At 63.3% G+C, this 54,357-nt stretch carries 52 protein-coding genes, 2 tRNA genes and 3 pseudogenes; 41 read left to right on the forward strand and 16 right to left on the reverse strand.

Features of this window, described 5'->3' with window-relative positions; all coding sequences use genetic code 11:
* Both DKM43_RS12390 and istA read left to right on the forward strand, forming a co-directional pair.
* Positions 1-124 (forward strand): annotated as a pseudogene (locus DKM43_RS12390) (IS5 family transposase); the annotation flags it as partial.
* Positions 125-185: 61 nt separating this feature from the next.
* Positions 186-1,052 (forward strand): annotated as a pseudogene (istA, locus tag DKM43_RS12395) (IS21 family transposase); the annotation flags it as partial.
* A 123-nt stretch (positions 1,053-1,175) separates the two neighbouring features.
* Here the strand turns inward: istA and DKM43_RS16810 are convergent.
* Both DKM43_RS16810 and DKM43_RS16730 read right to left on the reverse strand, forming a co-directional pair.
* Positions 1,176-1,256 (reverse strand): annotated as a pseudogene (locus tag DKM43_RS16810) (hypothetical protein); the annotation flags it as partial.
* Between the two features lie 124 nt (positions 1,257-1,380).
* Positions 1,381-1,689, reverse strand: coding sequence for an Arm DNA-binding domain-containing protein (locus DKM43_RS16730; RefSeq protein ID WP_236632562.1), 309 nt, complete (start codon positions 1,687-1,689; stop codon positions 1,381-1,383).
* Positions 1,690-2,150: 461 nt separating this feature from the next.
* On the opposite strand from DKM43_RS16730, the gene DKM43_RS12405 reads away from it, so the two are divergent.
* The 7 genes from DKM43_RS12405 to DKM43_RS12435 all read left to right on the forward strand — a co-directional run bounded on the left by DKM43_RS12405 (position 2,151) and on the right by DKM43_RS12435 (position 11,387).
* Positions 2,151-2,747, forward strand: coding sequence for a hypothetical protein (locus tag DKM43_RS12405; RefSeq protein WP_109798819.1), 597 nt, complete (start codon positions 2,151-2,153; stop codon positions 2,745-2,747).
* 347 nt (positions 2,748-3,094) lie between these two features.
* Positions 3,095-3,700: a hypothetical protein gene (locus DKM43_RS12410; protein ID WP_109798820.1), complete on the forward strand. Its 606-nt coding sequence runs from the start codon at positions 3,095-3,097 to the stop codon at positions 3,698-3,700.
* A 41-nt stretch (positions 3,701-3,741) separates the two neighbouring features.
* Positions 3,742-5,298 carry a type I restriction-modification system subunit M gene (locus DKM43_RS12415; protein ID WP_109798821.1) on the forward strand — a complete coding sequence of 519 codons (1,557 nt, stop codon included), beginning with the start codon at positions 3,742-3,744 and terminating at the stop codon, positions 5,296-5,298.
* The gene (locus DKM43_RS12420) at positions 5,295-6,536 is read left to right on the forward strand and encodes a restriction endonuclease subunit S (protein ID WP_109798822.1); all 1,242 of its coding nucleotides are present in this window, start codon (positions 5,295-5,297) and stop codon (positions 6,534-6,536) included. Before DKM43_RS12415 ends, DKM43_RS12420 begins: the two co-directional genes overlap by 4 nt.
* 1 nt (position 6,537) lies before the next feature.
* A complete protein-coding gene (locus tag DKM43_RS12425; protein WP_109798823.1) occupies positions 6,538-9,672 on the forward strand; it encodes a type I restriction endonuclease subunit R in 3,135 nt (1,044 codons plus the stop codon).
* Positions 9,673-9,758: 86 nt separating this feature from the next.
* Positions 9,759-10,304: a DUF488 domain-containing protein gene (locus tag DKM43_RS12430; protein ID WP_161554085.1), complete on the forward strand. Its 546-nt coding sequence runs from the start codon at positions 9,759-9,761 to the stop codon at positions 10,302-10,304.
* A 69-nt stretch (positions 10,305-10,373) separates the two neighbouring features.
* Positions 10,374-11,387: a site-specific integrase gene (locus DKM43_RS12435; protein ID WP_236632563.1), complete on the forward strand. Its 1,014-nt coding sequence runs from the start codon at positions 10,374-10,376 to the stop codon at positions 11,385-11,387.
* 13 nt (positions 11,388-11,400) lie between these two features.
* Here the strand turns inward: DKM43_RS12435 and DKM43_RS12440 are convergent, their stop codons facing one another.
* A complete protein-coding gene (locus DKM43_RS12440; RefSeq protein ID WP_109798825.1) occupies positions 11,401-11,736 on the reverse strand; it encodes a helix-turn-helix domain-containing protein in 336 nt (111 codons plus the stop codon).
* Positions 11,737-11,874: 138 nt separating this feature from the next.
* On the opposite strand from DKM43_RS12440, the gene DKM43_RS12445 reads away from it, so the two are divergent.
* Positions 11,875-12,300, forward strand: a complete 426-nt coding sequence (locus DKM43_RS12445) for a hypothetical protein (protein ID WP_145960521.1) — start codon at positions 11,875-11,877, stop codon at positions 12,298-12,300.
* 360 nt (positions 12,301-12,660) lie between these two features.
* On the forward strand, positions 12,661-13,440 hold the full coding sequence (locus DKM43_RS12450; protein ID WP_109798827.1) for a reverse transcriptase domain-containing protein: 780 nt from the start codon (positions 12,661-12,663) through the stop codon (positions 13,438-13,440).
* A gap of 129 nt (positions 13,441-13,569) precedes the next feature.
* Here DKM43_RS12450 and DKM43_RS12455 read toward each other — a convergent pair whose 3' ends face one another.
* Positions 13,570-13,866, reverse strand: coding sequence for an Arc family DNA-binding protein (locus DKM43_RS12455; protein ID WP_161554086.1), 297 nt, complete (start codon positions 13,864-13,866; stop codon positions 13,570-13,572).
* Positions 13,867-13,969: 103 nt separating this feature from the next.
* Here DKM43_RS12455 and DKM43_RS16515 point away from each other — a divergent pair, with 103 nt between their 5' ends.
* From DKM43_RS16515 to DKM43_RS12465, 3 genes are all read left to right on the forward strand, one after another.
* Positions 13,970-14,122 carry a hypothetical protein gene (locus DKM43_RS16515; RefSeq protein ID WP_161554087.1) on the forward strand — a complete coding sequence of 51 codons (153 nt, stop codon included), beginning with the start codon at positions 13,970-13,972 and terminating at the stop codon, positions 14,120-14,122.
* On the forward strand, positions 14,122-14,334 hold the full coding sequence (locus DKM43_RS12460) for a hypothetical protein (RefSeq protein WP_109798829.1): 213 nt from the start codon (positions 14,122-14,124) through the stop codon (positions 14,332-14,334). The genes DKM43_RS16515 and DKM43_RS12460 overlap by 1 nt, the downstream gene beginning before the upstream one ends.
* Before the next feature lie 85 nt (positions 14,335-14,419).
* Positions 14,420-15,406 (forward strand): tyrosine-type recombinase/integrase, encoded by a 987-nt coding sequence (locus tag DKM43_RS12465; RefSeq protein ID WP_236632564.1) that lies wholly within the window; start codon positions 14,420-14,422, stop codon positions 15,404-15,406.
* A 32-nt stretch (positions 15,407-15,438) separates the two neighbouring features.
* On the opposite strand, the gene DKM43_RS12470 is transcribed toward DKM43_RS12465, so the two are convergent.
* From DKM43_RS12470 to DKM43_RS12480, 3 genes are all read right to left on the reverse strand, one after another.
* Positions 15,439-15,512: transfer RNA gene (locus DKM43_RS12470), tRNA-Cys, on the reverse strand.
* Positions 15,513-15,614: 102 nt separating this feature from the next.
* Positions 15,615-16,439 (reverse strand): crotonase/enoyl-CoA hydratase family protein, encoded by an 825-nt coding sequence (locus DKM43_RS12475; protein ID WP_201739864.1) that lies wholly within the window; start codon positions 16,437-16,439, stop codon positions 15,615-15,617.
* Between the two features lie 146 nt (positions 16,440-16,585).
* Positions 16,586-17,785: an LL-diaminopimelate aminotransferase gene (locus DKM43_RS12480; protein ID WP_109798859.1), complete on the reverse strand. Its 1,200-nt coding sequence runs from the start codon at positions 17,783-17,785 to the stop codon at positions 16,586-16,588.
* A 183-nt stretch (positions 17,786-17,968) separates the two neighbouring features.
* Here DKM43_RS12480 and DKM43_RS12485 point away from each other — a divergent pair, with 183 nt between their 5' ends.
* The 5 genes from DKM43_RS12485 to lptG all read left to right on the forward strand — a co-directional run bounded on the left by DKM43_RS12485 (position 17,969) and on the right by lptG (position 23,939).
* A complete protein-coding gene (locus DKM43_RS12485) occupies positions 17,969-19,864 on the forward strand; it encodes a PHA/PHB synthase family protein (RefSeq protein ID WP_201739865.1) in 1,896 nt (631 codons plus the stop codon).
* A gap of 140 nt (positions 19,865-20,004) precedes the next feature.
* Positions 20,005-20,811, forward strand: a complete 807-nt coding sequence (locus DKM43_RS12490) for a phasin family protein (RefSeq protein WP_236632565.1) — start codon at positions 20,005-20,007, stop codon at positions 20,809-20,811.
* A gap of 264 nt (positions 20,812-21,075) precedes the next feature.
* Positions 21,076-21,423 (forward strand): ATP-dependent Clp protease adapter ClpS, encoded by a 348-nt coding sequence (clpS, locus tag DKM43_RS12495; protein WP_109798861.1) that lies wholly within the window; start codon positions 21,076-21,078, stop codon positions 21,421-21,423.
* Positions 21,424-21,604: 181 nt separating this feature from the next.
* The gene (gene lptF, locus DKM43_RS12500) at positions 21,605-22,849 is read left to right on the forward strand and encodes an LPS export ABC transporter permease LptF (protein WP_109798833.1); all 1,245 of its coding nucleotides are present in this window, start codon (positions 21,605-21,607) and stop codon (positions 22,847-22,849) included.
* On the forward strand, positions 22,839-23,939 hold the full coding sequence (lptG, locus tag DKM43_RS12505; RefSeq protein WP_109798834.1) for an LPS export ABC transporter permease LptG: 1,101 nt from the start codon (positions 22,839-22,841) through the stop codon (positions 23,937-23,939). The genes lptF and lptG overlap by 11 nt, the downstream gene beginning before the upstream one ends.
* 27 nt (positions 23,940-23,966) lie before the next feature.
* Here lptG and DKM43_RS12510 read toward each other — a convergent pair whose 3' ends face one another.
* Positions 23,967-25,061, reverse strand: coding sequence for a fatty acid desaturase family protein (locus DKM43_RS12510; RefSeq protein ID WP_109798835.1), 1,095 nt, complete (start codon positions 25,059-25,061; stop codon positions 23,967-23,969).
* 158 nt (positions 25,062-25,219) lie between these two features.
* On the opposite strand from DKM43_RS12510, the gene DKM43_RS12515 reads away from it, so the two are divergent.
* Together DKM43_RS12515 and DKM43_RS12520 are read left to right on the forward strand one after the other, a co-directional pair.
* A complete protein-coding gene (locus DKM43_RS12515) occupies positions 25,220-26,377 on the forward strand; it encodes a GNAT family N-acetyltransferase (protein ID WP_109798862.1) in 1,158 nt (385 codons plus the stop codon).
* 335 nt (positions 26,378-26,712) lie between these two features.
* Positions 26,713-27,507 (forward strand): response regulator, encoded by a 795-nt coding sequence (locus DKM43_RS12520; RefSeq protein WP_109798836.1) that lies wholly within the window; start codon positions 26,713-26,715, stop codon positions 27,505-27,507.
* A 21-nt stretch (positions 27,508-27,528) separates the two neighbouring features.
* On the opposite strand, the gene DKM43_RS12525 is transcribed toward DKM43_RS12520, so the two are convergent.
* Complete coding sequence (locus DKM43_RS12525; protein WP_109798863.1) at positions 27,529-29,199, reverse strand: CHASE domain-containing protein; 1,671 nt, start codon at positions 29,197-29,199, stop codon at positions 27,529-27,531.
* Between the two features lie 286 nt (positions 29,200-29,485).
* Between DKM43_RS12525 and DKM43_RS16520 the strand changes: the two genes are divergently transcribed.
* Positions 29,486-29,641 (forward strand): NepR family anti-sigma factor, encoded by a 156-nt coding sequence (locus DKM43_RS16520; RefSeq protein WP_236632566.1) that lies wholly within the window; start codon positions 29,486-29,488, stop codon positions 29,639-29,641.
* A complete protein-coding gene (locus DKM43_RS12535) occupies positions 29,634-30,248 on the forward strand; it encodes a sigma-70 family RNA polymerase sigma factor (RefSeq protein ID WP_109798838.1) in 615 nt (204 codons plus the stop codon). The genes DKM43_RS16520 and DKM43_RS12535 overlap by 8 nt, the downstream gene beginning before the upstream one ends.
* Before the next feature lie 32 nt (positions 30,249-30,280).
* Here the strand turns inward: DKM43_RS12535 and DKM43_RS12540 are convergent, their stop codons facing one another.
* Both DKM43_RS12540 and DKM43_RS12545 read right to left on the reverse strand, forming a co-directional pair.
* Complete coding sequence (locus tag DKM43_RS12540) at positions 30,281-30,895, reverse strand: superoxide dismutase (RefSeq protein WP_109798839.1); 615 nt, start codon at positions 30,893-30,895, stop codon at positions 30,281-30,283.
* Between the two features lie 97 nt (positions 30,896-30,992).
* Positions 30,993-32,273 (reverse strand): dicarboxylate/amino acid:cation symporter, encoded by a 1,281-nt coding sequence (locus DKM43_RS12545; RefSeq protein ID WP_236632567.1) that lies wholly within the window; start codon positions 32,271-32,273, stop codon positions 30,993-30,995.
* Positions 32,274-32,413: 140 nt separating this feature from the next.
* Here DKM43_RS12545 and glmM point away from each other — a divergent pair, with 140 nt between their 5' ends.
* Genes glmM through thiD form a run of 3 tightly spaced genes read left to right on the forward strand, consistent with a single transcriptional unit; the run spans position 32,414 to position 34,723 of the window.
* Entirely contained in the window at positions 32,414-33,751 is a 1,338-nt protein-coding gene (gene glmM, locus DKM43_RS12550) for a phosphoglucosamine mutase (RefSeq protein ID WP_109798841.1), read from the forward strand.
* Positions 33,751-33,975 carry a DUF1272 domain-containing protein gene (locus DKM43_RS12555; protein ID WP_109798842.1) on the forward strand — a complete coding sequence of 75 codons (225 nt, stop codon included), beginning with the start codon at positions 33,751-33,753 and terminating at the stop codon, positions 33,973-33,975. The genes glmM and DKM43_RS12555 overlap by 1 nt, the downstream gene beginning before the upstream one ends.
* A gap of 1 nt (position 33,976) precedes the next feature.
* Complete coding sequence (gene thiD / locus DKM43_RS12560; RefSeq protein WP_109798843.1) at positions 33,977-34,723, forward strand: bifunctional hydroxymethylpyrimidine kinase/phosphomethylpyrimidine kinase; 747 nt, start codon at positions 33,977-33,979, stop codon at positions 34,721-34,723.
* Positions 34,724-34,769: 46 nt separating this feature from the next.
* On the opposite strand, the gene DKM43_RS12565 is transcribed toward thiD, so the two are convergent.
* Positions 34,770-35,651: an LOG family protein gene (locus DKM43_RS12565; protein WP_109798844.1), complete on the reverse strand. Its 882-nt coding sequence runs from the start codon at positions 35,649-35,651 to the stop codon at positions 34,770-34,772.
* A gap of 237 nt (positions 35,652-35,888) precedes the next feature.
* On the opposite strand from DKM43_RS12565, the gene DKM43_RS12570 reads away from it, so the two are divergent.
* The 6 genes from DKM43_RS12570 (at position 35,889) to DKM43_RS16390 (ending at position 41,725) form a co-directional block, all read left to right on the forward strand.
* A complete protein-coding gene (locus tag DKM43_RS12570) occupies positions 35,889-37,163 on the forward strand; it encodes a tyrosine-type recombinase/integrase (protein WP_109798845.1) in 1,275 nt (424 codons plus the stop codon).
* Positions 37,160-37,807: a hypothetical protein gene (locus DKM43_RS16385; protein ID WP_145960522.1), complete on the forward strand. Its 648-nt coding sequence runs from the start codon at positions 37,160-37,162 to the stop codon at positions 37,805-37,807. The genes DKM43_RS12570 and DKM43_RS16385 overlap by 4 nt, the downstream gene beginning before the upstream one ends.
* 95 nt (positions 37,808-37,902) lie before the next feature.
* Positions 37,903-38,127, forward strand: coding sequence for a helix-turn-helix transcriptional regulator (locus DKM43_RS12575; protein ID WP_109798846.1), 225 nt, complete (start codon positions 37,903-37,905; stop codon positions 38,125-38,127).
* 3 nt (positions 38,128-38,130) lie between these two features.
* Positions 38,131-38,613: a hypothetical protein gene (locus DKM43_RS12580; protein ID WP_109798847.1), complete on the forward strand. Its 483-nt coding sequence runs from the start codon at positions 38,131-38,133 to the stop codon at positions 38,611-38,613.
* Complete coding sequence (locus DKM43_RS12585; RefSeq protein WP_109798848.1) at positions 38,606-41,068, forward strand: DUF3987 domain-containing protein; 2,463 nt, start codon at positions 38,606-38,608, stop codon at positions 41,066-41,068. The genes DKM43_RS12580 and DKM43_RS12585 overlap by 8 nt, the downstream gene beginning before the upstream one ends.
* A gap of 219 nt (positions 41,069-41,287) precedes the next feature.
* Entirely contained in the window at positions 41,288-41,725 is a 438-nt protein-coding gene (locus DKM43_RS16390) for a hypothetical protein (RefSeq protein WP_145960523.1), read from the forward strand.
* Between the two features lie 45 nt (positions 41,726-41,770).
* On the opposite strand, the gene DKM43_RS12590 is transcribed toward DKM43_RS16390, so the two are convergent.
* Together DKM43_RS12590 and DKM43_RS12595 are read right to left on the reverse strand one after the other, a co-directional pair.
* A complete protein-coding gene (locus DKM43_RS12590) occupies positions 41,771-42,268 on the reverse strand; it encodes a hypothetical protein (protein ID WP_109798849.1) in 498 nt (165 codons plus the stop codon).
* Positions 42,269-42,602: 334 nt separating this feature from the next.
* Positions 42,603-42,676: transfer RNA gene (locus tag DKM43_RS12595), tRNA-Gln, on the reverse strand.
* Between the two features lie 161 nt (positions 42,677-42,837).
* Between DKM43_RS12595 and DKM43_RS12600 the strand changes: the two genes are divergently transcribed.
* Together DKM43_RS12600 and DKM43_RS12605 are read left to right on the forward strand one after the other, a co-directional pair.
* The gene (locus tag DKM43_RS12600; RefSeq protein ID WP_109798864.1) at positions 42,838-44,247 is read left to right on the forward strand and encodes a Ppx/GppA phosphatase family protein; all 1,410 of its coding nucleotides are present in this window, start codon (positions 42,838-42,840) and stop codon (positions 44,245-44,247) included.
* A gap of 13 nt (positions 44,248-44,260) precedes the next feature.
* Positions 44,261-44,929, forward strand: a complete 669-nt coding sequence (locus tag DKM43_RS12605; protein ID WP_109798850.1) for an RlmE family RNA methyltransferase — start codon at positions 44,261-44,263, stop codon at positions 44,927-44,929.
* A gap of 70 nt (positions 44,930-44,999) precedes the next feature.
* Here DKM43_RS12605 and DKM43_RS12610 read toward each other — a convergent pair whose 3' ends face one another.
* Positions 45,000-45,626, reverse strand: a complete 627-nt coding sequence (locus DKM43_RS12610; RefSeq protein ID WP_109798851.1) for a c-type cytochrome — start codon at positions 45,624-45,626, stop codon at positions 45,000-45,002.
* Positions 45,627-45,793: 167 nt separating this feature from the next.
* Here DKM43_RS12610 and DKM43_RS12615 point away from each other — a divergent pair, with 167 nt between their 5' ends.
* From DKM43_RS12615 to DKM43_RS12645, 7 genes are read left to right on the forward strand one after another with little or no spacing between them, the layout of a single operon-like run.
* Positions 45,794-46,684, forward strand: coding sequence for a prephenate dehydratase (locus tag DKM43_RS12615; RefSeq protein ID WP_109798852.1), 891 nt, complete (start codon positions 45,794-45,796; stop codon positions 46,682-46,684).
* A gap of 55 nt (positions 46,685-46,739) precedes the next feature.
* A complete protein-coding gene (locus DKM43_RS12620; RefSeq protein ID WP_236632568.1) occupies positions 46,740-47,402 on the forward strand; it encodes a DUF4129 domain-containing protein in 663 nt (220 codons plus the stop codon).
* Positions 47,399-48,670 (forward strand): hypothetical protein, encoded by a 1,272-nt coding sequence (locus tag DKM43_RS12625; RefSeq protein ID WP_109798853.1) that lies wholly within the window; start codon positions 47,399-47,401, stop codon positions 48,668-48,670. Before DKM43_RS12620 ends, DKM43_RS12625 begins: the two co-directional genes overlap by 4 nt.
* Entirely contained in the window at positions 48,667-49,644 is a 978-nt protein-coding gene (locus DKM43_RS12630) for an AAA family ATPase (RefSeq protein ID WP_109798854.1), read from the forward strand. The genes DKM43_RS12625 and DKM43_RS12630 overlap by 4 nt, the downstream gene beginning before the upstream one ends.
* Positions 49,645-49,649: 5 nt before the next feature.
* Positions 49,650-50,969 (forward strand): DUF58 domain-containing protein, encoded by a 1,320-nt coding sequence (locus tag DKM43_RS12635; RefSeq protein WP_109798855.1) that lies wholly within the window; start codon positions 49,650-49,652, stop codon positions 50,967-50,969.
* Positions 50,966-52,015 carry a stage II sporulation protein M gene (locus DKM43_RS12640; protein WP_109798856.1) on the forward strand — a complete coding sequence of 350 codons (1,050 nt, stop codon included), beginning with the start codon at positions 50,966-50,968 and terminating at the stop codon, positions 52,013-52,015. The genes DKM43_RS12635 and DKM43_RS12640 overlap by 4 nt, the downstream gene beginning before the upstream one ends.
* Positions 52,012-52,998 (forward strand): RDD family protein, encoded by a 987-nt coding sequence (locus DKM43_RS12645; RefSeq protein ID WP_236632569.1) that lies wholly within the window; start codon positions 52,012-52,014, stop codon positions 52,996-52,998. Before DKM43_RS12640 ends, DKM43_RS12645 begins: the two co-directional genes overlap by 4 nt.
* A gap of 4 nt (positions 52,999-53,002) precedes the next feature.
* Here DKM43_RS12645 and DKM43_RS12650 read toward each other — a convergent pair whose 3' ends face one another.
* Entirely contained in the window at positions 53,003-54,250 is a 1,248-nt protein-coding gene (locus DKM43_RS12650; RefSeq protein ID WP_109798857.1) for a TIGR00341 family protein, read from the reverse strand.
* Positions 54,251-54,357: the final 107 nt, after the last annotated feature.

Here is a 54,357-nt window from a genome sequence, read left to right on the forward strand (position 1 = left end):
GTTCAACAAACTCAAGAACTGGCGACGCGTTGCAACCCGATACGACAAAACCAAGGAATCCTACCTCGGCTTCGTCGCTCTCGCCTCAGTCAAACCCTGGCTACCCTTTGTCCACGAAACCTAAAAGGGACCCCTCATTCCGATGGTGTAGCGAGCCGCCTGGAGTTGCAGGTGGCGAGATCGGGATGTTGGTGGTGGAGACAGTCGTGCGGATCCGGCGCGAGTACGCGGGTGGGAAGGCGATCAAGGCGATTGCGCGGGATCTGCGGCTATCTCGCAAGGTGGTGCGCAAGGCGATCCGGGCGCCGGAAGGCGCGTTCGATTACCATGGCACGGTCCAACCGCTGCCCCGGCTTGGGCCGTTCCAGGAGCGCCTCGATACGCTGCTGACGGAAAACGAGGCCCGGCACTGGCGTAACCGGCTGCGGATGACCCGGATCCATGATCTGCTGTGCCGGGAGGGGTTCGAGGGATCCTACGATGCGGTGCGGCGCTACGCCCGGCGCTGGGCGGAAGCACGGCGCAAGGATGCTGGCGATGGCGTCCCGGCGTTCATCCCGCTGCTGTTCCAGCCCGGCGAGGCCTACCAGTTCGACTGGAGCCACGAGGACGTGGAGATCGCCGGCAAGCCGATGCGGTTGAAGGTGGCGCACATGCGGCTGTGCGCGTCGCGGGCGGTCTACGTCCGGGCCTATCCCCGCGAGACGCGGGAGATGGTGTTCGATGCCCATGCCCGTGGCTTTGCCTTCTTCGGCGGCGTTCCGCTGCGCGGGATCTATGACAACATGAAGACCGCGGTCACCACCGTGTTCGTCGGCAAGGAGCGGGTGTTCAACCGCTGCTTTCTGGTCATGGCCGATCATTACATGGTCGAGCCCACGGCCTGCTCGCCGGCGGCGGGATGGGAGAAGCGTCAGGTCGAGAACCAGGTCCAGACCATCCGGGGGCGCTTCTTTCAGCCCCGCCTCCGCTTTGCCAGCATCGAGGATCTCAACGGATGGCTGGAGGCCGAGCGTCTGCGCTGGGCCGCGTTGCATCCGCATGGCGCGCAGCAGCGCACCAAATTCGGTGGGGTCGGTGATGGGGGCGAAATGCTTGACCTTCGGCGAGGTCAGCGCGCCAATCAGCAGTTGGGCAGGATCACGTTCGGCGCGGGCCGTCGCGACCGCATAACGAAACACGCGGCTGACAAAGGACCGGAGCAGATTGGCGGTTTCGAAGCGGCCCCGCCGCTCGTGCTTCCGTAGCTCATGCAAAAGTTCCTGCGGAGAGCGATCTCGGTAACGGGGCGTTTGCCAAAATCCGTGCCGAGCAGCTTTACGAACCAGGGCATCTTTTCCAGCGTCGGCTCCGCCAGCCCCTCGCGCGTTTTCTTCTCTATCAGTTCCTCGGCCACGGTAGCGAAACTGTTGCTGGCACGAATGCTCGCCTCGATGCGCGCTTGCCGCTTAGCAACATTCGGATCGACGGCGTGAGCCACCTGTCTGCGGGCGGCAGCGCCTCGGTCAGTGTGATCTCCGGGTAAGACCCCAACGCCAATTTCCGTTCCACGCCATTCATGCGGTATTTGACGCGCCAAAGCTTGCTGCCCCTCGGGTTGACCAGCAGATACAGGCCCTGCGAGTCAGCGACTTTGTACGGCTTTTCTGTGGGTTTGGCATTTCGGATCGCGGTATCGGTCAGCGCCATTGGGGGCCTCGATTCTGCGGAGGCTTCGCAAGGCCCCCAAATTAGGCCCCCATCATCCGCACTTGTAGGCGAACAGGGGCATCCGCTGACAATCAGCGAATGCCCATAAACTAGGGGAAATCAGGGATTTTTTCAACTGTCGGCAGGCGCTGCCAGACAGGATTTTGGAGGCCCGAGCCGATATACCACAACCTCTAAAGGTCAATGGCTTATATCTGCTAACCGCCCATAACCCCCCTATTGAAAACAAAAAAGAACTTTCAGCTCCTGCTAACCGGCTTGGCCGGAGCTGGAGGTTGGCCGCTGCCCGCTACGATCAGCACTCGTCACCTTGACGTTCCCTGAATTGAAAGCCCCCGCCTTGCCGGGCGAGGGCCTTCAGGAGCGCCGGGATGACGCTGACGTGCAACAGCATTCCTAAGTCCGGTGCTCCTTCCGATCAACTGAGAAGGAGAATACCGATGTCCGAAGTGATCCCGTTCTTGCCAAAGGCACAGGCCAAGGCTGCGCTCGCGGCTGAGATGGCTAAGGGCAAGACCAAGGCAAAGGGGGCGAAGGTTCCCGACAAGAAGGCCAAGGCGTTCGCAAAATCTGCCGAGAAAGCCGCACAAGCCAATGCGCTGTGGGAGCGCCCCAACCTGCTCGCCATGTGCCGGAAGCTGGCGGGCACTGACATGGCCGCTGGCATCCTGCTCCATCACATTCTGTATGTGTGGCGCAACCGGGACCACAAGCTGCAACGGAAACTGCCCGGCTGGCCCTGCGATCAGTGGCTGGCCCACAGCAGGGACGGGTGGGCAGTCGCATCGGGCCTGTCATCCACCGAACTGGCGAGACGCGCCTTACCGAGGCTCAAAAATTATTGCAGCGAGTTCCTCATGATCCGGGCCATGGGGCATGGCCCAGCGAAAAAACTATGGATCAGCGTGGACGAGATCGCATTGCAGGAACACATCTCCGGGTCTGCTGCCATGCCGTGGGACATGTTCTACGCTGCGCTCAACGGCATCGGTCCCGGTCATGAAAAGCAGCCCGCGAACGCTTACGCGAAGGCGTAAGGCAGCCTTCTTTCGGCGTGATGCGGAAAGCATGTGAAATGCGATTTTGGGAACGATTATCAATGCAGCCCGAACAGGCACGGTTAAATACCTTCGGTATTATAGAGAACTGGTAGAAGAGAAATGTTTCCTCTTATCTTACGATAAGAGGGCGGAGCCGGTCGCTGTCGCTCCCGCTACGCGTGTTCTCCGAACCCTGTTCGGATACCCTCTCCCGAGGAGAAAAAGATTGCCCAAGCCTTAAACGTGACCGTTTGGGCATAATTAGTGTTGGAAGGGGTAAACCGCTGTTTTCTGTGATTGCAATTAATTGCAATCAATTATCCGTTAGGATCGAGACGATATGCTTGGGCGCATTCGAGATGCAGGAGCGCCAAATGCTGCCGGTTCAGCATAAACCAGATGTCGCCCGTCTCCAGCAGGAGGCACTGGCCCTCGCGGCCAAGCCCACGAAGAGCTTTCACGCCTTCGCCCGCGCCCTGTGGGCAGCGCACAGCAACGACCCCACGTTCCTGTATGAAGTGGAACGGGTTGCGGGGGTTAAACGCCGGACGCTATTCTACCTTTCGAAGGTGGGCGGTTTCCTCGCCGATTACAGCATCACCGAGGAGCAGGCCGAGCGGATCGGGTGGACCAAAATCCAGATCGTCGCACGCCATGTCGCGAACCAACCGGAGAGGATCAGTCAGCACGCCATGCAAGCCAAGCTGGGGATCGCGGCTCGAACACCTGCGCACGCCCTGCCAGCGGCTCTGGAGGCGCAAGACGCACCATCGCAGGGGCCACTCCGCTCGGTGCTCCTGCGTCTCCCTGCCGAGCAATATGCCGATGTCGAGGCCGCGCTGATCGCATGTGGCGCAGAGCCGCGAGGAAAAGGCTTGGTCGGCAAGGAAGATGCCCTCGTGCAATTGGCTCAGTACTTCCTCGACAAATCAGACAGAGCCGCGCCATAAGAACGGCACCGGGACCGTTACCGAATATCAGGGGGAAATCATTGTCTGTTGACCTTCAGGACCTATCGCGGCGTCTGTTCAAGACCGCCGAGCAGCTATGGACCAACACCGCGCTGCGTCCTGACCAGTATGCCCAGCCCGTCCTCGCCCTGATCGCCCTGCGGCAGATGGAGGCCCGGTTCGATCTGGTCCACGCCGAGCTGTCGAAGAGCTTCACGGGCCGCCTTAAGCCCACGCCGCAGGATTATCACGGGCACGGCGCGGTGTTCCTGCCCGATCATGCCCGCTTCTCCTACCTGCTGGGCCTGCCGGAAACGGAGAACCTTGCCGAGGCGCTCAACGCGGCGATGGAGGCCATCACCGAGCATAACCCCGATCTCGCCGGTGTGCTGCCGCGTGGTTACGGCGCGCTGCCCAACAGCGTGCTGCGCGAAGTGTTGCGCCTGCTGTCCCCGCTGAAGATCGAGGGCGACGCCTATGGCCTGATCTTCGAGTATTTCATGGGCGAGTTCGCATCCGCCTTCATGCAGAAGGGCGGCGAGTATTTCACCCCCAGTTCCATCGTGAAGCTGATCGTCGAGGTGATCGAACCCTATCACGGCAAGATATTCGATCCCGCCTGTGGATCGGGCGGCATGTTCGTCCATTCCGCCGAGTTCGTGAAGCGGCACCACAAGAACCCTTCCCGCGAGATCAGCATCTACGGGGCCGAGAAGATGGAGGACACGCAGAAGCTGTGCCGCCTCAATCTGGCGGTGCATGGCCTCAGCGGCGATGTGCGGGTGGCAAACAGCTATTACGAAGACCCGCACAAGATGGTGGGCGCGTTCGATTTCGTGATGGCGAACCCGCCGTTCAACCAGTCGGAGGTCGATCGGTCCCGGCTGGTCAATGATGCCGGGCACGTCGAGGCGCGCTTTTCGCTTGGCGTCCCCACGGTCAACAATGCCAACTATCTGTGGATCGGCCTGTTCGCCGCCGCGCTCAATGACAAGGGACGCGCTGGCTTCGTCATGGCCAATTCCGCTTCCGATGCAGGGGGATCGGAGCGCGAGATGCGCCGCAAGCTGATCGAAACCGGCGCGGTGGACGTGATCGTCACCACATCGCCCAACATGTTCTTCACTGTCACCCTGCCGGTGACGTTGTGGTTCCTCGACAAGGGCAAGAAGGGCACGCCCCGCGCCGACGAGGTGCTGTTCATCGATGCACGGCATATCTTCCGTCAGGTCAACCGCGCCCAGCGCGATTTCACACCGGACCAGATCGAGTTCATCGGCAACATCGTGCGCCTGTGGCGCGGGCAGGAAGAGGAACTGGAGGCGGGCAGCGGCCCGGCGATGACGGCCACGTTCGGCGACGATGGCTACAGGGACGTGCCCGGCCTGTGCAAAGTCGCCACCCGTGCCGAGATCGCCGCGCAGGACTGGAGCCTCAACCCCGGCCGCTATGTCGGCGTCGCGCCGGGCGAGCAGGTGGAGGACGAGGACTTCCGCGAGCGGCTTGAAGCCTTGCAGGAGGAACTGGAAGGGCTGAACGCCGAAGCGGCGCGCTTGCAGGATGTGATAGCGGCGAATGTGGCAGAGGTGCTGGCGTGAGTGAGTGGACTATTCATGCCATCAAAGACATTGCCCTCGGCATCTATGACGGCCCGCACGCTACGCCGCCACTTTCGGATGATGGTCCCGTGTTCCTCGGAATTGGGAATGTCACTGATGACGGCCACCTAGACCTGTCGAGTGTCCGACACATAGCCGAAAAAGACTTCGGGAAGTGGACCAAGAGAGTGACCCCCCGCGCCGGTGACATCGTATTCACTTACGAGGCTACCCTAAATCGCTACGCGATCATTCCCGAAGGGTTCCATGGATGCCTTGGGCGGCGAATGGCGCTAATCCGACCTGACACGGACAAAGTGGATACAAGGTTTCTGTTCTACAGTTTCTTCGGCAAGGAATGGCGAGAGACTATCGAAGCTAATCGGCAATCGGGGGCCACCGTAGATCGCATTCCTTTGATCCGGTTTCCAAACTTTCCGATTGTGCTCCCGCCTCTCGAAACCCAGCGCCGTATCGCGTCGATCCTTGGAGCATATGACGATCTGATCGAGGTGAACCGGCGGCGGATCGCGGTGCTGGAGGAGATGGCGCGGGGGCTGTTCGAGGAATGGTTCGTCCGCTTCCGTTTCCCGGGCCATGAAGCGGTGCCGATCCTCGACACACCCAATGGCCCCCTGCCGGAGGGGTGGACTTGGGGTGCCTTTCGCGATCTTGCCCGCGAGGTGCGCCAAACGGTGTCGCCAGACGATGTGCCTCCCAACACTCCTTATGTCGGACTGGAACACATGCCGCGACGGTCCTTCACGCTCGATCAGCATGGGCAGGCCGAGGATGTCTCAAGCCTGAAATCGCGTTTCCAGCGAGGTGATGTTCTGTTCGGGAAAATCCGCCCCTATTTTCACAAGGTGGTCTGGGCGGGCTTCGATGGCATCTCATCGACGGATGCCATTATTTGGCGTCCTGTTGCTGGCCTCACTGCGCAAGCACTGGCCACGGCATCCAGCGATGCTTTCGTGGCCTATTCGGTTCAGACCTCCAACGGAACAAAGATGCCCCGCGCCAATACCCGCGTGCTCGCCGATTATCGCTGCGCGCTGGCACCATCTGACATTTCGAGCCGATTTGAGGATACGGTCGGGCCAATGGTAGAGCTTTGCGCGACCTTGCAGGCAGGGAGCCACCGCCTCGCCAAATCTCGCGACCTTCTCCTCCCCCGCCTGATCTCCGGCCAGCTTTCCGTCGCCAAGGCGGAACGCCAACTGGAAGAGGCCGCCTGACATGGCGCGGGGGCTTACCGGCATCGTCGCGTCGGAGGATGGCCTTGTCGAAAAACCCGCGCTTGCCCTGTTGCAGCAACTGGGCTGGCAGCATGTCGATCTGCACGGCGAACAGCCGGGACCGGACAATCCCACGGGGCGCACCAGTTTCCAGCAGGCGTATTTCCCCGCACATCTGAAGGCGGCGTTGCGCAAGCTGAACCCGGCCCTGCCAGCCGAAGCCCTCAACACCGCCGAAGCCGAATTGACCCGCGACCGTTCGGCGATGCTGCCGGTCGCCGCCAACCGAGAAGTGCTGGCGCTGATCCGCAATGGCGTTCCCGTTCAGGTGCGCCGCGATGACGGCAGGTTCGACGATCTGCTGGTCCGCGTCATCGACTGGCGGGACATTGCCGCCAATCACTTCCTTGTCGCCAGTCAGGTCTGGATCGACGGAGTGCTGCACCGGCGGCGGCCGGACACCATCGGCTTCGTCAACGGCCTGCCGCTGCTTCTGGCGGAGTGGAAAGGCCCTGCCTGTCCGCTGGCCGACGCTTACGACAACAATCTGCGCGACTATCGCGACACCATCCCCCACCTGTTCCCGGCCAATGGCTTCGTGATCCTGTCGAACGGACTGGAAGCGGTGATGGGCGCAGCCCATGCTCCCTATGAAGTGTTCGCGCCGTGGAAGCGGCTGGAGGAAGACGGGCCGGACGACCCCAGCCTTGAAACCCTGCTGCGCGCAACCTGCGAACCCGCCCGCTTCCTCGACCTGATCGAAAGCTTCGTGCTGTTCGACGAGGTACGCGGGGGGCTGCGCAAGATCGTCGGCAAGTATCATCAGGTGCTGGGCGTCAACCGCGCCATCGAAGCCGTCCGCCATATCGAAAGCAATCAGGGGCGGCTGGGCGTGTTCTGGCACACGCAAGGGTCAGGCAAGAGCCTGTCCATGGTGATGTTCGCGGAAAAGGTGCTGAGGCGGCTGGGCGGGAATTACACCTTCGTCATTGTCACCGACCGCACCGAGCTGGACGACCAGATTGCCGGGCAGTTTGCGTCGGCGGGCGCGCTCACCAAGGATATTCATCAGGCGCAGGCGGGAAGCCGCGCCCATCTGAAAGAGCTTCTTGCGGGCAATGAACGCTATGTGTTCTCCCTGATCCAGAAGTTCAGCACGGCCGACAGGGAGCCGATGCCGGTGCTGTCCGAACGATCCGACATCATCGTGATGACCGACGAAGCCCACCGCAGCCAGTATGACCAGCTTGCCGCCAATATGCGGGCGGCGCTGCCGAACGCCTCCTTCATCGGCTTTACCGGCACACCGCTGATCCAGGGCGAGGAAAGCCGCACCCGCGAGGTGTTCGGCGATTATGTCTCCGTCTATGATTTCGCCCAGTCCGTGCGCGACGGCGCGACCGTTCCCCTGTTCTACGAGGCGAGAAAGCCGGAGTTGCAGCTTCATTCCGACGAGTTTCGGGAGGAGATGGACGCCCTGCTGGACGAGGCCATGCTGGACGAGGAGCAGGAAAAGAAGCTCAGCCAGCAGTTCGGGCGGCAGTACACGCTTATCACCGCGCCCGACCGGTTGGACAAGGTGGCCGAGGACGTGGCGCTGCACTTCGCCATGCGGGGCTATCGCGGCAAGGCGATGTTCGTCGCCATCGACAAGGCAACCGCCGTCGCCATGCACGACCGGGTCAGGGCCGCAGTCGCCCGCCTGATTGCGCAGGACGAGGAACGGCTGAAGATTGCCCATGAGGCGGAGGGCGCGGCAATAGCCGAGCGGCTGATGTGGCTGCGCGAACTCGACATGGCGGTGGTGGTCAGCCAAGGCCAGAACGAGATCGACGACCTGCGCAAGAAGGGCCTCGACATCCTCCCCCACCGCGAGCGGATGCAGAAGGAGGACTTGGAGGCGAAGTTCAAAGACCCCGACGATCCGCTACGGCTCGTGTTCGTCTGCGCAATGTGGATCACCGGCTTCGACGTGCCCACCATCGGCACCGTCTATCTCGACAAGCCGATGAAGAACCACACGCTGATGCAGACCATCGCTCGCGCCAACCGCCGGGCAGAGGGCAAGACATCGGGCGTCATTGTCGATTATGTCGGCGTGTTCCAGAACCTCCAGAAGGCGCTCGCCATCTATGCGGGCGGCGGGGGCGATGAAACCCCGATCAAGGACAAGGAGGCGCTTGTCGCCAGCCTTGAAGATGCGTTGGGATCGGCGCGAGCCTTCGTCCAGCCACTGGGCATCGACCCGGACGCCATCACGTCGGTACGCGATTTCGACCGGCTTCGGCTCATCAATCAGGCCGTGGAAGTGCTGATCGCGCCAGACGAGCGCCGCCGCGAGTTTCTGCGCCTGACCGCCGCCGTGACCAAGGCATATAAGGCGCTGCTGCCCGATGAACGGGCCGCGCCCTATCTCCGGCCGGTTGCCGTGTTCCACACCCTGTCCGACGCGGTGAAGGCAAAGCTGGGACCAGTCGATATATCCGCCATCTCCGCCCGCATCGCCGAACTGCTCGACGAGAAGCTGGAGGGCGTCGCGATCCTGACGCCCATCGTCGAGGGCGACACTGCCAAGGGACGCGTGGACCTCTCCGGCATAGACTTCGATAAGCTGGCCGATCTCTTCGCCGCCAGCCCGAAAATCACCGCCGAAAAGCTGCGCGACGCGGCAGAAGACAAGGCCCGGAAAATGGCCGAGGCCAATCCCACGCGGCAGCATCTGGTGGAGCGGCTGGAAAAGCTGGTCGCCGATTACAACGCCGGTTCAGTTGATGCCGAGCAATTCTTCGAGGCGCTGAAGGCGTTCATCGGCGAAATGGACGAGGAGGAGCAGCGCGCCGCCCGTGAGGAACTGACGGAAGAGGAGCTGGCGATCTTCGATCTTCTGACCAACCCGGAACCCAAGCTCACCAAGGCCGAGGAGCAGGATGTCAAACGGGTGGCGCGATCTCTGCTGGGAAAGCTGCGCGACCTGACCGGCGCGATAGACTGGGTTCGCGGACAGGAAACGCGGGGCGCGGTCTGGACCGAGATCAGGCAGCGCCTCAACGAACTGCCGGAAAATCCCTATCCGCAAGCATTGTGGGACAGCAAGGTGGAGCAGGTCTGGGATTTCGTATTGCGGCGGTATGCGTGATGTTGAAAAAGTATTAAGTAGTTGAAAATAGTGGCTTAATCTACAAACCCACTTAGGATGATCCTTGTTTCACAAGGTTCATTATCGTGATTAGCGTTCTTTCAGTTGGGCATTCAAATATCGGCTGGGACGAGTTCAGCTACGCCCTCGATCAATTCAACGTCGGCTGTATCATCGACGTGCGATCATCGCCCTGGTCGCGCTGGCAGCACTTCTGCAAAACTGAACTGCGGGGCCGCCTGAACCGGGTTGGGGTGTCCTATGTCCACTTAGGCGACGTTCTGGGCGGAAGGCCGAGAAGCGGACCGACCGATTACGCGACGCGGCGCGGGACCGCCGCCTTCACCACGGGGATCAAGACCGTTCTGGAGATCGCTGCCCGATGCACACCTGCCCTCCTATGTGCGGAGCGTGACCCGCTGCATTGTCACCGCTTCCTGCTGATCTCTCGCCACCTCAACGAGCTTCCCAACGTCGGGGTCTGGCACATACGCCACGACGGCACACTGGAGGGGCACAGCCAGGCCGAGGACCGCCTGCTGGCACTGCACGGTATGTCGGGCGACTTGTTGGCCAGCCGGGAGGAGCAGGTGGCCGAAGCCTACACCCGGCAAGAGCGGAGGTTAGGCTGACCCGCTCGCGACTTCGCAGATCGTGACCCCCGATTTCCGGCACAGCGGCCTTAACGGGAAGTCCCGGAAATGTCGGCCAGACACCCTCTTGGAGACACGCAAAAAATGGTGAAATCAGTGCTTTCTGATCTGATTGCAATTAATTGCAAACCCACCGTCGGAAATTGGGCCGCACCTCCGCCCTCACAGGCGATCTCAGACCCGGTGCGCCGCTTCCTCTCCTCTTCCCTATCCGCTGGCACCCAGCGCGCCTACGCGGCCGATCTGGCGCATTTCCGAGCATCGGGCCGGGACATTCCCTGCTCGCCGCAAAGCATCGCGGACTATCTCGCCTCCCTCGCCGAGACCCATGCTGTCGCCACGATCCAGCGCCGGGTGGCGGCAATTGCAAAGGCGCACCGGGCCTCAGGCTTCGATGATCCCTGCCGATCCGAGATCGTCAGAGCCACGATGCAGGGCATACGGCGGACCAAGGGGACTGCCCAGCGCGAGGCACGGGCGTTGCAGCGCGACGATCTGTTCGCGGTGCTTGAGCGCATGGGCGACCGCCCCATCGATCTGCGGGACAAGGCACTGTTGTTGATCGGGTTCGCCGGAGCGTTCCGTCGCTCCGAACTCGTCGGGTTCGACTGCGGCGATGTCGAACATGTTGGCCGGGGGATCGTGCTGCATCTACGACGGTCCAAGACCGACCAGACCGGCCAAGGTCGCAAGATCGCCATCCCGCATGGGCGCACGCGCTGGTGTCCTGTCCGTCACCTCACAGACTGGCTTGCCCATGCCGGGATTGAGGAGGGGCCGATCTTTCGTAGCATCGATCGGCATGGGCACATCTCTCCTGATCGTCTCTCCGGGGATGCTGTCGCCATGATCGTCAAACGGCGCTTGGAGACAGCAGGCTTCGATCCCGCTGCCTTCTCCGGTCACTCGCTACGCGCCGGGCTTGCGACGAGCGCCGCCATGGCCGGGGCTTCCACCTATAAGATCAGAGCGCAAACCGGCCATAAGAGCGACGCCATGCTTGCTCGCTACATTCGGGACGGCGACATGTTCACCGACAACGCGGCGGGCGTGATCCTCTGATGACCCGCGTCGATCAGCCTTTCGGACGCAGCGCGGCTTCGATCACGCCGTTCAACCAGCGCAGGTCGCTGTCGCTGAGGCTTCCTAACCGACTGACAATATCAGTCAGCGCGGCGCGTTGAAGCTGACCCGCAGGCAAGTTGGGCGTGAACAATTCGGCGGGATCGACCTCAAGCGCATTTGCGATCTGAGAGATAACGGCGAAGCGGGCACCGCTGCTCCCGCCTTCGATCTTGGAAATCATGTCCGTGCTGATGTTGGCGCGCTCGGCTAGCGCCTCCTGGGTCAGCCCAGCGCGCACCCTGTGCGATTTCACCAGTCTGCCGAACCTCGTGCGCAAATCGACCATGCTGCCTCCCGGTGGAGGTCTAGCCGGGAGCCTCAATGCTAATGAGGGAAGGCACTTCTAATATAGCTATAAATAGTAAGTAACCGGCAACTTTCTCGAATTAGCTTACGGATTACAGGCCACCCTGAGAGAACCGTTATGTCCAACCCGCCTGAAGCCCTTGCAATGACCGGTAGCGAAGGATCACCGACCAGCGGCAAGCCGACATGGCTGAAGGTCTTACAGGGTATTGCACTCGCACCGATTATGCTCGGTGGCTTCCTCCTGCTTGGCTATCTGACGACAGGTGGTGAGACCAAGTCCGCGAACCCTCAAGCTGCCTGTCTCGACAGCCGCTACATGTTCGACATTCTGTGGGAGGTGAAACAGTCTCTCCGCGAACCGGACAGCTTCGAGCACATCCGTTCAAGCGCGACGGGCGTTGACGAGAATGGGGTGCAGCGCATCCTCATCGAGTTTCGTGCGCGCAACGGATTTGGAGGGGTGAACATCGGCAAGGCAGTCGCCGACGTGCAGTTCCAAGGATGCAAGCTAGTCAGTTGGCGGCTTATCGACGGTAGGTAGGTAAGTCTCCGCTCTGCCCGCGCCCTACCGCATCCTGAGCATGACGCTGCTACTTGAAATTACCGCGCAGCGACAGCATACAGACAGTCCCTCGGTATGAGGTTCTTCCTGCGGCAATTCGGAATTCCGGAAAAGCTGCTTCGGGGCAACACGATGGACCGACTTCGGATCATCATGATGCCTGCTTGGTTGGTGATCTGCGTGCAAGCGCAAGGCAGCCGAGGGTTGATGGGAGAACCCACGGTATGAAGAAAACCTCGCGTTTTAATCACTACTGTGGCCTCGCCTTGGAATACGGAGCTAATGCGTTCAAACTCGCATATTACGTTCTGAAGTTCCTCGGCGAGGTCACCAACTACCGTGCGCAACCTCTACGACCACCATTTCACGCTTAAGCCCGGCACCCGTGTCTACATCCCCACTGAGATGGGGAGGAAGCGTGGAACGGCAATCAAAGAGGCTATCGAAGGCTTGTGGAAGCCGCCAGCAAACTATTTTCACCTTTTGGGAGGCGGACATGTTGCAGCGGTTAGATCACATCGAAACGCTACTTGGCTCGCTTCGCTGGATTTACAGCGTTTTTTCGACCAGATCACACGAACAAAAATTCATAGGGCGCTCAAGGTCATTGGCTTGCCGCACGAGGATGCGTGGGAGATGGCGTGCGACAGCACGGTAGACAAGAAACCTCCGAGGCGACATTTCAGCCTTCCTTTCGGCTTCGTGCAGTCGCCCATCGTAGCCTCGGTTGTGCTTGCTCAGTCCGCATTAGGAGGTGCCATCAGAAGCGTCCTTGCGGATGGGCTGACTGTCACCGTCTATGTCGATGACATCACCATCTCTGGGCCTTCCGAGGAGCAGGTGCGCGCTGCGGTCGAGCAGCTTGACGCCGGAGCAAAGTTGGCCGGGTTCGCTTTCAACTCCGACAAGACGCAGCCGCCGGCGGGAGGGGTAACGAGTTTCAACATTGCGTTCGGATCGGGCGTGCTGGAAGTGACTGAAGAGCGGATGGTCGAGTTCGAGGCCGCCATCCGCAACGGCAACGAATATCAGGTCGAAGGAATTCTCGGCTATGTTGGCAGCGTAAATCATGGTCAAGCTGACCGACTAGCGGACGCCGAACGTCGAACTAACCTCTGATAACTCTTACTTATCAGAGCCTACAAACCCGCCCGATTAGCCCATTTCGCGAGAACGCGCCCCGCTTACGTCCTGCCCACCTGCTTGTCGGTCTCCCGCTGCGGCTCAAAGGAGACACGTGGGGCCAGATCACGATCGCGCTTTCTGCAGCGCCTTCACGGCCTTTTCGAGTTCGGAGATGCGAGCCTCCATATCAGGATCGTCAGACGCCGCTTTTACAGTCGCGGCCTTGATGGTCTGCACGAATGACAAGCCGGTTTTTTCTTCTGCCTGCAAGCTGGCTTCCAGCCGAAGCAGGACTTCCGCTGTCGTCGATCTGCCATTAGCCTTTGCGATCTGGTCCAGCCGGTCCCGCAGATCGGACCCTTCGGCAAAGCGTAACAGCAGTTGCTTGCCCGTTTGCGGCTTTCGGCGTTCGGCTGTCATCAGGCACCTCATCTAAAGCTATCTCAGAGATATTGCATATATGTTATCTCTGAGATATACGATCTCCATCAGTGTGACAATCGCAATGTGGGATGGAGACCCTATGAAGGCCAAGACACAGATGCTCATCCGCCTTTCCGCTGACTTGAAAGCGCGGTTGAAAGATCGAGCTATCGCAAACAATCGCACCGCCACCGGCGAACTGATTGCCATTCTGGAACGGGCACTCGACGCCGATCCGAAGGAAGTTGCGTGATGGCTCGCTCCAAGCTCACTCATAATCGCGCCGACATTCGGGCGATGTGGGAACTGATGGAGAAGATGGGGCAAGAACCTGTCGCCGTGAAGCTCCACCCGGACGGCACGTTCCGCATCATGACGCGCAGGCATACCGAGGCGAAATACGGGACTACGGCCCACCCGATGGGAAATCCGTGGGATCAGGTGTTTACCCATGCCCCGGTATAAGCGGCCTCCCTATGTCCACGCTTATCTGGACAGGCATGGAAAGCAGCGGATTTACTATAATCGGCCCGGATCGAAGAAGGTCCCGTTGCCAGGTCCGATCTACTCCGAAGCCTTTATGGTGGCGTATCAAAAGGCGGTGGAGGGGGAAGCGCAACAGATCGCACGCGTCGGCACTTCCCGTCTTGTGCCGGGCAGCTTTGGCGATCTTCTGAGGCGCTATTACACTGCCCCCGAGTTCCTGAACTTGGCACCTGCTACTCAACGCAATTATCGGCGGATACTGGAGCGGTTTGCAGAGAAGTGCAGGGATTTACCCGTCGCGGCCCTTAAGCGATCTCACATCAAAACCATGATCGGTCAGATGGAAGATCGACCGCAAGCCGCAAACAGCCTCTTGAAGCGCCTAAAGACACTGCTGAACTTTGCCGCAGACATAGACATGATACAGCACAACCCTTTGTTAGGAATGCGCGGCTTGAAAGTCTCGTCCGAGGGCTTCCACACTTGGACGGAAGAAGAGATCGCCCAATTCGAAGCGTACCACCCGATCGGCACTAAGGCGCGGCTCGCCATGGCGCTCATGCTCTACACGGGGCAGCGTAAATCTGATGCCGTTAAGATGGGCTGGCAGCACGTGAAGGGAGACAGGATCGCCGTCTGCCAAGACAAGACCGGTGCGTTGGTTGATATCCCTATCCACCCAGAGCTGAAAAGGGTTTTGGAGGGGACGCCACGCCAAAACATGACGTTCCTCGTCACGGAGTATGGCAAACCGTTCACCGCCAACGGCTTCGGTAACTGGATGCGGGACAGGTGCGATGAAGCGGGCCTGCCGCAATGTTCATCGCACGGGCTTCGAAAGGCAATGGCAAAACGTCTAGCGGAGGCCGGGTGCTCGGTGAACGAGATTATGTCGATCACGGGCCATGCCACGGAGGGCGAAGTGATCCGCTACACGAAAGAGGCACAGAAAAAAGTGCTCGCCGACCATGCAATGGACGCGCTCCAGCACGACAGGGGGCAGGGCAAATCTGCTAACCCCGTCCGCATGGTTAGCAAATTGAAAGGATAACCCCTTGGAACTCTGTCACTTAAACAAGGGGGTGGAGGCCCGAGCCGGAATCGAACCGGCGTAAACGGATTTGCAGTCCGGTGCGTAACCACTCCGCCATCGGGCCTCGATCGCAGGTCTTGCGTGGTTGGGCGCGGTTAGCCCGAACACGGGCTGGCCGCAAGGGGTTCTTGCACCATGCCCGCTGGCACGCGCCCTTATCCGACAATCACGGGTCGACGAAAACGCCGACGCGCTTCTCCATGCCCGCGCGCACGGCTTCCATCTGGTTCTTCGAATACATCAGTTCGTGCTGGGCAAGCGATTCGGCCATCAGCACTTCATCCACCGTCATGTCCGGCGTGCGGTTCGACAGCGACTTGGCACCGCGCACCGCGTTGGGGCTTTTCAGGGCGATTTCGCGGGCGAGCGTGAGCGCATCGGCCAGAGGATCGAGGCTGACATGGGTGGCGAAGCCGAAGCGCGCCGCTTCCTCGCCCGAAAACTCGCGGTGGGTATAGGTGAGTTCGCGCAGGACATCGTCGCGCACGTTGCCGCGCCACAGGGCATAGCCCGCCATGTCGGGCACCAGCCCCCACTTCACTTCCATCACCGCCAGCCGCGCATCTGGCGCAACGAAGCGGATGCAGGCTCCGCTCGCCACCTGCAACCCGCCACCGAAGCACACGCCATGCACGGCGGCCACAACCGGCATCGGCAGCTTGCGCCAGACCATGGCCGCCTGCTGCGCGCGGTTCGCGTTGCCGTGGGTCCGTTCGGCCAGACCGCCACTGCCGCCCTCTGCGCCCCAGCGATCAGTCCGGTCCATGCTGGCAAGGTCAAGGCCCGCGCAGAACGACCGCCCCGCGCCTGAAAGCACCACCGCGCGCACGCCGCGCTCGTTATGGAGGAAATGGCCCGCAGCAACGATGCCTTCGAACATGGCATCATCCAGCGCGTTCATCTTGTCCGCCCGGTCGAGCAGGACATGGGCGAGATGATCGTCGATGGTGACGGTGACGCGATCGTGGAAGTTTCTGGTGGAGGTTGTCATCCTGGGCATCCGTGGCTGGGGCTTTGGCGCAAGGTTGCCCCAGCCCCCAGCGGCGGTCCAGCGTCGTGATTTGACGGATCGCCGAAATGCATGGCCCTCCGGTGGATCAGCGCCGAAGGGCCATGATGCACGCGTTGCGTTGCGCCTCAGGCAGCCGAGGCGTTGACGCCCATCGATTGCAGGTAGCGCTTGATGTTGCGCGCGGCCTGGCGCAGGCGCTGCTCGTTCTCCACCATGGCGATGCGCACGAAGCCTTCGCCGTCTTCGCCATAGCCGACGCCCGGCGCCACCGCGACTTCGGCATGGGTGAGAAGCTGCTTGGAAAACTCCAGACTGCCCAGATGCATAAGCGCAGGCGGAAGCGGCGCCCAGGCAAACATCGAGGCCCTGGGGCTGGGAATGTCCCAACCTGCGCGGCCGAAGGCTTCGACCATCACGTCGCGGCGCTTCTGATAGAGTTCGCGGTTCTTCTGGACGATGTCCTGCGGACCGTTGAGCGCAGCGCAGGCGGCCGCCTGAATCGGCGTGAACGCACCGTAATCGAGATAGGACTTCACCCGTTTGAGCGCGGCGATCAGGCGCGGGTTGCCCACTGCGAAGCCCACGCGCCAGCCCGCCATCGAAAAGGTCTTGGACATCGAGGTGAACTCGATCGCCACATCCTTGGCGCCGGGCACTTCAAGGATCGACCGGGTCGGGTTGCCGTCGAAATAGAGTTCCGAATAGGCAAGGTCCGACAGGATCCAGACCTTGTTCTCCTTGGCCCAGGCCACAAGCCTTTCATAAAAGGCAAGATCCACCGTCTCGGCCGTGGGGTTGGACGGATAGTTGACAATCAGGATCGAGGGGCGCGGAACCGAATACTTCATCGCCCGGTCAAGCGAATCCCAGTAGCGGTCATCCGGCGTTGTCGGCACCGAGCGGATCGTCGCCCCGGCGATGATGAAGCCGAAGGTATGGATCGGATAGCTGGGATTGGGCGCCAGCACGACATCGCCTGGCGCGGTGATCGCGGTGGCGAGGCTGGCAAGGCCCTCCTTCGATCCCATGGTCATGACCACTTCGGTTTCGGGATCGAGTTCCACATTGAAGCGGCGGGCATAGTAATTGGCCTGCGCCCGGCGCACACCGGGAATGCCTGAAGATGCCGAATAGCCGTGCGCATCGGGCTTTTGCGCCACTTCGCACAGCTTGTCGATCACATGCTGGGGCGGCGGCAGATCGGGATTGCCCATGCCGAGGTCGATGATATCCCTACCGGCGGCGCGCGCGGCGGCCCGCATGCCGTTGACTTCGGCAATGACGTAGGGCGGCAGGCGCTTCATGCGGTAGAATTCTTCGTCCACGGTTGAATACTCGTTGATAAGGCGGGGCACGATTGCCGCGCTGTTCTCGCCCTTACGCCAATTGCACGGCGGTGGGAACCGTGCTTCCATCCCGGTGGTTTGCGGCTTCGACGGCTAACAAGCTGTCATACGCCGTGTATATTGGGGCCATCGATGCCAATGGCGCGACAACAGGGACGATGCATGACGAACAGGACGGCAACGGATGGCGCGGCGGATTCGGTCGTGTTCGAGGATCTGGTGCGTCAACAGGGGGAAGCGATGCGCGCGCTCTTCGCCCCGCTGGTTCCGGGGGCCGAGGCAATCAGCACCGATCCGGCCGAATTGCAGCACTGGGCGATGTCGGCCGCCAAGTTGCAGAAGATGTGGCTGGATTTCAGTGCCGAGCAGGCAGGCCATGTCGAACCCGTGCTCAACCGGCTGGGTGACATCGGCAAGTGGACGCAGACTTTCATCGCCATGGCCGGGCAACTGCCGATCGCTCATGCCGAAACCCAGGCAAAGCTCTGGAACGAAAGCGTGGCGTTGTGGGGCACGGTCATGGGGCAATTCATGAACGGCCTTGGCGCGACCGGCAGCAACGAATCCGCGTCGCCCCCTTCCCTGCCTCGACAGGACCGGCGCTTTGCCGACCCGCGCTGGCAGCAGCAACCCGCCTTTGCCCTGATCCACCAGACCTATCTCCTGCTTGCCGAACGGTTGCAGCAGATGGCGCAGGAAGCCCCCGGCCTTTCGCCGGAGCGCCGGGAGCAACTGGTATTCGCCACGAAAGTGGTGACGGATGCGCTTTCGCCGGCAAACTTTCCCCTCACCAACCCCGTGGTGATCGAACGCACGATGGAAACCCGCGGCGAGAACCTCGTCAAAGGGGTGGAGCACCTGCTCGATGACCTGCGCAAGGGGCAGTTGACCCACACCGATCCCCACGCTTTCGAACTGGGACGCAATATCGCGGTGACGCCGGGCAAAGTGGTGCACGAAACGCCGCTGTTCCAGCTCATCCAGTATTCCCCCGCCACGGACGAGGTTCTGGAAGTGCCGCTGGTGGTCTTCCCGCCGTGGATCAACCGCTTCTACATCCTCGATCTCAACCCTCAGAAAAGCTTCATCCGCTGGGCCGTGGAACAGGGCGTGACGGTGTTCGTCGTTTCATGGAAATCGGCCGATGCCTCCATGGCCGATGTGGTCTGGGACGATTACGTGCGCAGCCAGATCGAGGCGATCGACCATGTGCGCGAAAGGCTCAAGGTGCCTGCGGTCCACACCATCGGCTATTGCGTGGCGGGCACCACGCTTGCCGCCACGCTTGCCGTGCTGGCCCGGCGCGGAGAGGCCGACAAGGCAGCCAGCGCCACGTTCTTCACCGCGCAGGTCGATTTCGAGGACGCGGGCGACCTCAAGAACTTCATCGATGACGGGCACCTCAAGCTGCTCGAAAGCCTTTCGACCGACGGCTACCTTGACGGACGCTACATGGCGGCAACGTTCAACGCGCTGCGCGGCACCGACCTCATCTGGAACTACGTGGTCAACAACTACCTGCTGGGACAGGACTATCCCGCGTTTGACCTGCTGCACTGGAACGGCGACACAACCAATCTGCCCGCCAAATGGCATCAGGCCTATCTGTGCGATCTCTACCGCGACAACCGCATGGTCATTCCCGATGCCCTGGCGGTCGACAATACGCCGATCGATCTGCGCCGCATCGCAACGCCGTGCTACATTCAGGCGGGCCGCGAGGATCATATTGCACCAGCGAACAGCGTGTGGAAGATCACGCGGCACCTTTCCGGCCCGTGGAAATTCGTGCTGGCCGGGTCGGGCCACATCGCGGGCGTCGTCAATCCTCCCTCGTCCGGAAAATACCAGTATTGGCTGAATGACGCCGATCCGGCGTCGCTGGAAGAGTTCGTCGCCGGAGCAAGGGAAATAAAGGGAAGCTGGTGGCCAGACTGGATCGAATGGCTCAGGGCGCTGGCCCCGGCGATGATCCCGGCAAAGGGCAAGCGCATTCCCGGCGGCAAGGGTGACAAGGTGATCGAGGACGCGCCGGGCCGTTACGTCAAGATGCGCTGATCTGCTGCATCTCTTCATCAACGAACGGTTTCGTATTTTGTGCATCGCACAAAAAACATTGACAAACGGCGCCCGATTCCTATTTTGTGCAGTGCAGCAAAGGCGCTTCTGTTGGAGCGCCCAAGCCAGCAGGAGCCGCAATGATGGTCGATGAAGTGAAGGACAGCACGGCGCCAGCCGCCCTCGTGGCGGATGAAACCGCAAAGCTGCCGGATACCCCGGCGATCACGGTTGCGGACGCGCCAGTTGCCGAAGCGGTGACATCCGAAGTGGCCGAAACGGCCACGCCCGATGCCGCAGCGGTGACTGCGCCCGCAAGGAAGCGCAAAGCCAAGCCCGCCCCCGCCGCCGAGGCGGTGGCAAAGCCGGCAAGCGCAAAGACCAAGGCTTCGAAGCCCGCTGCCCCCGTGGCGGCGGCACCGGAGCCTGCGGTGAAGCCCGCCACCAAGCGTCCTTTCACCGCTCCCACTCGCGTGAAGCAAAACAGCGCCGCCCCCAAAGCAACGACGGCGCCCAGAAAGGAACTGTTCGCAATGGCTACCACCACCGAAATGACCGAAAAGATGACCGCCGCCCTCAAGGACGCGCAGGAAAAGGCCAAGGCCGCATTTGGCGATGCCGGCGAGTTCGCCAAGGGCAACGTCGAAGCCGTGGTCGAATCGTCGAAGATCCTCGCCAACGGCCTCCAGGAAATGACCAAGGGCTATGTCGAGGAAGCCAAGTCGGCGATCGAAGCCATGACCGCCGACGTCAAGGAACTGACCACGGTCAAGTCGCCCACCGAGTTCTTCGAGAAGCAGTCGGCCCTGATGCGCAAAAACTTCGACGCTGCGGTTGCCGCCAGCTCGAAGAACAGCGAAGCCATGCTCAAGCTGGTCAACGAAGCGTTCCAGCCAATCTCGACCCGCGTCAGCCTGGCGATGGAAAAGATCAAGAAGGCCGCCTGATTCGCGCGGCCTGAGCCACGAGGGCGCCATGACGGCGCCCGACCGAGCGATACGGAAGAGGGGCCATGCCAATGCGTGTGGCCCCTTTTCCTATGTCAGGGACAATGCCGCGTCGCAGAGCTGCCGCCCATGGCACCATCCTGCCCACGAGTGCCACTTGTGCTGATGGCCCGGCGATGCGATATTGCGGCGATCATGCACAGTCACCGTCACTTCCAGCCCGATCGGAGCCTTTGCGCCCCCTGCGCGCGCAATGCCGCACGCATGCAGGGCACGTTCCGCGCGCAGGATGATGATTCGCGCAGGCCCGGCGGTGACGATCAGGTCGGCATTGCCACCAAGACCCGCGCCAAACCGAAGAAGCCGAGCCAGTTCAAGGTGCTCATGCTGAACGACGACTACACCCCGATGGAGTTCGTGGTGATGGTCCTCAAGCGCTTTTTCGGCATGGACCTTGAACAGGCCACCCGTGTCATGCTTCATGTGCATCAGCGCGGCGTGGGCGTTTGCGGGATCTACCCGTATGAAATCGCCGAAACCAAGGTCAACCAGGTGATGGATTTCGCCCGGCAGAACCAGCACCCGCTGCAATGCACGCTTGAAAAAGCCTGAAGTCCGCGCCCCCCTTGCGGGCGCAGATGCCGCTTTTTCCTTCCCCGCAGCAAAACTTGCGGCTAACCGGTTGATCGATCACCGGTGGTTCATCTGGCCGTTGCCATGGCGGCCGTCGGACTGTCGGCATCGTCGCCGCAGGTTCCGTCACCGCTTCTGAAGATCCTATAACGCCCGCACCGTGAAGTTCTTCACCGCCATCGACCGCTATATCGCAAGGCTCGTGTTCGTGCCGATGGTCTCGGTGTTCGTGCTCGCCGCATCGCTGCTCGTGCTCGACAAGATGCTCAAGCTGTTCGATTTCGTGGCGACCGAAGGCGGGCCGGTCAGCGTGGTGTTCAAGATGCTGGCCAATCTCCTGCCCGAATATGCCAGCCTTGCGATACCGCTGGGGCTGATGCTCGGCATTCTCTTTGCCTTCCGCAAGCTGGCAATGAGTTCGGAGCTTGACGTGATGCGGGCAGTCGGCCTGTCCTATACCCGCCTGCTGCGCGTGCCCTATATCTTCGCAATCGTGCTCGCCGCGCTCAACCTGCTGATCGTCAGCTATCTCCAGCCGCTTTCGCGCTATTATTACGAGCAATTGCAGTTCGAACTGCGATCGGGCGCACTGGGCGCATCGATCAAGGTGGGTGAGTTCAACTCGTTGCAGGACCGCACCGCGCTGCGCGTGGAATCCAGCCGTGACGAAGGGCGGGATCTGCGCGGCATCTTTGCCCGGCTCCAGACCGCAGAAGGGCAGGTCATGGTCATCTCCGCGCGTGAAGGCCGGTTCTTCGCCAACCGCGAAAGCCGCGACACGGTGATCCTGCGGCTGACCGACGGGCAGATCGTGCAGGACGGTCCGGGCATCACCTCGCCGCGCGTGCTTACCTTTGCCAGCCACGATCTGCCGATCGACCTGCCCAAGATCGAACAGTTCCGCCAGCGCGGCGATGCCGACCGCGAATACTTCCTGCCCGAACTGCTCCAGATTGGCTGGAACGAGCGCTATTCCGAGGAAGCGCGCAACCAGTCGAAAGCCAGTTTCAACTACCGCATCGTCGAAGTGGTGATGATGTTCCTGCTGCCCCTGCTGGCCGTGGCACTGGCGGTGCCGCCCAAGCGTTCGACCTCGGCGCTTGGCGTATTCCTTTCGATCGTGCTGGTTGTCGCCTATCACAAGGTCAACCAGTATGGTCAGGACGTGGCCAGTCTTGGCCGGGTTGATCCCGCGCTGGCCTTGTGGGGGCCGTTCGCGATCTTTGCCGCGCTGATCGTGTGGATGTATTGGCGCCTCGCCTATGTGCCGGGCGGCCAGCCGATCGGCGCGCTGGAAACCGCCTTTGCGCGGATATCCAAGGTCCTGCGCAAGCTTTTTGCACGGCGGCGCCTGCCCGGCGAGATCACCGCTCAGGATGCCGAGGACGCAGCCCATGCAGCTTGAGTTCTTCCCCTCGCGCACACTTGCCATCTACATCGGCAAGATGTTCGCGGTGCGCATCGTGGCGGTGCTGCTCATGCTCGTGCTCGTGTTGCAGATGCTCGACCTGCTGAGCGAGAGCGGCAAGGTTCTGGCAGCGCCGGGCAACGGGCAAGGCGAACTCCTCACCTATGTCAGCCTGCGGATGCCCCAGCTCGTCAGCCGGTTCCTGCCCTATTCGGTGCTGCTGGCAACGATCATCACGCTGATGACGCTGAACCAGAACAGCGAGGTCATCGCCATGAAGGCGGCTGGCCTTTCCGCGCATCAGGTGCTGGCCCCGCTGTTCCTCGTTGCGGCGGTCACATCGGCCATCACTTTCGGCTTCAACGAACGCATCGTCACGCGGGCCACGGCAACACTGAAGGCGTGGCAGAACGTGAACTATGGCCCGATCCCCGCCGAAACCGGCACCAAGACCAATGTCTGGTTGCAGGACGGGCCGAACATCCTGTTCGCGCGGACCATTGCCGGAACGGGCGCTGCCATGCACATGGAAGGCGTAAGCTGGTATCGCCGGGATCCGACCGGAATGGTCACGGAAATCGTGATGGCCCCATCGGCGCGCTATGCCAACCCCGGCTGGCTCCTGCGCAATCCCGTGGTCTTCGATGTGCAGAGCGCGCGCAAGACGCCGCTGGGCCGCGATGCGGTTTACGCGAAGGGCGTGGAGCCAGTGCAGGTCACGATCAGCCGGGTCGATCCCGATGCGGAATCACTGCTGCAACTGACCGGTTCGCTTGCGGCCATACGCGAAGCGGGTTTCCGCACCACCGAACTTGATGGAAAGTGGTGGCACAAGCTGTCAGGCCCGCTCTCGGCGCTGCTCATGCCGCTGTTGGGCGCGGTTGCCGCGTTTGGCCTTGCGCGTTCGGGGCACCTGTTCGTGCGCGCGGTCATCGGGATGGCGCTGGGCTTTGCCTATTTCGTGTTCGACAACGCCGCACTCGCCATGGGCAATTTCGGTGCCTATCCGCCGTTCCTTGCGGCTTGGGCGCCGTTCGTCCTGTTCTTCCTGATCGGGGAAACCGTGCTGATCCGCACCGAGGAATAACGCCTCACGAAGGCGTCGCCCGATGTCTCAGCGCGGCAGCATCGTGCTGCGCACCAGCCGCCCCAGCAGCGGGAAAAGCCCTGCATAATTGGCCCGCTCATAGGTAGAACCAAGGCCAAGATGCGCCTTGAGGCGGCGATGCGCCTCGCCCAGCGAGTGATAGGGCATGGATGGCAGCAGGTGGTGCAGCGCGTGATAACGCAGGCCCACCGGCGCCCAGAGCGGCGCCAGCAGGGCGGGCGGCGGCACGTTGACCGAATCAAGATACTGGCCGGTCACGGTCATCGCGTCGCCCTCGTTCTCCCACAGGTGCGCAACCAGCGTGCGGATCTGGTTGAGCAGCGCGGTGAGCGCAACGACGGCCACGGCAATGAGCAGCGGCCGCCACGAATGCGTCGCGCTCCACCACAGCACGAACAGCGCCCACGCCGAAGCCCCCAGTTCCTGCCAGAACACCATCCGGGCAAAATCGCCTTCGGGCGGGCGGCGGCGGAAATCGGGGTTGATCGAAAGCGACGAGGCCCGCTCCCATACCAGCCGGCGCAGAGGCGGAATGATGACGCCCAGCGGCACGAGCAGAGCCGAGCGGATCAGCAGCCCTACCGGCAAAAGCAGCGCCACGAGCGCAAAGACCGGAAGCGACCAAGGCTTCATCAGCGCAAGCGGCAAGTATTCAGGGTCTTCCGCGGTGCCATAGCGGGTGCGGGCATGATGCAGCGTATGCACGCCTTCATACATCAGCGATGGCGTGAGCATGGGAATGCCCACCAGAAGGTTCCAGCCGAAGCGGAAACCGGGAAGCGCATTCTTGTGGATATGGGTCAGCTCATGAATGAACAGGAGCGCGCGGTAGAGCGCCAGCGCCGAAATCACCCCGCAGATCGCCGCCACCAGCGGGCTTTCGGCAAGGATGGCGCCCGCGAGCGCAGCATAGCCGACGAGCGCGGATGCCAGCATGTCGGGCCAGTAGATTTCGGGCCGGGCCGTTGCAATGTCGCGCGTGAGGTCAACGGCGGCACGCAGCATCTCCCGATCATCGGGGGTGCCTGCCAGCCCTCGTGGCAGGGTGGGCGTCGGTTGAGAAGTGCCTGCGGGGTGTTCGAGCGCGTCGGTCGCAATCATGCCACAAAATCCAGTATGACCCATTCATGGCCGGGCTGCCCCGGCTTGTTGACTGCGCGGCGCGCCCCACGCACACGCCTCGCAGCTTGACAATGTGCCGGATGGAACCGCAGTTCCCCCGGCGGACCGACCGCTTACCCGCAAACAAAGGCAAGATCGTGGCCCAAGGCGAACTAATCATCACTCCCGTTTCCGGCAAGGCAGACCAGAAGGCATTCGTCAATCTTGCCTATCGCCTCAATGCCGCCGATCCTGCCTGGGTGCCGCCGCTGCGGATGGAAGCCGAAGAGCTTATCAATCCGGCGAAGAACCCCTTCTTTGCCCATGCCGACGTGCAACTGTTCCTCGCCCGCCGGAATGGCGTGGTGGTGGGGCGTATTTCCGCCCATATCGACCATCTTGCCACGGCGATGGACCCTTCGCAGGGCATGGGGCCGGGCACCGGCAACTGGGGGCTGCTCGAAGCCGAGGATGAAGGCATTGCCCATGCCCTCATCGCGCGGGCCGAACAGTGGCTGCGCGACAAGGGCATGACCCGCGTTCTGGCACCGCTTTCGATGTCGATCTGGGAAGAACCGGGCCAACTGGTCAAGGGCTTCGACCAGCCGCCAACGGTGATGATGGGGCACCAGCCAAAGCGCTATGACGACTATATCAATGCCCTTGGCTACCAGCCCGCCAAGCTGCTGCACACCTACGAGCTGGACATCACGCGCGAGTTTCCGCCGCTGATCCAGCGCATCGTGCAATCGGGCGAGAAGAACGCCAAGATCCGCATCCGCAACGTGGACAAGTCGAAGTTCGAGGCTGAGGCGGCCCTGATCCTCGACATTCTCAACGATGCCTGGTCCGACAACTGGGGTTTCGTGCCGTTCAGCGATGCGGAAATCCTCCACGCCGGCAAGAAGTTCAAGCCGATCGTGCGCGAGGATCTCATCATGATTGCCGAATATGAAGGCGAGCCGGTGGCCTTCATGATGACCCTGCCCGACCTGAACGAGGTTCTCAAGCCGATGGGAGGCAGTCTCTTCCCGTTCAACTGGGCCAAGCTGCTGCTGTGGCTGCGCAAGCCCCGCGTGCGCACCATGCGCGTGCCGCTGATGGGCGTGCGCAAGCGGCTTCAGGCATCGCGCCTAGCCAGCCAGCTGGCCTTCATGATGATCGAATACATCCGGCGCAATTCGGTGCGCGATTATGGCGCCACGCGCGGCGAGATCGGCTGGATCCTTGAGGACAATCAGGGCATGAACGCCATTGCCGAGGCGATCGACAGCCACATCAACAAGACTTACGTGATCTACGAAAGGCACTTGTGACTTGATGCTGGCGTGACCCCGCGCCGCTTCGATCGGCAATCGGCGCGAAGTCCGCTGCAAATGTAAAAAGACCCCCGGCGTTACCGCCGAGGGTCTTTCGGGATCGTATCACCAGCCGCTTGGACGGGAGGGGGGGTCTCGGCGGTGACAATGCGGAAATGCGCGGGCCGCAGGATTGTTCCCGGCGGCACCAAACTTTTTTTGACGATCCCCTTCCGAAAGTAAGCCGATGGCATGTCGCAGGGCAGGGCAGGGCAGGAGTGGGCGGAAAGACGCCGGGAACCGGATGCCTGCTCGCGCGTTAAGCACGGCGACACAGTTCGGGAAGGGTTTGCATGTCTCTGGGTGCCCAAGTCGCCAGCCAACTGCCTTATCTGCGCCGCTATGCCCGCGCCCTGACGGGAAGCCAGTCAACCGGTGATGCCTTTGTCCGGGCTACGCTTGAAGCGGCGCTGGCCGATGCGGACCTGCGCGACACGATCGGCAAAAGCCGCGCCAGTCTCTACCATGTCTTCGACCGCGTCTGGTCGAGCGCGCATCTCGAAACCGCAAACCATGCCGATGGCGAGCCTTCGCTGCACGAGGCCGCGGCGCAGGAGCGCCTTTCCGCAATGACCCCGGCCAACCGTCAGGCGCTGCTGCTGACGACGCTGGAGGATTTCAGCATCGATGAAGCCGCCTTCATCATGGGGCGCGATGGTGCCGAGGTGGAGCAACTGGTGCAGGACGCGATTGGCGAGATCGAGCGCGAATCAGCCACCTCGGTGCTCATCATCGAGGACGAACCGCTGATTTCCATGCAGCTTGAAGATCTTGTCCGGTCGCTGGGCCATGATATCTGCGGCATGGCAGCAACCCGCACGCAGGCGATCGAAATCGTCGAGCGCACCCGGCCGGGCCTGGTGCTGGCAGACATCCAGCTTGCCGATGGCAGTTCGGGGCTGGATGCGGTGGACGATATCCTCAGCATCGGCTCGGTCCCGGTCATCTTCATCACGGCCTACCCGGAACGCCTGCTGACGGGGGATCGCCCTGAGCCGACCTACCTGGTGACAAAGCCGTTTCAGGAGCGCACGGTGCGCGCTGCCATCAGTCAGGCCCTGTTCTTCAGGTCAAGCCAGCCGCTCTGACGATTCCGGCGGCCGCGGCGATCAGCGTCCCGGCCGCTGCCGCATCGCAAAGTCACCGCGGCGGCGCACCGGCACCAGCAGGGTGCAGCGCACGCCGGCCGGTTCGAAGCGCAGGTCCACGGGGCTGCGCAGTTCGTGCGCCACGATCTTTTCGATCAGTTCGGTGCCGAACCCGCGCTTGCGCCGCACATCGTCATCGACCACAGGGCCGCCTTGCTCGGTCCATTCGATCCGCACGAGCCTGTCGTCCACCATCTCCCAGCGGATCGAAACGCGCCCGCTTTCGACACTGAGCGCGCCATATTTGGCTGCGTTCGTCGCCAGCTCGTGCATGGCCAGCCCCAGCGAGAGCGCGTCATTGGGCGCAAGTTCCACATCCGGTCCGCAGATCTCGACATGCCGGTGCAGCCCTTGTGCATAAGGGGTCAGTTCGGCCCGGATGATATTGGCTACCGGCGTTGCCCCCCAGTCAGACTGCGTGAGCAGGTCATGCGTGGCCGAAAGCGCACGGATCCGCCCTTCCAGACTATCGGCAAAATCGGCCAGCCCGGTCGCCCGTCGGCGCGTCATGGCAATGATCGAAAGCACGTTGGCGAGCGTATTCTTCACACGGTGGTTGAGTTCGCGCGTCAGCGAATTGCGGATGGAGGATTGCTGTTCGAACCAGGCAAGCGCGATCCTGTCCTCGACCGCCTGCTGGGTCAGGAGCCGGGCCAGCAGCAATAGCAGCGTTGCCGCCAGAAGGCCGAACATGAGCGTCAGGGCCGACATGGCCGAAAGCGGCGGAAAGGCCGGGGCCTCGATCTCGACCACGAAATCGTGCCCCGCCAGATCGAGCGGACGCCGCACCACGCGCCCCGAAATCTCTTCGGGCGCAATCGCCGCAAGCGGCTGTGCGGCCCGATCATCGCCATCGAACAGGCGGACGCCCGCGCCCTGAAGCTGGTCCCTGCCGATGGCCGATTCGAGAAAGCTCTGGCCGTTGAAGGGGGAATAGACAAAGCCCCGCAGCCTGCGCCCGCCGGCATCCGGCTGGAGCGTGAAGACGGGCATATAGACGAGAAAGCCCGGCGCCTCGCCATCGCCTTCCTGCTGGAGAACGACCTTGCCCGTCGCGGTAGGCTGGCCGGTCTGCTCTGCCCGGTTCATCGCCTGCCTGCGCACGGGATCGGAATACATGTCGAAGCCGATGGCCCGCCGGTTGCGTTCGCTGTCGGGTTCGAGAAACATGACCGGAACGACGGTCGGCCTTGCGGTTCCGGGCAGGGAGCGCACCGCAAAATCGGCTGCCCCGCCCTTGCGCATGACGGCCTCGACAGTGGGAATGTCGGCGCGGTTGATCCGCAAGGCCCAGCCAATGCCGTCAGACCCGGCAAGGCGGCCATCGAGTTGCAACTGGCGCACGAACGTGCGGAACAGGGGCGCCTCGACCAGCTTCTGCGTGGCGAAAAGCGCCGCGCTCGACCGCAGATAGGCCGAATTGGCGTTGAACCGCCGCTCCAGCCCGGCAGCGACGGCCTGCGCTGTCTGGGCAACCTGCGCTGTCTGCCGCTGCGCCTCGGCCCGCTCGATGGCAAAGACGCTGAGCAGGGTGATCGTCATGGTCAGCACGAAGATGCCGATCGGCACCGCCCGCGGAAACCGCTCATACCATCGCGGGGCGAGCTTCTTCTGGGCGAGAAGCTTCTCCATTGCGCCTGCCGATGTCCTTTCCTTCACCCGATCTGCCGACTTGGCCGAATGCGCGCAACGAAGGCAAACGAAATGCGCCCCGCTCTGCTGCAAACCGGGAACCGACGGGCCACAATATCGTTCCATAACCGAAGTCTGCTGTCGGCATCGGTCAGCCTCGGATGCTGGCGGAGAAGACGGGCGGATGCCATTGTGCCTTTCCGTGCCGCCCCTGCGGCAGCCCATTTTTGAGTATCTGTGCCCGGAGGGAGCAGCGTTGTCACAGCGCATGACGAAGGACCAGCCGATGAAGCCCGCCCAGCCGCGGCGCAAGAGCGCCCGGACACAGACCCCCGCGTGGGCCGACGGGTTGAAACGGCTCTATGATTCCGTGCTGGACGAGCCTTTGCCCGACACTTTCGCACAGCTCCTCGAAAAGCTGGACGATCCGGCCAATGGCTGAATCCGACATCGCAGCACCGCCCCGCCCCGCCATCGATCCGGCGGCGTTCAAGCGGGAACTGACGGGCGTGATCCCGCATCTGCGCGCCTTTGCGCGGGGGCTTTGCGGCCGCGCCGACCTTGCCGATGATCTGGTGCAGGAAGCCCTGCTCAAGGCCTGGTCCGCGCAGGCCCGGTTCGAACCGGGCACCTCGATGCGCGCCTGGACCTTCGTCATCCTGCGCAATGCCTACCTTACCGACATGCGCCGCAACCGCTTCCGTGCCGATTATGACGAAGGCGTGGCCGAACGCACGCTTGTGGCCCCGGCATCGCAGGAAGATCCGATGCACCTGTCGGACCTGCACCGGGCACTGCTGACCCTGCCACCGGAACGGCGCGAGGCCCTGCTGCTCGTGGGCGCGGGCGGCTTCAGCTATGAGGAGGCGGCCCAGATCTGCGGCTGCGCGGTGGGAACGATCAAGAGCCGCGTCGGCCGTGCCCGCGCCGCGCTCAGCCAGATGATCGAGGACGGGCAGATTCCGCGCCGCAGCACGGACGATGCGGTCGCCCATGCTGCGATCATGGGCGAACTTGAAGAAACCGTTCAGTCCGGCACGTTCGACTGAAGCTCCCCCGCATGGCGGGGGAGCGAGCCTCATCAGGCAGGGTAGGTCCAGTTGCCCTCGCGGGCCAGATTGGCCGCCGCGAAATCCCAGTTGAGGTGCCGATCGATCACGGCCTTGAGATAGTCGGGCCGCAGGTTTCGGTGATCGAGGTAATAGGCGTGCTCCCACAGGTCGATCACCAGCAGCGGCTTGGCCGCGTCGATGGCGAAGGTCTGCGCATCATGCGTCTGTTCGACGGCAAGCCTGCCATCGCGCTGCACCAGCCAGACCCATCCCGAAGCAAAGTGCGCGGCGCCCTGTCCGGCAAGTTCTTCCTTCAGTGCGGCAAACGAGCCGAATGCCGCATCGATCGCCCCAGCAAGAGACCCGGCAGGCACGCTGCCTGAGGGGCAAAGGCTGTTCCAGTAGAAGGCGTGGTTCCAGCTCTGCGCGGCATTGTTGAACAGCGCCTTGTCACCACGGTCCTGCGCGGCAGAAATGATCGCCTCAAGCCGCGCATCGGCCAGATCGGTGCCTTCGACCGCCGCATTGGTCTTGTCGACATAGGCCCGATGATGCTTGCCGTGGTGCGTCTGCATCGTGGCCGTGGAAATGGCCGGGGCGAGTGCGTCCTCGGCATAGGGCAGCGGTGGCAGGATGATGGACATTGCGTGTTTTCCTGATTGAAGGGACATGTGCCCGATCAACGCGGGAAAAGGGGTTTGGTTGCCTTGGCAAAGGCTCAAACCGGGTTTCAGGGGCGTGTTATTCCTGCAAGGGCAGTTGCGCCTGATGCATGTCGGCCGCCGTCTGCGCCCGGTCGACAGCGGCCGTGACGGCAACATCCATGGTCACATTGCCCAGCGTACGCATGAGATCAGGCAGAACTTCGACCGCCACCAGCAGGGCCAGCGGTTCCACCGGAATCCCCATGGCAATGGCGATCGGCCCCACCGAGGCAACGAAGCTGATCGAACCGGGCAGGCTGACCGAACTGAGCGACACGAGGATGGCCACGGTAAATCCGGCCATCATCGCCATGGGCGTCAATTCCACGCCGTATAGGTGCGCCACATAGACCGCCACGGCCAGATTCATCGCCGGGCTGGTGGCGCGAAACAGCGCAACCGCCAGCGGCATGACGAACTCGGACGTCGTCTCGCGCACGCCCAGATTGCGGCAGGCGCCAAGCATGGCAGGCAGCGATGCCAGCGAAGACTGCGTTGACAGGGCAAAGGTCTGAACCGGCACCATGGCCCGCGCGAACCCGCCCAGTGGCTTGCGGGCGAGAACCACCGCCAGAACGTAACCGGCGATGACCACGCCCGATCCTGCCAGCGCCACGATCAGGATATAGTGCGCCAGCGCGCCGATCACGGCTGTCCCGCTCTTTGCCGCCACCGAAAGGCTGAGCGCGAAGACACCAAGCGGGGCAAGCGCCAGAACCCAGCCGATCACCACCAGCATGGCCGAGGCAATAGCGGCAAAGAACGCGCTCATCACTTCGCGCTGCGGTGGAGCAATGCGCGTGACGGCAAGCGCGAAGACGGCCATGAACAGGATCAGTGGCAGCATCCGGTCATTGGCGGCAGCATCCAGAACGTTGGTGGGCACGATCGATCGCAGGAAATCGGCGATCCCCGGCACGGGGCCTGCCTGCTTGCCCGAAAGGGTCTGGCGCAGCGCCTCGGCCGCATCGCCGGGTATCGGCAGCAGCGCGATGAGCGCGGGCGTCAGCACGAGCGACATGGCCGCGCTGAACGCCAGAACCATCAGGAACAGCCCCAGACTGCGCCGTGCCAGCGCACCCGCACTGGCCGTGGCGACGGTCTGCGTTACGCCGGTGAAGAGCAGCGCCGCCACCAGCGGAACGATGGTGGCCTGCAAGGCCCTGAGCCACATTTCGCCAACCGGCTGCACCCAGATTTCCACGAGCGGCAGGGCCTGCGGCGCGGCAAAGGCCACGCCTGCCCCTGCCGCCAGACCGCCCAGCAGACCCAGAAATGTCCACGCGGCGGGCACCTGGGCAATGGGCGGCAAAGTCATTGAGGGTGCCGCTGGCGACACGGTGGACGAATTTTCGCTGGTCGGTAAGGTCATCTTGAGATGACATTAGCTATGTCGCACGGCATGGCAACGTGCGCCCTCTGACAGGAGGCGCAAGCAAGCAAGGGAAGAGCCGTTCGATGGCACGCAAGTTCTTCGGCACCGATGGCATCCGGGGCCGGACCAATGCCGGGGTGATGACCGCCGCCACGGCCATGAAAGTGGGGCAGGCAGCGGGCACCTATTTCCAGCGCGGCGATCATCGCCACCGCGTGGTTATCGGCAAGGACACGCGCCTTTCGGGCTACATGATGGAAAGCGCGATGGTGGCGGGCTTCACCTCGGTGGGGATGGACGTGGTCCTCCTCGGCCCGATGCCGACACCGGCGGTAGCCATGCTCACGCGCTCGATGCGGGCCGATCTCGGCGTGATGATCTCGGCCAGCCACAACCCGTTCGAGGACAATGGCATCAAGCTGTTCGGCCCTGATGGCTACAAGCTTTCCGACGAGGCCGAATTCGCGATCGAGGCCATGCTGTCGCAGGAACTGCCGCTCGCCGATGCCTCGCAGGTGGGCCGCGCCCGCCGGATCGAGGATGCGCGCGGCCGCTATATCCACGCGGTCAAGGGCAGCCTGCCCGACAATGTGCGCCTCGATGGTCTGAGGATCGTGCTCGATTGCGCCAATGGCGCGGCCTATCACGTCACGCCTTCGGCGCTGTGGGAACTGGGCGCAGAAGTCATTGCCATCGGCGTGGAGCCAAACGGCAAGAACATCAACCTCAATGTCGGATCCACCCACCTTGATGCGATCAAGGCGAAGGTCCGCGAAACGCGCGCCGATATCGGCATTGCGCTTGATGGCGATGCCGACCGGCTGATCGTGGTCGACGAGAAGAGCCAGACCGTGGATGGCGACCAGATCATGGCGCTGATCGGCACGCAGCTGGCGGCGCGCGGCCAGTTGCGCGGCGGGGGCGTGGTGGCCACCGTCATGTCGAACCTTGGGCTTGAACGGTATCTCAATGCCCATGGGCTGACTCTCGAACGCACGGCCGTGGGCGATCGTTATGTGCTTGAACGCATGAAAGCGGGGGGCTTCAACGTGGGTGGCGAACAGTCCGGCCACATGATCCTGACCGACCACGCAACCACCGGCGATGGCACCGTGGCTGCGCTGCAGGTGCTTTCCGCGCTGGTATCGAGCGGCAAGCCCGCGAGCGAACTGCTCCACCAGTTCGATCCGGTCCCCCAGCTCCTGAAGAACGTGCGCTTTGCGGGCGGCAAGCCGCTTGAGGACAGCCGCGTGCAGGAAACCATCGCCGAAGCCGAGGCCCGGCTTGCGGGCAAGGGCCGGCTGGTGATCCGGCCATCGGGGACCGAACCGGTCATCCGTGTCATGGCCGAAGGCGACGATGCCGCCGAAATCGAAGCGGTCGTCGAACAGATCTGCGCCGCCGTGCGCAAGGCTGCCTGATGCTGGAGATGCGCCCCGATTGCGAGCGGTGCGGCGCCGATCTTCCCGCCGAGGCTCCCGGTGCGTTCATCTGTTCGCTGGAGTGCACCTTCTGCGCGCAATGTGCGGAAGAACTCGATGACCGCTGCCCCGGCTGCGGCGGCGAACTGATGGACCGGCCCACCCGCGCCAGAGCGCTCCACGCGAAGTATCCCCCCGCCACCCGGCGCAAGTTCAGGAGCTGACATGCAACCCGTTCGCGTGCTTTCGATTGCCGGTTCCGATTCGGGCGGCGGCGCGGGGATTCAGGCCGACATCAAGACCATCACCATGCTTGGCGGCTATGCCATGACCGCGATCTGCGCCCTGACCGCGCAGGACACCACCGGCGTCCACGCGGCAACGCCTGTCGATCCGGCGATGGTTGCCGCGCAGATCGATGCCTGCGCAAACGACATCGGCGTCGATGCCGTGAAGATCGGAATGCTCGGCTCGCCGGAGATTGCCGCTGTCGTTGCCGACCGGCTGGAGCGCCTTGCCGTGCCGATCGTGTTCGATCCGGTGATGGTCGCCACCAGCGGCGCCGTTCTGGCCGATGCCGCAACCATCGCGGGGTTCGAGCGGCTGATGGCCATTGCCACGCTGACCACGCCCAATGTGCCGGAACTGGCGGCGCTGGGCGGCGATGCGGCCCTGCGCGCACGCGGCATCGCCTATATCGCCAAGGGCGGCGATGCCGAAGGCGATGAGGTGACGGACCGGCTGGTCGTGCCCGGAAAGGCCGACAGGGTGTGGACCGCCCCGCGCATTGTCACGCGCCATGCCCATGGCACCGGGTGCACGATGTCGAGCGCGATCGCCACTTTCCTTGCCAGCGGTGCATCGCTGGAAGACGCGGTCGAGGACGCGCGCGATTTCGTCCGCGCGGCAATGATGGCCGCCCCCGGTTTCGGCGCCGGGAACGGGCCGCTGGGCCATCAGGCGGTGCGCTGAACGCGCACCGTCCTTTCAGCCGCCCCTTTCATCCGCCGAACCCCGTTCAGCAATCGAGATCGTAGAACCGCACGATGTGCTGCCATGCCTCCTCGGCGGTTTCGACCGGGGTGAACAGGTCAAGATCTGCGTGATTGATAACGCCCTCGTCCGCCAGGGCCTCGAAATTGACGATCCGGTTCCAGAAGTCCTTGCCGAACAGCAGGATGGGGATCGGCTGCATCTTGCCGGTCTGGATCAGCGTGAGCAGCTCGAAGAACTCGTCGAGCGTGCCGAAACCGCCCGGAAACACCGCCACCGCGCGCGCGCGGATCAGGAAGTGCATCTTGCGCAGCGCAAAGTAATGGAACTGGAACGAAAGGTGCGGCGTGACAAAGGCGTTGGGCGCCTGTTCATGCGGGAGGACGATATTGAGACCAACCGATTCGGCGCCCGCCTCGTGCGCGCCGCGATTGGCAGCCTCCATGATCGACGGCCCGCCGCCGGAGCAGACGACGAACTGGCGCTTGCCGTCCTCGACGGGGGCGCACTTGCTGGCGATATAGGCCAGCCTGCGCGCCTGCTCCACATAGCTCGCCTTGGCGGCAAGCCGTTCGGCGATGGCGCGGCGCTCCGGCGTATCGGCGGCGGCCACAAGGGCCGCTGCCTGATCGGGCGCGGGAATGCGCGCGGAACCATAGATGACAAGGGTTGATCCCACCCCGGCCTCTTCCAGCAGCATTTCGGGCTTGAGCAGTTCAAGCTGGAAGCGCACCGGGCGAAGTTCCTCGCGCAGGAGGAAATCAATGTCGCGGAACGCAAGGCGATAGGCCGGATGCTGCTGCTGGGGTGTGGCCTGGGAGTGGCTCTCGACAAAACCGGCTTCCTGCTCGGCCTTGTAGAACTTGCGGCTGGTCAGCTCGTGCTGCCTCTTTTCTTCTTCTGTCATGCCGCACTAAGTCGGGCCGCAAAAGCCAAAGCGCAAGAGGCACTTGCACCCACAACGAACCGGAAAATCAGGGAGAAGGTGGATGCCCCGCGAGGATTATAATCCACGTCCACGCTCACCCGTGACCTTCTCATAACATGCTAACAACACTGTATTTATCTAGATTTCTTGTCCGCCAAGCCCCATTGACTCCCGCCAGCATCCACCCCAAAGTGTGGGAACAAACGTGGGAACAAGATGCATATGGGCAAGCTGACGGCGATCAAGGTTAAGAACGCCAAGCCGGGACGACACGCGGACGGCGATGGCCTCTTTCTTTACGTCAAGGAGTCGGGCGCGCGCACGTTCGTGCTCAGGGTTCAGTATCAGGGCAAGCGGCGCGACATTGGACTCGGGACAGCAGACGTTGACAGCTCTGGCCGCGATGCATTCGGCGCTCACAATCCGTTGGATGCCACGTCTCTTATGCTCCGCAAATCGCTCACACTGGCGGAAGCACGCGAAAAAGCTGCCGCCCTGCGTAAGCTGGCCAAAGCTGGGGCCGACCCCGTTGCGGAACGAGACAAGGAACGACGGGTGATCCCCACGTTTGCCGAGGCGGTGACCTCGGCACACAAGGCGCTGGCCCCCGGTTTAGCGGAAAAGAACGCCAAGGCTTTCCTCGCCTCACTTCAAGAACATGCAAACCCCAAGCTCGGCAAGTTGACGGTCGACGCCATTGGTGCCCCCGAGATCCTCTTGGCGCTGGCGCCAATCTGGACCGACAAGCCGGTCATGGCCAAGAAGGTGCGCGCGCGTATTGTTCAGGTTCTGGCCTTCGCTAAAGCGCAAGGCTGGCGCACGGAGGCCCTTCCAGATGCCCGCGAAATGAAGTCCGGCCTGTCACGCCAAGCCCGCGGCGGAAACTTTGCCGCAATGCCGTTTGCAGAAGTGCCCGAATTTTTTGCGGATCAGTTGGGCAAGGGGCAGTCGGCCAGCCGCAACGCCATGATGTTCGCCATCCTGACGGCAGCGCGCTCTGGCGAGGTGCGACAGGCTAGGTGGGAGCAAATCGACCTTGAGGCGCGCACGTGGTCGCGCCCCGCCGACATGATGAAGATGAAGGACGCGCATGTCGTCACCCTGAGCAACGCAGCGATTGCCTTGCTGGAGCGACTTGCGCCTGAAGACGCACGTAAAGGCCTTGTGTTTCCGGGCACGAAAGGTGGCCCTCTCTCGGATATGTCGCTGACCAAGATCATGCGTCTCGCCCACCGCACTGAGACGGTGCATGGCTTCCGCTCCGCGTTTCGCGTCTGGGCTGCCGAGAAAATGCCCACCATTCCGGCGATGGTGTCGGAAATGGCACTGGCCCACCGGGTGGGAACATCGACCGAGCAAGCCTATCTACGCACGGACCTGCGCGACATGCGCCGCACACTCATGGATGCATGGGGGATGTTTGTCTCGCCGCTACTGTCTGGCGCAAGCGCCGAAAACAATGTGGTATCGCTCATGGCATCGCAAGCATGACGACCATGCGCGTTGGCGTACTCGGTGGCTGGTATAAAAGGACCCGTAGAGGTGCGCTGACGCGGGAAGAGCGCGACTTGCTCCCCAACGCTGCCGAAAAGCTCGCCGCGAAACTTGGGCTTCCGGCCCCGAACAGGCCGATCCCCATTGCTGTAGGTATCGGGGAACCGCTCACCAGGCTGCAAAAGGAGAGGCTGCGTAGAAGACTTTGGGCGATCCCAGCCGTGCGATCACTGGCCATTGGCAAGCGCAAGCTACTGCTGAAAGTGATCGCAGATGCGCTTCAATGGTGGTGGTGTGAAGCCAAGCCCATGTGGTCGTGGGCTGAAGTGCCCCGACACGTGCAACTGCTCGGGCGCAAGCCAAATGTCGGGGATCGCCGGTTCCTGATAGCCTGTGTCGATGCGTGGAAGCTAGTTGCGGGGAAGTGCCAAGCGCCAAGTGCTGCCGAGATTGAAGGGCGCGCACGTTCGGGAGGTGTGACGAGCGCGAAGCCGTATTTGAATATCACGGCTAACATTGCTGACACGGCATGGCGCGCGTGCGGCCATGCGGTGCCGCACTCAAAATGGGCTGGCTTGTGCGACAACGTTCGGAGCGATCTCGCGCTCAGGGCCAAAGCCAAAAACAATTCACCGAATTAAGGACTAAATCCGCGCGACTTCCGCTGCTGTAGCTGGACTGCCGACCCGGAATATCAGGACTGCATGGGCAGTCCGTCCGGGCCGGAGTCACTGAAATGACGCTGCCTGACACTTCCACCGCGCAGGAGCCCACCGGGCTCTTCGACCTTGCCGACCTCACTGCCGAAATCAGGATGGGGCATAGCTGGATTTATTCCGAAATGAAGGCGGGCCGGTTCCCTCGCCCCGTCAAGCTGGGGCGCGCTTCACGCTGGCGGCGTTCCGACATCGCCGCATGGCTCGCGAATGCTGCCAACGATAACACCGGCGGGGAGGCGTAACCCATGGTCAAGAACCTCGCGCCGTCAGCCGCCTTTAAGAAGGCCTATGAGGACCGGAAGGCACACCCCCTGCAGCTTCCGGGAAACCCCTACAAGCTCGCCGACGCAAGGCGAGCGCTTACCCCCACGCTCCGAACCGCACGTGCTGTACTCGACTACGAACGGCATCCGGTGAAGGGAGGGGGCGACGACTACCTCGGGGGCTGCTTCGCGCATGAGCGTCGAGCTTGGACGGCAAATGTGTTTCGCCGGTGGATCCCCTTTGTGCTCGGGTACGAAGCTGTGCCCGGCCTTGAGGTGATGGCGCGCCCCGACCTGCTGAAGCGTTTTTCCGACGCTGTGCTGCAAGACATCCTCCCTGCCGCCACGGTGGGGCTGGCACTCCCCAAGGGCGTGCCGATGATGGTTTGTCTTGTCGAAGTGCTGGAATACACGCTGCGCCTGATCGACGAGACGCTTGCCGCCTGCGAGGTGGTCCATGCCTGACCCGATCAACGTGCCGGTGGCTTTTGCCACCGGCCAGCTTGCCGCCGAATATGTCCTGCACGACATGGCCCTGTGCCCGGTCGCCGCGGGCAGCAAAGGCCCCCGGTCGCGCGGCTGGAACGAACGTGCCAACGCGATCACCGATCCGGATACGGCGGCAAAGCTGAAGGAGGGCGTGGGGCTGCTCCACGCCTACTCCGGCACAATGGCACTGGACATCGACAATGACGCGGAGGCAGCGGCATGGCTGCTGGCACGGGGGATCAACCTTGGCCAACTGTTCGCCGCGCCCGGTGCGGTGGCGATCAACTCGGGGCGCTCGGGCAAGGGCAAGCTGCTTTACCGTCTGCCGCCGGGCAGCGCGCCAGTGGAAACCGTGAAGATCAACGGCCCGAACGGCATGGTGCTGGAATTTCGTTGCGCCACGCGTGACGGCAAGAGCGATCAGGACGTGTTGCCGCCTTCGATCCACCCCCGCACCGGGCAGCCCTACCAGTGGGACGGAGCTGGGGACTGGCGCAACATCCCGCTGATTCCCGACGCGCTGCTTGGCTGCTGGCAGGGGGAACTGGCGATCCGGCGGACGCCCGCGAACGATACCGGCCTCGTCTCGGTCATGACCGACTTTCCGCCTTCCGACGCGGAACAGGTTGCCGACCGCTGCGCGATCATCGGCGCGATGCGCGATTCCAAGGGCCAGAATCAGGGCGAGGAGGAATGGCGGGCATGCCTCGGGGTGCTTCGCCATACGGTTCAGGGCGAGGCGCTGTGCCACGAATGGTCCAAGGGGCACCCGGACTATTCCCGCGCCGAAACCCAAGCGAAGCTGGACCGGCTCAGAGCGTATGGCCCCACGCTTTGCAAAACCCTTGGGACGTGCAAGCCGCAGGTCTGCGCGGCTTGTCCCTTCCGTGGCTTCACCAAGTCGCCGATCACCCTCGGGACGCTTCGTTTCAACACGGGTGACGCAGGGAGTGAATCCGCAGGGGGTGGCTGGCCTGTCCCTTCACCGATCGGGCGCGCACCGCTGCCGGTCCTGCCGTGGGAGGCACGGTTCCTGCCTGCCGTGTTGGCCGACATGGTTGTTAGCTATGCCGACTCCATCCCCATGAGCCGCGAATTCGTCGCCTCCAACGTGCTGGCCGCGTGCGGATCGCTGCTCAGCGGCAAGGTGCAACTGGCGCTCAAGCAACACGGGCCTTGGTTCGAGACGCCGAATAGCTGGGCGCTCAACATCGCCCCGGTTTCCTCGCACAAGACGCCTGGCCTTGCTCCCGCGCGGGAGGCGCTGAACCGGGTGGAGGAACGGTATCGGCAGGAACATCAGGTCGGGCTGGCCGGGTATCAGGCTAACAAGATCGTGTATGATGTGCAGGTGAAGGCGGCGAAGGCAGCGGCGGTCAAGGGCAAGCCCCCGGCGCAGGTGCCGCCGGAACCTGTCGCACCGCCGCTGCGCCGGGCCGTCACCAACAACGCGACGCCCGAAGCGCTCAGTGCCCTGACCGAAGGCGGCCCGGTGGTGGTGCTGGACGATGAAGCCTCCGGCCTGTTCGCGCAGATGGCGGACCCGAAAAATCAGCCCGGCAAAGCGTTCTACCTCGCCGCGCATACCGGCAGTGGCAGCTTCCAAACGGACCGCATCGGGCGTGGCGCGGTTTACATCCCCCGGCTTTGCGTGTCGGTTATCGGCAACATCCAGCCGGAACCGCTGCTTCGCATCCTGCTCGGCGCGGCACGTGAAGGTAGGCAGGCCGATGGCTTTGTGCAGCGGTTCGGTCTGATGACCATGCCCGACCCGGTGGCGCATACGCATCTGGTCGATATGCTTTACGACATCGGCAAGTGGGCCGCAGGGCAGGACGCCATCGCGGGGCTTGTGGATTACGACCCGGTTGCCCACGGCGCGGTCGCTTCGATGCTCGGCACCACGCTGCCGCATTTCCGGCTGTCCGATGCGGCCATGGCGCTCTGGCAGGGGGAGTATGCCAAGCAACTGGCTGAGGCCCGCAACACCGAGTTGATGGAGGCCTATCGCCAGCATGTGATGAAGCAGCCCAAGGTTATCGCCACGGTGGCGCTGGTCATCCACGCTGTGGAAGGGTGCCAGGGCGATGTTTCTGGCCCCGTGATGGAACGGGCCATCGCCGCTTCGCGGTTCTATCTCTCCCACGCCAAGCGGGTCTATCACATGTCGGCCCATGACGTTTACGCCGAACCGGCTCGCCAGATCGCGGCACGCATGTCGCGTGGCGAAGTCACCGGGGAATTCACCTCTCGCGAGGCTCAGCGCAGGGGATGGGCTGGCTGCGATACGCCCGAGAGCGTGGCGAACGTGCTGGCCGTGCTGGAAGATGCCGATTGGGTTCGTCCGGTTGTGGTCCAACCTTCAGCGGCAGGGGGGCGGCCCTCCAAGCGGTGGCAGGTCAGCCCGCTGGCACAGGGCAGCAAGTGGTGATGCCAGCAAGTTCTGTCGGTTTTGTCAGGGTGTTCTATATGTGTTTTCTACACATCTGGATCGCCTCCACATAACACCCCCTGCGCCCAATACAGGTGACAAAACCGACAGAACCACCTTGCGTTTGCCTCCCTCTTGCGTACGTTGGGATCGTAGGCCAAACGAACCATCGGCGGCGAAATCGCTCAATGGCGGGGTTGATCCGGAAAAGGGGGGAATATGACCAACAAGTTGAAAAAACCGACTGCTATGTTGCTGATGGCTTCAATATCTGCGCTTTCTGCTTGCGCTACGGTTAGGCAAGTCGATTTAGATAGCTGGAAAGGTGTTCCCGTCGAGGCCCTAGATACTCACTCTCTTTTTATCACTATGAAGTTGGTAAAGACTCTGACTGATGGCGGCGTTGAAATTAGAAATTATATAAATTCAGGAGATTATGCTAGCTGCTACGGGAGCGGAAATGCATATGGCGGTGGCGGATATGTCAACGCATCAGCGTTCTCGCGGTGCAGCTCCGGAACCATAAGCTGTAACAACATATTCTACATTAAGGACGGAAAAGTCCTTGAGTATGCGCCTACCGGAAGCTGTTATACGGATAAGACCGTCCAGCCGGAATCTAGATACCTCCTACTGAAAAGAGGTCTTGGACAATGAGCAGAACAAGGCCGGCACGTGTTCAGCGGCTGAGGTGTTCTGTCGTCAACGCTCGCTTGTGGGTGAGGGTATTACGATATTTACGCTGAACTTGGCCTGTTGCTGCGTCTCCGGTTCGGCGTAGAGGCCCTGCAACTTCGCTGCTGCCTCCACCCCCCGATGAAGTTGGCCGCTAACCGCCGCCAGTGCCGAGTGCAGGTTATCGGTTGCAGCTGCGTCCGCAGCACCTTCCAGTCGATCCAACGACCTGCCCAGCCGATCCAGCAAGCCGGTCAGCGTCAACACCTCCGCTGCGCTTGGCATTTCACCCGTCAGAATCGCTTTGGCCCGCTGAACCGGCGCACGGCTTTCACGGATGGGTTCCACCACCTTCGCTGCTGCCTTCAGCTTGGGGGCGAGGCAATTGGCCCGGTGCCGCCCGAGGGCGGACTTGCTAACGCCGAAATGCGCCGAGGTGGGAATGAGTGTGCCGCCAGCCGATAATGCCGCGTCAATCGCGGTCAGGTCAGAGCGTTGGCAGATACTGCAAGCAGGTGTGGCCATGGTATTATAATACCATCTGTTGTCGCATCATGCCAGCTTCCCAGCTTTCCCAAGTAGGGCTTGCGGTGAACGGGAAAGGCAAGAGACCACCCGGGGGTGTAAGGGCTGTGGTCCCACCCGGTGGGGGTGGGAGTCTTTTGCCATTGGGTCTGGCTATCCCGAGTCATCTGACGCCATTTCAGAGCGAATCAGTCCTCTGCGTGCGCTTCACACCTAAGGGAGAGGCAGCGGGCGCAGCCATGTAGCAAAACCGCAACGTGGGAACGAATGTGGGAACACATCTCACCGGCCACCTAGAAAGTAGATGGAATTCAAGGCGTTAGATGTAGGTAAATGGATGCCCCGCGAGGATTCGAACCTCGATAGACGGAATCAGAATCCGTAGTCTTGCCATTAGACGACGGGGCAGTGTGGGGTGCGCAACTAGGCGGCAGGTCGGCCTGAGTCAAGCGGGTGAAGCGGCATTTTTGGGTTCCCGGCCTTGCGGGCGGAGCGTTGCGTCGCTAGCATTGCGGGCAAGTACCCGGCGGCATCAGGCTGTGCGGGAAAACATAAGCGAATATGATACCATGGCGGGTTCCATTCCGCCGGCCACTGGGCAAAGCAGTGGGCATGATGGCCGGCACGGCACACGATTCGGCAGCAAGAAGGGGCAGCGCAAGAAGCCTCGCAAGCCGCGTGGCAAGGTCAGGAGCAACAGCCCCCCTCCAGAGCTGGTCGGCAAGGCCGTGCCGCCTCCATCGGGAAGTGGCGGCAAGAATACGGCAGGCAATACCCCAAGGGGCAGGGCTTCTGCGCGGGCCGGAACAGGGCCTGAAGCAAGCGCGCCGGGCAAACCGGCTTTTAGCGAACGTCCGGCTCCTGCCGAGAGTGCCCCGCTTTCAGGGCGCCCCTCCCTTTCGGATCATGCAGCGGGCTGGCCTGCGCAAAGCCGCAGCGGAACAGGCCATCGCCAGGCCTATGCCGCGATCGATCTGGGCACCAACAATTGCCGGTTGCTGATCGCGCGGCCTTCGGGCGAGCACTTCACCGTGATCGATGCGTTCAGCCGTGTGGTGCGGCTGGGCGAAGGTCTGGCGCAGACGGGGCGGCTTTCCGATGCCGCCATGGACAGGGCGCTGGCCGCGCTGCACGTATGCGCCGACAAGCTGCGCAAGCGCAATGTCCACCTTGCCCGCTCGGTTGCGACCGAGGCCTGCCGCCGGGCCAGCAACGGACAGGCCTTCATCGACCGGGTTCTGGCCGAAACCGGCATTCACCTGAACATCATCACCGCGCAGGAAGAGGCGCGGCTTGCCGTTCTGGGCTGCCATATCCTGCTGGAGCAGGGCAGCGGCCCGGCCATGATCTTCGACATCGGCGGCGGATCGACCGAGATGGTGCTGGTGGAAACCGGCGAGACCGTGCCGCGCATCCTTGACTGGCAATCGGTGCCATGGGGCGTGGTATCGCTTACTGAAAGCATAGGCCCGATCGCGGATGATCCGGCCGCGCGTGCGGCCGCCTATGCCGAAATGCGCCGCCGGGTGGACGAAGGTTTCGCCGAGTTCGCGCAAAGGGTCACGCCGCTCAGAGGCAGCGCCACCGGCGATGGCGGTGGCATCCGTCTGCTGGGGACCAGTGGCACGGTGACGACGCTGGCCAGCCTGCATCTTGCCCTGCCCCAGTATGACAGGCGTGCGGTCGACGGACTGGTGGTTCCGGCCGAGGCGATGCGCGACATCAGCAGGCGACTTTCCGCCATGAGCCCGGCCGAGCGCGTGGCCCTGCCCTGCATCGGGCGGGAGCGTTCCGATCTGGTGGTGGCGGGCTGCGCGATCCTCGAATCGATTCTCGACATCTGGCCTGCGCGCCGTCTCGGCATTGCCGATCGGGGAATCCGCGAGGGCATCCTGCGCAGTCTCATGTCCATCGGTGCCGACCCGCGCGCGCCCAGACGCCCCCAAGGCCCGACAACGAACCGAACGGAAGCAGCATGAAGCGGGAAACAGCATGAGCCGTTCGGGCAAGAACCCCGACGCGCGCCTGAAAAGCGCCAAGGGACGTTCGGCATCCTCGGTCCGCTGGCTTTCACGCCAGCTCAACGACCCCTACGTCAAGCAGGCCAAGGCCGAAGGCTGGCGTAGTCGCGCGGCATTCAAGCTCCTCGAACTCGACGAGAAGTTCGGCCTGCTCAAGGGAGCAAGGCGGGTGGTTGACCTTGGCATCGCGCCGGGCGGGTGGAGCCAAGTGGTGCGCCGAAAATCCCCCGCCGCAAAGATCGTGGGAATCGATCTGCTGCCGACTGAACCGATCGAGGGCGTGACCATCTTCCAGATGGACTTCATGGCCGACGAAGCCCCGCAAGCCCTGCAGGACGCGCTCGACGGTCCGCCCGATCTGGTCATTTCCGACATGGCCGCCAATACCGTCGGGCACAAGCAGACCGATCACCTGCGCACGATGGGCCTGGTGGAGACAGCGGTGGACTTTGCTGTCAACACGCTGGCGCCGGGCGGCGCCTTCGTGGCCAAGGTCTTTGCAGGCGGGACGGATGCGGAACTGCTGGCCATCCTCAAGAAGAACTTCGCCACCGTGAAGCACGCCAAGCCCCCCGCCAGCCGCAAGGATTCGTCCGAGTGGTATGTCATTGCGCAGGGGTTCAAGGGTCGGGCCAGCTGAACCGGCATAACGCGAAAAGGGCGCCCGAAGCTGGTTCGGACGCCCTTTCGATGTTTCGTGCGGTCCCCGATCAACCGGCGGCGGGGACTTCCGCGGCGGCTTCGCTGGCAGCGGCGCCTTCGGCTGCGGCATCGGCCGGAGCGGCCGCCGCAGGCGCGGCTTCCGCAGCAGGCAGCGGCAGGTTCGAGCCGAGCGAGTTGAGATAGAGGATCACGTTGGCACGGTCTTCGGCCTTGGCGAGACCGGCAAACGACATCTTGGTTCCGGCGGCGAATGCCTTGGGGTTCTTGAGCCACTCGTTCATGGTGGCAAAGTCCCAGTTTCCGCCCTTGCCGGCGAGATCGGCAGAATAGGCAAAACCGGCCGCGTGCTTGCCGATGGGCTTGCCGAGAATGCCCCAGAGGTTGGGACCGATGCCGTTGGCGCCGCCTTCGTTGCCGGTATGGCAGGCCTTGCACTTGGCAAACACGGCTTCGCCCTTGGCAACATCACCGGCGGCCAGAAGGTTGGGCAGCGGAAGTTCGGCTTCACCGCCCGCGGCGGCTTCTTCCTCGACGCCTTCGATCGGGTATCCCATCTTTTCGGGGCGATGCGCCTTGTCGGCAAGGAAGTAGTGACCGGAAAGACTGGACAGGCCCAGAGCCACGATGCCTCCGAACAAGGTCCATCCGGCGATGGTATTGAAACGATCGTCCATTTAAGAGCCCCATTGGCGCACGCCGACCCAATGCCAGCACCCGCGCGAGTTCGGGCACGCTCTAGTCAGCGCCATGCCGCAGCGCAAGATGATTTGACACCCAAAAAGCCCACAAAAAAGTCTTGTCACTTGCCCGCAAGCACCGAGCAGCCTAACGCGCGCAGACCATGCAAAGCTACCCCGCCCCCGCCCTTGCCCTTGTCGAGAAGATGGCTGCCGAGGCCGCTGCCGATCCGGCGCGGGCGGTTGCGTTTCAGGGCGCGCCGGGGGCCAATTCGCACCGCGCGGCGATGGAAGCCTTGCCGGGATGCCTGCCGCTGCCCTGCTTCTCGTTCGAGGATGCGCTCGATGCGGTCAAGGAAGGCCGCGCCGGATGCGCGATCATTCCGATCGAAAACTCGCAGCACGGGCGCGTGGCCGACATCCACTTCCTGCTGCCGGAAAGCGGTCTGTCCATCGTGGGCGAGCATTTTCTGGAGATTCACGCCGCCCTTATGGCGCTGGGCGATGGCCCCTTCACCGCAGCCTACAGCCATCCGCAGGCCCTTGGCCAATCGCGCTTCTATCTGCGCGAGCGCGGGATCGTGCCGATGAGCCATGCCGATACGGCAGGAGCGGCGGCCTATGTCGCCGAACTGGGCGATCCGCAAGTGGCGGCGCTTGCCCCGCGCATCGCGGCCGAACTTTACGGCCTGAAGGTGATCGAGGACAACGTCGAGGACGCGCACGACAACACCACGCGCTTCGTGATCCTTTCAAGAACCCCGCGCGATCCGGCCACCATCAGCGGCCCGGCGATGACGACGTTTGTCTTCGAGGTGCGCAACATTCCCGCCGCGCTCTACAAGGCGCTGGGCGGCTTTGCCACCAACGGCGTCAACATGACAAAGCTGGAAAGCTACCAGCGCGGCGCAAGCTTTGCCGCCACGGCCTTCTATGCCGATATCGTGGGCGCGCCGGGCGAGCGTGCGGTGGATCTGGCCTTCGAGGAACTGGGCTTCTTCGCCAAGGATCTGCGCATGCTCGGCACCTATCCGATGGAGCGAATCAGGGGATAGCGCCCCGGATGCAACAGCACTTGCCCGCCTGCCGGAGCCGTGCAAGGTTGCGAGCGTGACGGCACCGCAGGCGGCAACTTCGGCAGGCGATGAGGCTGCGGCGGCAGATGCCGCGTGGCGGGCAATGCGCGAAGCCGGCGATATCCAGTTTGCCCCGCTTGCCCCTGATCCCCCGCGCGACCCCTCTCCCTGGCTCAAGTCGCTGGGCGAGTTTCTGGAGTGGCTGCTTTCGCCGCTGGGCCGCGTTCTGGGGGAAAGCTGGAGCCTGATCGAAAGGCTGCTGCTTGTGGCGGCGGCACTGGCGCTTGTCTGGCTGGTCTGGATGCTGGTCTGGCCGCTGTGGAAGGCACGCAAGGCCCGCCGCGCCGCCTCCGCGCCCAACGCACCACCTGCGCACGTAGAAGCCGTCGCCTTGCTCGAAGATGCCGACCGGCTGGCCGCGCAAGGCTTGTTTGCCGAAGCCGCGCACCTGCTTTTGCGGCGCAGCGTGGGGCAGATTGCCAGCGCCCGGCCCGACTGGCTCAGCCCGGCCAGCACCGCGCGCGAGATCGGCGCGCTGAACGGCCTTCCGGATGGCGCACGCACCGCCTTTGCCACGATTGCCGGGCTGGTTGAACGCGCGCGCTATGCCCTTCGCCCGCTCGATGCCGAAGACTGGCAAGCCGCCCGCGCCGCCTATGCCAGCTTCGCGCAAGTGCCGCTGGACCTGCCCCGATGAGCGCAGCGCCAGCCCCCTTTTCGCGCGGGACCGTGATCGGCATCCTGCTGGCAGGGGCGCTTGCCTTCGTGGCAGTGCTGTGGATGCTGGGCACCGACAGCGGCGGCAGCGGCAATGACGGCGGCGGACATGTCGGCGGCAAGGGGCTTAACGGCTTTGCCGGGCTTGCCCGCATGCTGGAAAACGAAGGTCTGGCGGTGCAGCGCCTGCGCAACCGGCAGGCGGCAGAAGGATTTGCCGGTCTCCTCATCCTCACCCCGCCGCCGGGGGCCGACGGCGCCGACATCGCCAAGCTGGTGGAGGCGCGGCGCCTGACCGGGCCGACCCTTGTCGTTGCGCCCAAATGGTTTGCCGTGCCGCTCAACGCGGCCAAGGCAAAGCGCGGATGGACGCAGCTTGCCGGAACAGCAGCGCCCCGGTGGCAGGGCTTTGCCGACAGCGTGAGCGTGGAGATCGGCAATGGCACATCCCCGCCCGCCGATGGCTGGCGCGCAGGAACAAGGCGCGGCAGGCTGCCCGATGACCGGCAGGTCGAAAGCGGATCGGGCAATGGGCTTGTCCCCATCGTTCGCACAGGCAGCGGCAAGGTGCTGGCGGCATGGCTTGATGATGGCGGCCGCTATCCCGCGCTTGCCGGGCTCAATCCCGGCCGAGGAGAGGAAATTGGCGAACCTTACCCGGTCGTGCTGGTGTTCGAGCCGGACCTTCTCGACAACTGGGGGCTGGCCGACCGGGGCACGGCCATGCTCGCGCGTGATCTGGTGCTGGCCGCCGCCGGAGACCGCACCCGCGCAATTGCCTTCGACATGACCTTCAACGGCTTTGGCGCAAGGCGAAACCTGCTGACGCTGGCGTTCGAGCCGCCGTTCCTTGCGGCCACGCTGTGCCTGCTGCTGGCGGCACTGGCGGTGGCGTGGCGCGCACTCAACCGGTTCGGCCCTGCTCTGGTGCCGGAAGCGGAAATCGCCAGCGGCAAGGCGGCGCTGGTTGCCTCCAGTGCCGGTCTCATTCGTCGCACGGGCCGGTTGCATCTGGTCGGCCGCCCCTATGCCGATGCCATGCGCGACCGGCTGGCCCTGCTGCTGGGGCTGCCCAAAGTGCCGTCGGCGCAGGAGACCGAGCGCCTGATCGATGCCGCGCTGCTTCGCCATGGCTGGCAGGGTGGCAGCTTTTCGGCAACGGCCGCAGCGCTGCGCGGCGCACGCAACCCCCACGAGATAACGCGGCGGGCGCTCGCCCTCCAGCAGATGGAAAGGCACCTGAAGTGACCGTCGAAACACCCCCCGCGACACTGGCAGAACTGCACGCGCTGGCCGATGCGATCCGCGCCGAAGTGGGCAAGGCGGTGGTCGGGCAGAACGCGATAGTCGATCACCTGCTGGTTGCCCTTCTGGCAGGCGGCCATGTCCTGCTTGAAGGACCGCCCGGCACGGCCAAGACCTTTCTCGCCCAGTCTTTCGCCACCAGCCTCGGCCTCGATTTCGGACGGATCCAGTTCACGCCCGATCTGATGCCGGGCGATGTTCTGGGGGCCAACCTGTTCAACTTCCAGACCAGCCAGTTCACCCTCACACGCGGCCCGATCTTCCACGAACTGCTGCTGGCTGACGAGATCAACCGCACGCCGCCCAAGACGCAGGCCGCCCTGCTTGAAGCCATGCAGGAACGCCGCGTCACGCTTGATGGAGCGGTGCATCCCCTGTCCGAACGCTTCATGGTGGTGGCAACGCAGAACCCCATCGAAAGCCAGGGCGTCTATCCCCTGCCCGAAGCCCAGCTTGACCGCTTCCTGTTCAAACTTCTGGTCGATTACCCTTCGGCCGAGGAGGAAGCGCGCATCGTGGTCCGTTATGGCGAGGGACGCGGTGCGCCAAGGCCAACCGATCTGGGGGTGCGGGCCGTGGCGGATGCGGCCATGCTGGCAGCCGCGCAGCGGGCAGTCGCGGGCGTTACAATGGCCGATGCCGTGGTCGATTATGTGGTGCGGCTGGTGCGCGCCACGCGCGAAAGCGCCGATCTGGTGGTGGGGGCCAGCCCGCGCGCGGCCATGCTGCTGGCAGGAGCCGCGCGGGCGCGGGCGGCGCTCGATGGCCGGGACTACGTCATTCCCGACGATGTCAAGGCAATGGCCACGCCAACCTTGCGGCATCGCCTCATGCTCAGCCCTGCCGCCGAGATCGAAGGCCGCCAGATCGAGACGATTGTTGGCACCCTGATCGAAGCGACGGACGCCCCGCGTTGAACCGGATGCCCGCCCTGCTGCCCAGCAGACGCGCGGTGCTGCTGCTTGCCGGCCTTGCACCGGCAGCGTTGATTTTGGCTGCGGCGGTGCCCGGCGCATGGATCGCAGCGCCCGCCATGGGCGCGGCGCTGCTGGTGCTGATCGTGCTGGATGGCCTGTTTGCAGGACCGGCGGAGAACCTGCGCGTGATCGCGCCGGGCGATGCCGAAGTGGGCGAAGCGGCACGGCTTGTCATACTGGCCGATCTGACACGGGGCACTTCCCGCACGGTCGCAAGGGCCGCGCTGGAATGCGATCCGCGCCTTGCCGCCGGCGGCCGCGTGGCCTTGCCGCTGGTCTTTGCCGACGGGGCATGGAGCGGCACCGCCGATCTGGTCCCGCTGCGGCGGGGCACCGGCACGATTGCCCGCGTATGGCTGCGCTGGTCCGGGCCACTTGGTCTTGCCCACCGGCAAACCAGCCGCCTGCTTGATCTTGCGGTGCGGGTCTGGCCCAATATCGCGCCCGTGCGCAGCCCGGCGCTCCAGATCTTCCTGCGCGATGCCCAGTTCGGGCTGATCGCCCGGCGCATTCGCGGCGAGGGCACCCAGTTCGAAGCGCTGGCAGAATACGAACCCGGCATGGATCGGCGGCGGATAGACTGGAAAAGCTCGGCCCGCCATGCCCGGCTCTATGCAAAGGAATACGAAGTCGAGCGCAACAACCAGATCGTCTTCGCCTTCGATTGCGGGCAGGCGATGTGCGAGCCGATCGAGGGCCTGCCCCGCATCGACCGCGCGGTGACGGCCGCGCTCACCACCGCCTATGTTGCACTCAAGGCCCATGACAGGGTTGCGCTGTTCGGCTTTGCTGCAAGGCCCGAAGTGGCAACGCCCTTCGTTGGCTCAAGCCGCGATTTCTTTCGCCTGCAACGCGCCGCAGCCGGCCTTGACTATCATCACGGCGAGGCGAACTTCACGCTTGGGTTTTCCACGCTTGCCGCGCGGCTCCAGCGCCGCTCGCTGATCGTGCTCTTTTCCGATTTCACCGATCCGACCAGCGCCGAACTGATGGTCGAGAACGTGGGCAGACTGATGGAACGGCATCTGGTGCTCTTCGTGGTGATGCACGATGCGGAACTGGGCGCCATCGCAGCGGCACCGGCCACCAGCCTCCAGGCGGCGGCAGAGGCCGTCACGGCCAGCACCCTGATGCGCGAACGCGCGCTTGTGCTGCAACGCCTGCGCCATCTGGGGGTGCGCGTGCTTGAGGCCCGGCACGACCAGATCGGCACGCGGCTGCTCGACAGCTATCTGGCCATCAAGCGTCGGGGAAGCATCGGATGAGCGCCCCGCCCCTCACCCTTGCCGCGCGGATCGGCGGCTGGTTTGCCCGCCCCTCTGAACAGGCGGGGCTGCGATCCGACCGGTTCCGGCTTGAACGCGAGGCGGACTGGAAGCGGCTCGAAGCCATCGTCCAGCACATGGAGGCCGGGCGCACCCGGCGCCTGTCGGATGCGGACCTGCTTGCCCTGCCCGCGCTCTATCGCACTGCTGCATCCAGTCTGGCCATTGCCCGCGAAACCTCGCTCGATGCAGCCCTGATCGCCTATCTCGAAGCCCTGACGCAGCGGGCCTGGCTGCTCGTCTATGGGCCGCGCGCATCCTTGTGGTCATGGTTCAAGGGCTTCATCGGCGGCGGGTTGAGCGCAAGCGTGCGCGCCATGGGCACCGAACTGCTCATCGCGCTGGCGCTGATGGTTGCGGGCACGGCGGCTGGCTGGCTGCTCGTCGCGGCAAACCCGGAATGGTATTATGCCCTCGTGCCCGGCAGCTTTGCCGATGAGCGTGTGCCCGGTGCCAGCCGCGCGGTGCTCGAACGCACGCTTTTCGGCAATCAGGATCAGGGCGGGATGGGCGTGTTTGCCGCCAGCCTGTTCAGCAACAACGCGCAGGTCTCGATCCTGTGCTTTGCCCTGGGCTTTGCCTTCGGCCTGCCCACAATGCTGCTGCTGGTCCACAATACCGCGCTGCTGGGCGCGCTGCTGTGGCTCTATCATGGGCAGGGGCTGCTGCTTGACCTCATCGGCTGGCTTTCCATCCACGGCACGACCGAACTCTTCGCCATCCTTCTGGCAGGCGCTGCGGGCCTTCACATCGGCCGCGCCATGGCCTTTCCCGGCACCATGGCCGTGCTGGATGCCGCAGCTGCCGCCGGGCGACGCTCGGCCCAGGTCATGGCCGGTGTCGTGCTGATGCTGGTCATGGCCGCTGTGCTCGAAGGCTTTGCCCGGCAACTGGTCGATTCAACGCCATCGCGCCTTGGCGTGGGGGGATCGATGCTGGTGCTGTGGTGCGCCTATTTCTTTGCCTTCCGGCGCAGCGGCAAATGATGGCTCCATCGATCAGCCGCAGCCCCGCCAGCACCCGGCAGCGCGTGATCGTTTCGCCCGAAGGCGTGCCGCTGCATTTCACGCTTGCATCGCGCGGCGCGCGGGCTGCTGCCCTGTTCATCGATCTGGCCATGATCGTTGGCGCCATGGTCGGCGCAACCCTGATCCTGGCAAAGCTGGCAGACGGGATCGGCCTGAACATCACCGGCGGCGGCAGCCCTGCCGGACGCGCGGCAGAAGCCATCGCGGTGGTATGGATCGTGGCGCTCTTCCTGTTCCGCAACGCATGGTTCCTGTTCTTCGAGCTTGGCCCGCGCGGGGCAACGCCCGGCAAACGCATCTGCGGCATCCGTGTGGCGGCGCGCGCACGGGGTGCAGGCGGCGGACAACTGACCACCGAGGCGGTGATCGCACGCAATCTGGTGCGCGACATCGAACTGTTCCTGCCGCTGCTGTTTTTCATCACGGCCGCCGTTGAAGGCGAAGACACCGATCTTGCGGCGCTGGCGGGGCTGGTGTGGTTCGGGATCTTCGCGTTCTTCCCCTTCTTCAACCGCGACCGGCTGCGCTGCGGCGACGTGATCGCGGGCACATGGGTCATCGAAGTGCCCAGACCCCGCCTGCAACAGGCCCTGTCCATCAGCGAGGCGGCAGGCGGCCACTCCACCGAAGCGGGCTCAGGGTATCGCTTCACCGAGGCGGAACTGGCCGTTTACGGGGAATACGAATTGCAGGCGCTGGAACGGGTGCTGCGCGACAAGCGGGCCGAGGCAATAAGGGACGTGGCCGAGGCAATCGGCCGCAAGATCGGCCGGAGCAGCGGTTCCGGTGACGAAAGAGCCTTCCTTGAAGCCTATTACGCCCAGCTTCGCGCGCGCCTTGAAACCGGCATGCGCTTTGGCCGGCGCAAAGCCGACAAGCACAGCAGCGACAAGCACAGCAGCGACAAGCACAGCAGCGCCGGGCCACCCCTTCCGGGCTGATTGCCTATGGCGCCGCGGCAGTTGACGCGGGCATTGGCGGTGTGGCTTCGCTCCAGCTTATCGACCATCCCGGAAAGGCGATTTCAAGTGCCGGCAGCGTCGCGGGCGGCAGCGGACCGGCTGAGAATACCCGCGCAGAACGCCGCTCTGCATCGACCATCACCGAGCCGGAATCCCCTTCGACGAGGCGGGCGAGCGTGGCGCGCAGGCGCGTGACTTCCTCCTTGCGCGTGCGCTCGGTGGCTATGGCATCTTCAAGCGCGCGGCGGGCATCTTCGGCTTCGGGCGTGCCACTGCGGATCTGCACGAGCCTAACGTTCACCTCGCGCCCCAGCAGCCCTTCCACCCGGTCGGCAAAGCGATCCTGCAAACCCTCGTTGTAGCGCGGCGCCATGACCACTGCATCGATCTGGGCCGGGGTAACGGCAAGATTGGTGTCGAGCCGGTCGATCCGCGCGCCAGACCCGGCCAGTTCCTGCAATTGGCGCGTGATTGCCGATTGCGCTCTTGCCTCGGTCACATTGGCGGCAAGCCGCAGCCCCAGCGGTATCGCCAGCGCCACCAGCGTGGCGAAAATGCCGATGGTCTGCGCCCAGCTCTGGCGCGGCGAAAGCTGCGTGCCAAAGCCGCGCAGGCGCGCGGTAACGGTCGCCATCAGGGCAATGGCCGTGGCATTGGTGATGAACAGCAGCAAGGCGCCCCAGGCATAGTCGAAGCGCAGCGTTGCGATGGAAAATCCCACAACGGCCAGCGGCGGCACAAGCGCGGTGGCAATGGCCACGCCCACAAGGCTGATCGCCTCGCGCCGCACCGTGGCATAGGCCCCCGCGATCCCGCCGAACACCGCCACCAGCAGATCGAGCAGATTGGGCCGCACGCGCGCAAGGATGCTGGGCGTCACGTCCTGAATCGGGGAAAGCCACGTCAGAACGATGGCGATCACCACGGCCAGCACCATGCCCGCGCCCAGCGCCTTGGCGGCGCGGCGCAGCAGCGCCAGTTCGAAGATGGCAACGCCGAAGCCGAAACCCATGATCGGGCCAAGCAGCGGGGAAATCAGCATCGCCCCGATGATGACCGGCGGCGAATCCATCAGCAGGCCAACGTGGGCCAGCGCCGTGGCCAGCGCCACGAGCATGAGATAGGTCGGCGTCAGCCGCGAAGAACGGGCGATTGATGCCAGAAGGGCAGCGCGGCCATGGCTTTGCCGGTTCGCGCTGCCCTCAGGCTTTTCGGATGCTTTTGTGGCCATTGCGGCCCTTAACTCACAGCTTTTCTGTGAGTTCCGGGACGGCTGAGAAGAGGTCTGCGACGAGGCCGATGTCTGCGACCTGGAAGATGGGGGCGTCTTCGTCCTTG

This window comes from Novosphingobium meiothermophilum (assembly GCF_003171715.1).
Lineage (GTDB): Bacteria > Pseudomonadota > Alphaproteobacteria > Sphingomonadales > Sphingomonadaceae > Novosphingobium > Novosphingobium meiothermophilum.

Coding starts and splice junctions, on each gene's coding strand:
- DKM43_RS12490 (WP_236632565.1), top strand. CDS start 20,005: ATGATGGTCGATGAAGTGAAGGACAGCACGGCGCCAGCCGCCCTCGTG.
- DKM43_RS16515 (WP_161554087.1), top strand. CDS start 13,970: ATGAAGGCCAAGACACAGATGCTCATCCGCCTTTCCGCTGACTTGAAA.
- DKM43_RS12455 (WP_161554086.1), bottom strand. CDS start 13,866: ATGACAGCCGAACGCCGAAAGCCGCAAACGGGCAAGCAACTGCTGTTA.
- DKM43_RS16390 (WP_145960523.1), top strand. CDS start 41,288: ATGACCAACAAGTTGAAAAAACCGACTGCTATGTTGCTGATGGCTTCA.
- DKM43_RS16520 (WP_236632566.1), top strand. CDS start 29,486: ATGAAGCCCGCCCAGCCGCGGCGCAAGAGCGCCCGGACACAGACCCCC.
- DKM43_RS12535 (WP_109798838.1), top strand. CDS start 29,634: ATGGCTGAATCCGACATCGCAGCACCGCCCCGCCCCGCCATCGATCCG.
- DKM43_RS12590 (WP_109798849.1), bottom strand. CDS start 42,268: ATGGCCACACCTGCTTGCAGTATCTGCCAACGCTCTGACCTGACCGCG.
- DKM43_RS12570 (WP_109798845.1), top strand. CDS start 35,889: ATGCATATGGGCAAGCTGACGGCGATCAAGGTTAAGAACGCCAAGCCG.
- DKM43_RS12485 (WP_201739865.1), top strand. CDS start 17,969: ATGACGAACAGGACGGCAACGGATGGCGCGGCGGATTCGGTCGTGTTC.
- DKM43_RS12650 (WP_109798857.1), bottom strand. CDS start 54,250: ATGGCCACAAAAGCATCCGAAAAGCCTGAGGGCAGCGCGAACCGGCAA.
- clpS (WP_109798861.1), top strand. CDS start 21,076: ATGCAGGGCACGTTCCGCGCGCAGGATGATGATTCGCGCAGGCCCGGC.
- DKM43_RS12645 (WP_236632569.1), top strand. CDS start 52,012: ATGATGGCTCCATCGATCAGCCGCAGCCCCGCCAGCACCCGGCAGCGC.
- glmM (WP_109798841.1), top strand. CDS start 32,414: ATGGCACGCAAGTTCTTCGGCACCGATGGCATCCGGGGCCGGACCAAT.
- DKM43_RS12615 (WP_109798852.1), top strand. CDS start 45,794: ATGCAAAGCTACCCCGCCCCCGCCCTTGCCCTTGTCGAGAAGATGGCT.
- DKM43_RS12435 (WP_236632563.1), top strand. CDS start 10,374: ATGTCGGCCAGACACCCTCTTGGAGACACGCAAAAAATGGTGAAATCA.
- DKM43_RS12600 (WP_109798864.1), top strand. CDS start 42,838: ATGGCGGGTTCCATTCCGCCGGCCACTGGGCAAAGCAGTGGGCATGAT.
- DKM43_RS12635 (WP_109798855.1), top strand. CDS start 49,650: ATGCCCGCCCTGCTGCCCAGCAGACGCGCGGTGCTGCTGCTTGCCGGC.
- DKM43_RS12540 (WP_109798839.1), bottom strand. CDS start 30,895: ATGTCCATCATCCTGCCACCGCTGCCCTATGCCGAGGACGCACTCGCC.
- DKM43_RS12580 (WP_109798847.1), top strand. CDS start 38,131: ATGGTCAAGAACCTCGCGCCGTCAGCCGCCTTTAAGAAGGCCTATGAG.
- DKM43_RS12475 (WP_201739864.1), bottom strand. CDS start 16,439: ATGACAACCTCCACCAGAAACTTCCACGATCGCGTCACCGTCACCATC.
- DKM43_RS12605 (WP_109798850.1), top strand. CDS start 44,261: ATGAGCCGTTCGGGCAAGAACCCCGACGCGCGCCTGAAAAGCGCCAAG.
- DKM43_RS12565 (WP_109798844.1), bottom strand. CDS start 35,651: ATGACAGAAGAAGAAAAGAGGCAGCACGAGCTGACCAGCCGCAAGTTC.
- lptG (WP_109798834.1), top strand. CDS start 22,839: ATGCAGCTTGAGTTCTTCCCCTCGCGCACACTTGCCATCTACATCGGC.
- thiD (WP_109798843.1), top strand. CDS start 33,977: ATGCAACCCGTTCGCGTGCTTTCGATTGCCGGTTCCGATTCGGGCGGC.
- DKM43_RS12575 (WP_109798846.1), top strand. CDS start 37,903: ATGACGCTGCCTGACACTTCCACCGCGCAGGAGCCCACCGGGCTCTTC.
- DKM43_RS12625 (WP_109798853.1), top strand. CDS start 47,399: ATGAGCGCAGCGCCAGCCCCCTTTTCGCGCGGGACCGTGATCGGCATC.
- DKM43_RS16385 (WP_145960522.1), top strand. CDS start 37,160: ATGACGACCATGCGCGTTGGCGTACTCGGTGGCTGGTATAAAAGGACC.
- DKM43_RS12545 (WP_236632567.1), bottom strand. CDS start 32,273: ATGACTTTGCCGCCCATTGCCCAGGTGCCCGCCGCGTGGACATTTCTG.
- DKM43_RS12640 (WP_109798856.1), top strand. CDS start 50,966: ATGAGCGCCCCGCCCCTCACCCTTGCCGCGCGGATCGGCGGCTGGTTT.
- DKM43_RS12425 (WP_109798823.1), top strand. CDS start 6,538: ATGGCGCGGGGGCTTACCGGCATCGTCGCGTCGGAGGATGGCCTTGTC.
- DKM43_RS12405 (WP_109798819.1), top strand. CDS start 2,151: ATGTCCGAAGTGATCCCGTTCTTGCCAAAGGCACAGGCCAAGGCTGCG.
- DKM43_RS12610 (WP_109798851.1), bottom strand. CDS start 45,626: ATGGACGATCGTTTCAATACCATCGCCGGATGGACCTTGTTCGGAGGC.
- DKM43_RS12440 (WP_109798825.1), bottom strand. CDS start 11,736: ATGGTCGATTTGCGCACGAGGTTCGGCAGACTGGTGAAATCGCACAGG.
- DKM43_RS12585 (WP_109798848.1), top strand. CDS start 38,606: ATGCCTGACCCGATCAACGTGCCGGTGGCTTTTGCCACCGGCCAGCTT.
- DKM43_RS12510 (WP_109798835.1), bottom strand. CDS start 25,061: ATGATTGCGACCGACGCGCTCGAACACCCCGCAGGCACTTCTCAACCG.
- DKM43_RS12555 (WP_109798842.1), top strand. CDS start 33,751: ATGCTGGAGATGCGCCCCGATTGCGAGCGGTGCGGCGCCGATCTTCCC.
- DKM43_RS12525 (WP_109798863.1), bottom strand. CDS start 29,199: ATGGAGAAGCTTCTCGCCCAGAAGAAGCTCGCCCCGCGATGGTATGAG.
- DKM43_RS12460 (WP_109798829.1), top strand. CDS start 14,122: ATGGCTCGCTCCAAGCTCACTCATAATCGCGCCGACATTCGGGCGATG.
- DKM43_RS16730 (WP_236632562.1), bottom strand. CDS start 1,689: ATGGCGCTGACCGATACCGCGATCCGAAATGCCAAACCCACAGAAAAG.
- DKM43_RS12445 (WP_145960521.1), top strand. CDS start 11,875: ATGTCCAACCCGCCTGAAGCCCTTGCAATGACCGGTAGCGAAGGATCA.
- DKM43_RS12520 (WP_109798836.1), top strand. CDS start 26,713: ATGTCTCTGGGTGCCCAAGTCGCCAGCCAACTGCCTTATCTGCGCCGC.